General features: G+C 59.0%; 47 protein-coding genes and 11 pseudogenes (1 of these 58 running past the window's edge). 30 read left to right on the forward strand and 28 right to left on the reverse strand.

What is annotated here, in order from left to right; all coding sequences use genetic code 11:
- Window positions 1-75: 75 nt before the first annotated feature.
- Window positions 76-987 carry an NAD-dependent epimerase/dehydratase family protein gene (locus JVX98_RS07395; RefSeq protein ID WP_205236344.1) on the forward strand — a complete coding sequence of 304 codons (912 nt, stop codon included), beginning with the start codon at window positions 76-78 and terminating at the stop codon, window positions 985-987.
- Window positions 988-1,318: 331 nt separating this feature from the next.
- Here JVX98_RS07395 and JVX98_RS07400 read toward each other — a convergent pair whose 3' ends face one another.
- Window positions 1,319-1,729: a 4-oxalocrotonate tautomerase family protein gene (locus tag JVX98_RS07400; RefSeq protein WP_205236345.1), complete on the reverse strand. Its 411-nt coding sequence runs from the start codon at window positions 1,727-1,729 to the stop codon at window positions 1,319-1,321.
- A 110-nt stretch (window positions 1,730-1,839) separates the two neighbouring features.
- Here JVX98_RS07400 and JVX98_RS07405 point away from each other — a divergent pair, with 110 nt between their 5' ends.
- Window positions 1,840-2,703: a LysR substrate-binding domain-containing protein gene (locus JVX98_RS07405; RefSeq protein ID WP_205236346.1), complete on the forward strand. Its 864-nt coding sequence runs from the start codon at window positions 1,840-1,842 to the stop codon at window positions 2,701-2,703.
- 123 nt (window positions 2,704-2,826) lie between these two features.
- Here the strand turns inward: JVX98_RS07405 and JVX98_RS07410 are convergent, their stop codons facing one another.
- The gene (locus tag JVX98_RS07410; RefSeq protein ID WP_205236347.1) at window positions 2,827-3,576 is read right to left on the reverse strand and encodes an SDR family oxidoreductase; all 750 of its coding nucleotides are present in this window, start codon (window positions 3,574-3,576) and stop codon (window positions 2,827-2,829) included.
- 349 nt (window positions 3,577-3,925) lie between these two features.
- On the opposite strand from JVX98_RS07410, the gene JVX98_RS07415 reads away from it, so the two are divergent.
- Window positions 3,926-4,984, forward strand: a complete 1,059-nt coding sequence (locus tag JVX98_RS07415; RefSeq protein ID WP_205236348.1) for a GNAT family N-acetyltransferase — start codon at window positions 3,926-3,928, stop codon at window positions 4,982-4,984.
- A gap of 75 nt (window positions 4,985-5,059) precedes the next feature.
- On the opposite strand, the gene JVX98_RS07420 is transcribed toward JVX98_RS07415, so the two are convergent.
- The 3 genes from JVX98_RS07420 to JVX98_RS07430 all read right to left on the reverse strand — a co-directional run bounded on the left by JVX98_RS07420 (window position 5,060) and on the right by JVX98_RS07430 (window position 7,348).
- Window positions 5,060-5,839, reverse strand: coding sequence for an ABC transporter substrate-binding protein (locus tag JVX98_RS07420; RefSeq protein ID WP_205236349.1), 780 nt, complete (start codon window positions 5,837-5,839; stop codon window positions 5,060-5,062).
- A gap of 127 nt (window positions 5,840-5,966) precedes the next feature.
- The gene (locus tag JVX98_RS07425; protein WP_205236350.1) at window positions 5,967-6,362 is read right to left on the reverse strand and encodes a VOC family protein; all 396 of its coding nucleotides are present in this window, start codon (window positions 6,360-6,362) and stop codon (window positions 5,967-5,969) included.
- Between the two features lie 77 nt (window positions 6,363-6,439).
- Window positions 6,440-7,348, reverse strand: a complete 909-nt coding sequence (locus JVX98_RS07430; protein ID WP_205236351.1) for a DMT family transporter — start codon at window positions 7,346-7,348, stop codon at window positions 6,440-6,442.
- A 456-nt stretch (window positions 7,349-7,804) separates the two neighbouring features.
- Between JVX98_RS07430 and JVX98_RS07435 the strand changes: the two genes are divergently transcribed.
- Window positions 7,805-8,908 (forward strand): DUF475 domain-containing protein, encoded by a 1,104-nt coding sequence (locus tag JVX98_RS07435; protein ID WP_205236352.1) that lies wholly within the window; start codon window positions 7,805-7,807, stop codon window positions 8,906-8,908.
- A 117-nt stretch (window positions 8,909-9,025) separates the two neighbouring features.
- The gene (locus JVX98_RS07440) at window positions 9,026-9,301 is read left to right on the forward strand and encodes a hypothetical protein (RefSeq protein WP_205236353.1); all 276 of its coding nucleotides are present in this window, start codon (window positions 9,026-9,028) and stop codon (window positions 9,299-9,301) included.
- A gap of 94 nt (window positions 9,302-9,395) precedes the next feature.
- Here JVX98_RS07440 and JVX98_RS07445 read toward each other — a convergent pair whose 3' ends face one another.
- On the reverse strand, window positions 9,396-9,563 hold the full coding sequence (locus JVX98_RS07445) for a hypothetical protein (RefSeq protein WP_089045897.1): 168 nt from the start codon (window positions 9,561-9,563) through the stop codon (window positions 9,396-9,398).
- A 198-nt stretch (window positions 9,564-9,761) separates the two neighbouring features.
- On the opposite strand from JVX98_RS07445, the gene JVX98_RS07450 reads away from it, so the two are divergent.
- Window positions 9,762-10,175, forward strand: coding sequence for a hypothetical protein (locus tag JVX98_RS07450; protein WP_205236354.1), 414 nt, complete (start codon window positions 9,762-9,764; stop codon window positions 10,173-10,175).
- Window positions 10,176-10,434: 259 nt separating this feature from the next.
- On the opposite strand, the gene JVX98_RS07455 is transcribed toward JVX98_RS07450, so the two are convergent.
- From JVX98_RS07455 to JVX98_RS07470, 4 genes are all read right to left on the reverse strand, one after another.
- Window positions 10,435-10,602, reverse strand: coding sequence for a hypothetical protein (locus JVX98_RS07455; protein ID WP_089045897.1), 168 nt, complete (start codon window positions 10,600-10,602; stop codon window positions 10,435-10,437).
- Window positions 10,603-10,808: 206 nt separating this feature from the next.
- On the reverse strand, window positions 10,809-12,326 hold the full coding sequence (locus JVX98_RS07460) for a tripartite tricarboxylate transporter permease (RefSeq protein WP_205236355.1): 1,518 nt from the start codon (window positions 12,324-12,326) through the stop codon (window positions 10,809-10,811).
- A 14-nt stretch (window positions 12,327-12,340) separates the two neighbouring features.
- On the reverse strand, window positions 12,341-12,832 hold the full coding sequence (locus JVX98_RS07465; RefSeq protein WP_205236356.1) for a tripartite tricarboxylate transporter TctB family protein: 492 nt from the start codon (window positions 12,830-12,832) through the stop codon (window positions 12,341-12,343).
- A complete protein-coding gene (locus JVX98_RS07470) occupies window positions 12,829-13,773 on the reverse strand; it encodes a tripartite tricarboxylate transporter substrate binding protein (RefSeq protein ID WP_205236357.1) in 945 nt (314 codons plus the stop codon). Before JVX98_RS07470 ends, JVX98_RS07465 begins: the two co-directional genes overlap by 4 nt.
- A gap of 456 nt (window positions 13,774-14,229) precedes the next feature.
- On the opposite strand from JVX98_RS07470, the gene JVX98_RS07475 reads away from it, so the two are divergent.
- Window positions 14,230-14,679: a DUF1801 domain-containing protein gene (locus JVX98_RS07475; RefSeq protein WP_205236358.1), complete on the forward strand. Its 450-nt coding sequence runs from the start codon at window positions 14,230-14,232 to the stop codon at window positions 14,677-14,679.
- Between the two features lie 59 nt (window positions 14,680-14,738).
- Here the strand turns inward: JVX98_RS07475 and JVX98_RS07480 are convergent, their stop codons facing one another.
- Window positions 14,739-15,806 carry an ABC transporter substrate-binding protein gene (locus JVX98_RS07480; RefSeq protein WP_205236359.1) on the reverse strand — a complete coding sequence of 356 codons (1,068 nt, stop codon included), beginning with the start codon at window positions 15,804-15,806 and terminating at the stop codon, window positions 14,739-14,741.
- Between the two features lie 77 nt (window positions 15,807-15,883).
- Here JVX98_RS07480 and JVX98_RS07485 point away from each other — a divergent pair, with 77 nt between their 5' ends.
- Both JVX98_RS07485 and JVX98_RS07490 read left to right on the forward strand, forming a co-directional pair.
- Window positions 15,884-16,561: a response regulator transcription factor gene (locus tag JVX98_RS07485; RefSeq protein WP_043616209.1), complete on the forward strand. Its 678-nt coding sequence runs from the start codon at window positions 15,884-15,886 to the stop codon at window positions 16,559-16,561.
- Entirely contained in the window at window positions 16,558-17,937 is a 1,380-nt protein-coding gene (locus tag JVX98_RS07490; RefSeq protein WP_205236360.1) for a sensor histidine kinase, read from the forward strand. Before JVX98_RS07485 ends, JVX98_RS07490 begins: the two co-directional genes overlap by 4 nt.
- Window positions 17,938-18,390: 453 nt before the next feature.
- Here the strand turns inward: JVX98_RS07490 and JVX98_RS07495 are convergent, their stop codons facing one another.
- From JVX98_RS07495 to JVX98_RS07515, 5 genes are all read right to left on the reverse strand, one after another.
- The gene (locus tag JVX98_RS07495; protein WP_205236361.1) at window positions 18,391-19,416 is read right to left on the reverse strand and encodes an ABC transporter permease; all 1,026 of its coding nucleotides are present in this window, start codon (window positions 19,414-19,416) and stop codon (window positions 18,391-18,393) included.
- A gap of 34 nt (window positions 19,417-19,450) precedes the next feature.
- Window positions 19,451-20,992: a sugar ABC transporter ATP-binding protein gene (locus tag JVX98_RS07500; RefSeq protein ID WP_192451417.1), complete on the reverse strand. Its 1,542-nt coding sequence runs from the start codon at window positions 20,990-20,992 to the stop codon at window positions 19,451-19,453.
- A gap of 166 nt (window positions 20,993-21,158) precedes the next feature.
- The gene (locus JVX98_RS07505; RefSeq protein ID WP_205236362.1) at window positions 21,159-22,088 is read right to left on the reverse strand and encodes a sugar ABC transporter substrate-binding protein; all 930 of its coding nucleotides are present in this window, start codon (window positions 22,086-22,088) and stop codon (window positions 21,159-21,161) included.
- A gap of 229 nt (window positions 22,089-22,317) precedes the next feature.
- Window positions 22,318-23,130, reverse strand: a complete 813-nt coding sequence (locus JVX98_RS07510) for a TIM barrel protein (protein WP_205236363.1) — start codon at window positions 23,128-23,130, stop codon at window positions 22,318-22,320.
- Between the two features lie 174 nt (window positions 23,131-23,304).
- Complete coding sequence (locus JVX98_RS07515) at window positions 23,305-24,336, reverse strand: LacI family DNA-binding transcriptional regulator (RefSeq protein WP_205236364.1); 1,032 nt, start codon at window positions 24,334-24,336, stop codon at window positions 23,305-23,307.
- Between the two features lie 168 nt (window positions 24,337-24,504).
- Between JVX98_RS07515 and JVX98_RS07520 the strand changes: the two genes are divergently transcribed.
- The 5 genes from JVX98_RS07520 to JVX98_RS07540 all read left to right on the forward strand — a co-directional run bounded on the left by JVX98_RS07520 (window position 24,505) and on the right by JVX98_RS07540 (window position 28,946).
- Window positions 24,505-25,596 (forward strand): fatty acid desaturase family protein, encoded by a 1,092-nt coding sequence (locus tag JVX98_RS07520; protein ID WP_205236365.1) that lies wholly within the window; start codon window positions 24,505-24,507, stop codon window positions 25,594-25,596.
- 30 nt (window positions 25,597-25,626) lie between these two features.
- Entirely contained in the window at window positions 25,627-25,944 is a 318-nt protein-coding gene (locus JVX98_RS07525; protein WP_205236366.1) for a MocE family 2Fe-2S type ferredoxin, read from the forward strand.
- Between the two features lie 48 nt (window positions 25,945-25,992).
- The gene (locus tag JVX98_RS07530) at window positions 25,993-27,219 is read left to right on the forward strand and encodes an NAD(P)/FAD-dependent oxidoreductase (protein ID WP_205236367.1); all 1,227 of its coding nucleotides are present in this window, start codon (window positions 25,993-25,995) and stop codon (window positions 27,217-27,219) included.
- Window positions 27,220-27,267: 48 nt separating this feature from the next.
- Window positions 27,268-28,065, forward strand: coding sequence for a 3-methyl-2-oxobutanoate hydroxymethyltransferase (locus JVX98_RS07535; protein ID WP_205236368.1), 798 nt, complete (start codon window positions 27,268-27,270; stop codon window positions 28,063-28,065).
- 80 nt (window positions 28,066-28,145) lie between these two features.
- Entirely contained in the window at window positions 28,146-28,946 is an 801-nt protein-coding gene (locus JVX98_RS07540; RefSeq protein ID WP_205236369.1) for a sterol desaturase family protein, read from the forward strand.
- A gap of 497 nt (window positions 28,947-29,443) precedes the next feature.
- Here JVX98_RS07540 and JVX98_RS07545 read toward each other — a convergent pair.
- A pseudogene (locus JVX98_RS07545) lies at window positions 29,444-29,661 on the reverse strand (transposase); the annotation flags it as partial.
- A gap of 56 nt (window positions 29,662-29,717) precedes the next feature.
- Between JVX98_RS07545 and cysC the strand changes: the two are divergent.
- The 13 genes and pseudogenes from cysC to JVX98_RS07610 all read left to right on the forward strand — a co-directional run.
- A complete protein-coding gene (gene cysC / locus JVX98_RS07550) occupies window positions 29,718-30,338 on the forward strand; it encodes an adenylyl-sulfate kinase (protein WP_205236370.1) in 621 nt (206 codons plus the stop codon).
- 304 nt (window positions 30,339-30,642) lie between these two features.
- Window positions 30,643-31,587: a UDP-glucuronic acid decarboxylase family protein gene (locus JVX98_RS07555; protein WP_205236371.1), complete on the forward strand. Its 945-nt coding sequence runs from the start codon at window positions 30,643-30,645 to the stop codon at window positions 31,585-31,587.
- Between the two features lie 45 nt (window positions 31,588-31,632).
- Window positions 31,633-32,607 (forward strand): UDP-glucose 4-epimerase GalE, encoded by a 975-nt coding sequence (gene galE, locus JVX98_RS07560; RefSeq protein WP_205236372.1) that lies wholly within the window; start codon window positions 31,633-31,635, stop codon window positions 32,605-32,607.
- 420 nt (window positions 32,608-33,027) lie between these two features.
- Window positions 33,028-34,344, forward strand: a complete 1,317-nt coding sequence (locus tag JVX98_RS07565; RefSeq protein WP_305876494.1) for a UDP-glucose/GDP-mannose dehydrogenase family protein — start codon at window positions 33,028-33,030, stop codon at window positions 34,342-34,344.
- A 101-nt stretch (window positions 34,345-34,445) separates the two neighbouring features.
- The gene (locus JVX98_RS07570) at window positions 34,446-36,539 is read left to right on the forward strand and encodes a glycosyltransferase (protein WP_205236373.1); all 2,094 of its coding nucleotides are present in this window, start codon (window positions 34,446-34,448) and stop codon (window positions 36,537-36,539) included.
- A gap of 26 nt (window positions 36,540-36,565) precedes the next feature.
- Window positions 36,566-38,695 (forward strand): glycosyltransferase, encoded by a 2,130-nt coding sequence (locus JVX98_RS07575; protein ID WP_205236374.1) that lies wholly within the window; start codon window positions 36,566-36,568, stop codon window positions 38,693-38,695.
- A gap of 22 nt (window positions 38,696-38,717) precedes the next feature.
- Window positions 38,718-39,845 carry a UDP-galactopyranose mutase gene (glf, locus tag JVX98_RS07580; protein ID WP_205236375.1) on the forward strand — a complete coding sequence of 376 codons (1,128 nt, stop codon included), beginning with the start codon at window positions 38,718-38,720 and terminating at the stop codon, window positions 39,843-39,845.
- Between the two features lie 85 nt (window positions 39,846-39,930).
- Window positions 39,931-40,093: pseudogene (locus JVX98_RS07585) on the forward strand (IS5/IS1182 family transposase); the annotation flags it as partial.
- 90 nt (window positions 40,094-40,183) lie between these two features.
- Complete coding sequence (locus JVX98_RS07590; RefSeq protein ID WP_371826513.1) at window positions 40,184-40,456, forward strand: transposase; 273 nt, start codon at window positions 40,184-40,186, stop codon at window positions 40,454-40,456.
- Window positions 40,423-40,891 (forward strand): annotated as a pseudogene (locus JVX98_RS07595) (transposase); the annotation flags it as partial. The gene JVX98_RS07590 and the pseudogene JVX98_RS07595, both read left to right, overlap by 34 nt.
- Window positions 40,892-41,004: 113 nt before the next feature.
- Window positions 41,005-42,429: pseudogene (istA, locus tag JVX98_RS07600) on the forward strand (IS21 family transposase).
- On the forward strand, window positions 42,419-43,231 hold the full coding sequence (gene istB, locus JVX98_RS07605) for an IS21-like element helper ATPase IstB (RefSeq protein ID WP_205236376.1): 813 nt from the start codon (window positions 42,419-42,421) through the stop codon (window positions 43,229-43,231). The pseudogene istA and the gene istB overlap by 11 nt, the downstream one beginning before the upstream one ends.
- Window positions 43,232-43,521: 290 nt before the next feature.
- Window positions 43,522-44,071: pseudogene (locus JVX98_RS07610) on the forward strand (transposase); the annotation flags it as partial.
- A gap of 333 nt (window positions 44,072-44,404) precedes the next feature.
- On the opposite strand, the gene JVX98_RS07620 reads toward JVX98_RS07610, so the two are convergent.
- The 4 genes from JVX98_RS07620 to JVX98_RS07635 all read right to left on the reverse strand — a co-directional run bounded on the left by JVX98_RS07620 (window position 44,405) and on the right by JVX98_RS07635 (window position 49,881).
- Window positions 44,405-46,180 carry a sulfotransferase family 2 domain-containing protein gene (locus tag JVX98_RS07620; RefSeq protein WP_205236377.1) on the reverse strand — a complete coding sequence of 592 codons (1,776 nt, stop codon included), beginning with the start codon at window positions 46,178-46,180 and terminating at the stop codon, window positions 44,405-44,407.
- Window positions 46,181-46,291: 111 nt separating this feature from the next.
- Window positions 46,292-47,767 (reverse strand): glycosyltransferase, encoded by a 1,476-nt coding sequence (locus JVX98_RS07625; RefSeq protein WP_205236378.1) that lies wholly within the window; start codon window positions 47,765-47,767, stop codon window positions 46,292-46,294.
- 11 nt (window positions 47,768-47,778) lie between these two features.
- Window positions 47,779-48,591 carry a DUF4422 domain-containing protein gene (locus JVX98_RS07630; protein WP_205236379.1) on the reverse strand — a complete coding sequence of 271 codons (813 nt, stop codon included), beginning with the start codon at window positions 48,589-48,591 and terminating at the stop codon, window positions 47,779-47,781.
- A gap of 189 nt (window positions 48,592-48,780) precedes the next feature.
- Complete coding sequence (locus JVX98_RS07635; RefSeq protein WP_205236380.1) at window positions 48,781-49,881, reverse strand: hypothetical protein; 1,101 nt, start codon at window positions 49,879-49,881, stop codon at window positions 48,781-48,783.
- Between the two features lie 641 nt (window positions 49,882-50,522).
- Here JVX98_RS07635 and JVX98_RS07645 point away from each other — a divergent pair.
- Window positions 50,523-50,892, forward strand: a pseudogene (locus JVX98_RS07645) (transposase); the annotation flags it as partial.
- A gap of 841 nt (window positions 50,893-51,733) precedes the next feature.
- Here JVX98_RS07645 and JVX98_RS07650 read toward each other — a convergent pair.
- Window positions 51,734-51,976, reverse strand: a pseudogene (locus JVX98_RS07650) (IS110 family transposase); the annotation flags it as partial.
- 53 nt (window positions 51,977-52,029) lie between these two features.
- Between JVX98_RS07650 and JVX98_RS07655 the strand changes: the two are divergent.
- Window positions 52,030-52,871 (forward strand): annotated as a pseudogene (locus tag JVX98_RS07655) (IS3 family transposase); the annotation flags it as partial.
- Between the two features lie 70 nt (window positions 52,872-52,941).
- On the opposite strand, the gene JVX98_RS07660 reads toward JVX98_RS07655, so the two are convergent.
- The 4 genes and pseudogenes from JVX98_RS07660 to JVX98_RS07675 form a co-directional block, all read right to left on the reverse strand.
- Window positions 52,942-53,505, reverse strand: coding sequence for a UPF0149 family protein (locus JVX98_RS07660; RefSeq protein ID WP_205236381.1), 564 nt, complete (start codon window positions 53,503-53,505; stop codon window positions 52,942-52,944).
- Window positions 53,502-55,075: pseudogene (locus JVX98_RS07665) on the reverse strand (IS66 family transposase). Before JVX98_RS07665 ends, JVX98_RS07660 begins: the two are co-directional and overlap by 4 nt.
- A 36-nt stretch (window positions 55,076-55,111) precedes the next feature.
- Window positions 55,112-55,465, reverse strand: a pseudogene (tnpB, locus tag JVX98_RS07670) (IS66 family insertion sequence element accessory protein TnpB); the annotation flags it as partial.
- Entirely contained in the window at window positions 55,462-55,932 is a 471-nt protein-coding gene (locus JVX98_RS07675) for a transposase (RefSeq protein ID WP_205236382.1), read from the reverse strand. The gene JVX98_RS07675 and the pseudogene tnpB, both read right to left, overlap by 4 nt.
- Window positions 55,933-56,018: 86 nt before the next feature.
- Here JVX98_RS07675 and JVX98_RS07680 point away from each other — a divergent pair.
- Window positions 56,019-56,360 (forward strand): annotated as a pseudogene (locus JVX98_RS07680) (transposase); the annotation flags it as partial.
- A gap of 151 nt (window positions 56,361-56,511) precedes the next feature.
- Here JVX98_RS07680 and JVX98_RS07685 read toward each other — a convergent pair.
- Window positions 56,512-57,231, reverse strand: a complete 720-nt coding sequence (locus JVX98_RS07685) for an ABC transporter permease (RefSeq protein WP_205236383.1) — start codon at window positions 57,229-57,231, stop codon at window positions 56,512-56,514.
- Window positions 57,232-57,331: 100 nt separating this feature from the next.
- Window positions 57,332-57,671: the final stretch of a hypothetical protein gene (locus JVX98_RS07690; protein ID WP_205236384.1), read on the reverse strand. It continues 716 nt past the right edge of the window; only the last 340 of its 1,056 coding nucleotides appear in the window; the start codon falls outside the window, past its right edge; its stop codon occupies window positions 57,332-57,334.

A 57,671-nucleotide genomic window follows, 5' to 3' on the forward strand; every position in this document is an offset into this window, starting at 1 on the left:
GGCGGCTCAGGAATCCACTTACACTTAAGATCCAGGCGCCTCCGATCGCGATGAGGTGTCGCGAGGGAAAACGGCTTGAAAAGGATACTGGTTACCGGTGGAGCCGGCTTCATTGGCGCGCACCTCGCCCGTCGGCTCATTAAGGCTGGCTATGACGTGACCATCCTTGATGATCTGAGTTCGGGAAAGCGAGAAAACATCCCGCAGGCTGCGACCTTCATCGAGGGGTCGGTGCTCGACCGCGACGCCGTGCGCCGCGCGCTCGCCAATGTGGATGCCTGCATCCATTTGGCGGCGATCTCCTCGGTCGAGCGGTGCAAGCGGCAACTGACATCATCGCACGCAATCAACATAACGGGGTTCCTCACCATCATCGAGGAACTTGCCCACTCCGGGGCTCATTTTCCGCTTGTCTACGCCTCATCGGCCGCGGTTTACGGGGCAAGCCAGGAACTGCCGCTTTCGGAAGCCGGACGTTGCATTCCGTTGTCGCCTTATGGTGCGGACAAGCTTTCCTGCGAACTTCACGCGCGGTCTGCCTATGAGGTTTACGGCATAGCGAGCCTGGGTCTGCGTTTCTTCAACGTGTACGGGCCGGGGCAGGATCCATCGTCTCCCTATTCCGGCGTGATCGCGAAGTTCGCCGAACGGCTGGAGCGCGGTGAAAACATCACCATCCATGGGGATGGCCGTCAGACCCGTGATTTCGTCCATGTGGACGACGTTGTGGAGGCTTTGCTGCACGCGCTTGGCCGCCGGGACACGGGCGCGCGCATCGTCAATGTTTGCAGCGGTGTCGAGACATCGATCAGCGACCTTGCGCGGATCATGATCGAGGAAACCGGCAGCCGCTCGGATCTCACCTATATCGACGGCCTACTGGGTGAAGTCAGGCGATCACGCGGGTGTGTTGAAACGTTCTACGCAACACTCGGCTATCGCTGCGCAACCGACCTTCGAACCGGGCTCGCGCGACTGCTGCAGTGAACGCGATGGCGAGGCGGCCTGCGGGTAGCGACGTTTGCCGGCCGCCAAGAGGGTCGATGACGCCACAGGCAACCGATTGCCGTTGGGCCAGGGCGCATTCTCGTCCGCGAAGGCGTTCCGCTAATCTACCATTCTTGGGACGCCGACAACGGCCCAGGCGGGACTTGTCAACGGATCTGCACCGCGGGCCGGCCTCCCGCCAGTGCAACCAGCGGCTCCATGACATGCCGCGCGCTGAGCCGGCGAGGGGAGGAAGGAAGCGGCTCGGCCATGTCTTCGGGCGCTCCGCTAACACGCTGAGTGCAAGCTCGGGAAGCGGCTCCCGCTGGCTTCATTTGCCGGATTTGAGCTTGCCGCTGATGTAGCGGAATTCCTGCGTCTTGCCGCCATAACCATAGGCGGCAGCCGAAACCTCGTGGACGAGAACGTAGCTCTCGTGGTGCACCCGCCCGAGCAACTGTTCAAAGCGCCCGAAGATGGCCTCGAGATAGGCAGCCATTTCCTGCTTGGTGTTGGTGCCGTCGACGACCTTGATGTCCAGCCAGAAGCTGTTGATATCCTGTTCGGCAAGTGACTTTCCGCCGGCGAACCAGTGTTCCGGGTCCGCATAGGTGACGACGATTGCCGTGATCGTCGGATCCTTGCGCAGGTGGGCAGCCGTCAGTTCGCTGACCGAGGCGGCAATCCGCGACGAGAGTGCCGGGTCCGGCTTGCCGCTGACGGTGACGTTGATGATGGGCATTGGCTGGTTCCTTTCGGGTTTCCCATTTCTTGTGTGAGCCCAATCTGCCATGTCTCTGTATTCGAAAAAATCGAATTGTTTGGCATTATAAATTCGACTAAATTGAAGTAATGCAAACCTTCGATCCTGACCTGCTGCGCACCTTTCTTGCTTTCGCCGAGAGCGGGTCTCTCGCGAACGCGGCTGCGGCCGTGGGGCGGACACCTTCGGCGGTGACCGCCCAGATGCAGCGCCTTGAAACGATGATCGGCGAGCCGCTGCTCGCACCCTCAGGCAGAGGGAGGATTCTGACGCCGGCCGGAGAGGAATTGGTCGTTCATGCACGCCGCATTCTCGAGGTACACCGGGATGCATGGCTAAGCCTGAAGGGGGCCAGCACCGACGGCCGCCTGGCCCTCGGCTGCACCCAGGATTTCGCCGACAGCAACCTGCCGGATCTGCTACGTCGCTTCGGGCGCACCCATTCGCGTGTGCGGCTGGACTTGAGGGTCGGCCGATCCCGTGAACTGACGTCGGCCTACGATCAGGGGCTGATCGACGTGCTGATCGTCATGCGGGAAGGGCCGACACCCGACGAGATCGCCATTTTGCGCGAACCGATGCTGTGGCTATCGGCATCGGATGTTCCATCCATGGCTGACAGTGAGTTGCCGATTGCCGTGCTGGATCCGCCCTGCGGCTTTCGCGCGGCTGCGACGGCGGCCCTCGACGAGGCGGGGCGCCACTATCGCATCGCGGCGACAAGCCCCAGCCTTTCTGGTCTGCGCGCGGCGGTGCGAAGCGGCATCGCCGTCACCGCGCGCACGCCGCGCTTCCTCGGAGAGGGCATAGCGCTCGCACCCCCGGCACTTTCGCTACCGGCATTGCCGAATGCGGAATTCAGCCTGCGGCTGAAAGCAAAGGCCGACAAGCCGGCGTCGAGCCTGGCGACATTGCTTGCCGAAGGCTTGGCGGTCGGTATCGAGCGGTGGTGAAGACGATCGCCCGGAAAGACTGCGGCGCGGCCGCGTCGATCTACGGGCGCTCCAGATCCGAGCACACAGCGACAAAGCGAGATGCGAAGCCGCCGCTGCACCGGAAATTGTCGACGATGACGCTCACATCTGCGCGGTCATACCGCCGTCCACGGTCAAGGTGATGCCATTGACGAAGCTGGCGGCGGGCGAGGCGAGGAACACAGCCGCCGGCGCAATCTCCTCCGGTCGGCCCCAGCGTTTCAGGGGAATGCGGACATCGACGAAGGCCTGCAGCGCCGGGTCGGCGGCAAGTGCCGCATTGGTCTCGGTTGCAAACCAACCGGGCGCGATCGCATTGACCGTGAGTGTCGCTGATCCAAGCTCCACCGCCAGCGAACGGGTGAGGGCATCGAGACCACCCTTGGCCGCGGTATAGGCGGGGTCGCCAGGCCGCGCCACGGAGGCGGCGATCGAGGTGACGAAGATCAGCCGGGCGGACGAGGATCGGCGAAAATAGGGAAGTGCCGCGCGCGCCATGGCATAGGCGGCCGTCAGGTCCGTGTTGACGAGGGCGGCAAAGGCCGCAGGGTCCATGGCGTCGGTCCCACGCCGATCGCGCTCGCCCACGGCATGAATGAGGACGTCGAGCTGGCCGGTCTTGGCCGCGGCCGCAGCGACGATCTCTTCCGCATCCGTTGAAACGTCGCCGGCGACGAGGTCGAGTGCGATGCCTTCGGCGGCGGCTTCGTGGCGCGCCATATCGAGGGCCGCTTCATTGCGGCCGTTGATAGCAACGACCGCGCCGGCCCGCGCAAGCGCCTTTGCCATCTCAAAGCCGAGACCGCGGCCGCCGCCCGTTACCAATGCCGTCATTCCGCTGAGCTCGAACATGTCGGTCTCCGATGCTTTCCGCCGATTCCGGGGTGAGGCTACACCAAATCCGGACAGGAGAGCTTTAGCGCCTGCCGTTGCCGCCGCCAATGGCGCAAGCCCGCCGGACCGCAGACCAATCTTGAGCGGTTACCGTAAAGCGCTTGCGCTGCACGGCCCGGCTGTCTAGTTCGGCAATTGCAATCGCGTCCGATCCGAGGGCGCAGGTAGAGAGAGGTAACAAGATGACAGTGTCCAACGCCGTGCGCCGGTCGGCTGAAGCCGGTCTGAAACGGGACGACCTGATCGTCTCCACTCTTTCTTCTGGCGTCAGGGATGGCATATCCCGCCGCAACAGGATTGCATTTTCATGTTTCTACTCGAACAAGCCGCCTATCCGGCTGCTCAATCCGTCCTAAAGGACCTTTCCTCCACCCACGTGGCCATCGCTGCCGTACTCGACGGCACCCTAGAGGGTGAAGTCTGGGTCGATCGCGCGGTAGAGCCGCGCGTTGCGTTGCTCGCCAATGGCGATGCCTACTATCTCGCGGGCCTGCCCGATGAGGCGGGCGAAAGCTTTGCCGAGCTGAAGGAACTGATCCCCGACTGGGCCTATTTCTTCGTCGAAAACCGCTGGTCCGATCGTCTGGGCGACATCTGGTCCAATGGCTTCGCCCGCCCGCATCCGCGCGTCAGGATGGGTTTGCCGGCAGTAAGTCATGGCCTCGCGGCGACGGCGTTGCCTGACGGCTTCCGCCTCGTGCCGATCGACCAGCGCCTGCTCGATCTGGAACCCGGCGATATCGAGACCGTGACCGATCTTATGGAAGGCTGGGCCTCCCCCGAAGTCTTCCTGGAAAACGCCATCGGCTTCTGCGTGCTTCACGACGGGTCCATCGTCAGCCATTGCGCAACCGACAGCGTCAGCGGCACCCGTTGCGAAGTGGGTGTCGGGACCGAGCCTGGCTATCGGCGCCTGGGGCTCGGCAAGGCGGCGGCGGCTGCGACGATTGCCGAGTGCGTCAAGCGAGGTCGGCCCGATATCGAATGGCACACGCACGCCTCGAACAAGGGGTCGATCGCGATTGCCAACGGCATCGGCCTCATCGAACGCGATCGGCATGTTGCCTATAGCGGAAACTTGCCGGCGGAGAACGTCGGCGATCTCGATCTCGATACTTGCCGGGAATGGGGGCTGCATCTGGAGCGGGCGAGCGATCACATCAACTGGTATCGCTTCCACGCGACCGGAGCCTGGACGCTTGCCGGCGACCGCACCCGGGCGCTTGCCAATCTCCGCCAGCTTGTCGATGGCGGTTGGGAAGGCGAGGCCGAGTGGCTCGAGGGCTACTGGGCCGTGCAATCGCTCGTCGACGATCCCGAATTCAAGGCGATCGTGGCGAAGCAGCGCGCGGTGAGCGAAGCCTAGCCATAAACAGGCCGGCCGCGCCCTTGGGGTGCGGCCGGTCTTTCGAAGCGGCCGTGCCGACCGGCCATCCATGCGTCACTTCATCGTATAGACGTCGATGGTGAAGTACTTGTCGTTGATCTTCTTGTAGGTCCCGTCGGCACGGATTTCGTCGAGGGCCTTGTTCAGCCGCTCGCGCAGGTCGTTGTCCTCCTGGCGCACGGCAATGCCGACGCCTTCGCCGACGAATTTCTTGTCGGTGATGGGCTCGCCGATCAGTTCGCAGCATGCCTTTCCGTCGGCATTCTTCGTCACCCAGTCGAGCAGCGGCAGCATGTCGCCCACCTGCAGGTCGAGGCGGCCGTTGACCATGTCGAGATTGGCCTCGTCCTGGGTCGGATAAAGCTTGATCTCCGCGTCGGGATAGGTGGCGGTGATGTAGTCGGCCTGGGTCGTGCCCGACTGCGCGCCGATCACCTTGCCCTTGAGCGCTTCATTGGTGAACTCGGTAAAGCCTGCACCCTTAGGGGCCGCATGCGTCATGGCTGCGAGGTAGTAGGGATTGGTGAAGGCGACCTGCTTCTTGCGTTCCTCGGTGATGAACATCGAAGCGATGATCAGGTCGTATTTCTTGGCGACCAAACCGGGAATGATGCCGTCCCAGTCCTGCGCGACGACTTCGCATTCGACCTTCATGCGCTCGCAAAGTGCTAATCCGATGTCGACGTCGAAGCCGCCGATCTTGCCGGCGGGGTCGATGAAGTTGAAGGGAGGGTAGGCTCCTTCCGTGCCGATCTTGATCTTTTCGGCGGCCTGGGCCGAAACGGCCGTTGCCGCCATCATGGCGAGCACTGCTGCTGCAATCCGCTTCTTCATTCGCGTTCCCCTTGTTGCGCATCATTCTTGATGCTTCCGGGGAAGACTAAGTCGCGCTTGTCTATAAGCGAAATAGATAGGCGCGATAATCGGTATTGTTTTGGTTGATCTGTCTGGCGGCCAGGTCCTACTTGTAGCGACCGTGGCGCTGCAGCACTTCGACCTTGTAACCGTCGGGATCGACCACGAAGAAGAACCGGGCAAGCAGCGCGCCGTCTCGGTTGAAGTCGACGATCTTTCCCGGGTTGAGGCCGGCTTCCGTGAGCCGCTGATGTTCGGCGTCGAGGTCGTCGACCGACAACGCCAGATGACCATAGCCATCACCGAGCGCATAGGGCTCGCTCCGGTCCTTGTTGACCGTCAGCTCAAGCTCGAATTCGCTTTCCCCGTTCCTGAGGTAGATCAGCACGAAGGTTTCGAACTCCAGCCGTTCAGCGATTTCGAGCCCGAAGGCCACACGATAGAAATCGATCGATCGTTTCTCGTCGAGAACACGGATCATCGAATGGATCGCTTTGGCCACGGGCATATCTCCTTCACGCTTTGATCTCGGCGGCGTAGCAGAGTGTCGCCGATGAGGGAACCCCGCCGGGCGGGAGATCAGGCTTTTGTCTTTCGCTTCTTCAACTGCTGTTCGCGGAAGAAGATGAAGAGGCCCGAGGCGACGATCAATGCCGCTCCGACGAGCACGGTCGGGCGCGGCGTGTCGCCGAAGAAGAACCAGCCGAAGACGACGGCCCAGAAGAGCAGCGTGTACTGCAGCGGGACGACGGTGGCGGCATCGGCGAGCTTGAGCGACCGATTGACGAGGATATGCGCGAGCATCGCCACGATGCCGAGCGCGCCGAGTTGCAACAGCGCTTCGCCGTCGACCGGCGCCCAGCCGGAGGGATTGGCGGCAACGCCGACGAGCGAGAAGATGAGCGCGCCGACGATCTGCCAGAAGACCAGCGTCGTGTCAGGCGTGGAGCGGAGCGTGCGACCGAGCATGAGGGCAAAGGCGAAGGCGGTGCTGCCGGCAAGCGCAATCAAGGCCGGAAGGCCGAGGCTTTCCTTGGAGGGCTCGAGCGCGATCAAAACGCCGGCAAAGCCGATGAGGATCGCCGTCCAGCGCCGCCAGCCAACCTTTTCGCCAAGCAGGAACGGCGAGGCCGCCGCCACATAGATCGGCGCGGCCAGCCAGTAGGTCATGGTATCGGCGAGCGGCATGTAGGCGACCGCGAAATAAAAGGCGGAGGCGTCGATGGCAAAGAGCAGCGAGCGAAGGGCCTGGAGGCCGGGACGCTCGACCTGGAACATAGAGCGCAGGCCGCGCCTGAGAATGAAGGGCGACAGGAACAGAAGCGCCGCAACGCTTCGGATCACCATCAACTGGCTGACGGAGTAGGTCGCGACCAGCCATTTCCCCATGACGTCGTTCAGCGAAAACATCAGCATGCCGAGCAGCATGATGAGAACACCGGTGCGGGCGGCGTTCGGGGCGGTTATGGGGGCGGAGATCACGGTCATGTCAGGGCCTTCGATAAGTTGCGCACGCCATGCCACATTCAGCGCGGCCGATCCATTGCCGTGTGCATATGGAACCATAAGTTTTGCGAATGAATGGGCGGCGGCGTCCGGGGCGGCAGCCGAACCAAGACAGAGCTTGGCAACAACCGTTTGGCGATCCACCATCAAAGCGAGTGGCCGCCCCCTTGACGTTCCGCCTGACACTGCTAATTAGTCAAACGTTCCCGCCGTCCAGACATCGGATCGCGGGTCGAACACTGGTGCCGGGCCCCTCTGGCGAGAGTTTTTACGGCGCTCTCGTGATGTCGGTACCGCCAGCAAATTAGCCGGCGGATTAGCTCCCATGAAAACTGATCTCATGCCTCACGCATGTGCCCCTTCGGCCGTGCGCATTTCTGTTTTGAAACCTCATCTTTTCACCGAATCCGGCGTCGTCCGCGCGAAGGAGGCACGTCGATGAACCAGCCTCAATCGCATTCGAGCGCGCTCGGCTATTTCACCTGGGCCTTCATCGTCACGGCGGTCGGCCTTGTGCTCGGCGCCTGGCTCGGCTGGCAGTCGACCGGCACCATCGGTGGCATGGCCTCCGTCTTCTTCATCTGTACCGTGCTTGCGGTGCTCGAAATCTCCCTGTCCTTCGATAACGCCATCGTCAATGCCAACAAGCTCAAGGACATGACGCCCGAGTGGCAGCATCGCTTTCTGACCTGGGGCATTCTCATCGCCGTCTTCGGCATGCGTATCGTCTTCCCGCTCCTGATCGTCGTTATCGCAGCGAAGATCGGTCCGATCGAAGCGATCGTTCTGGCGGCAAGCAAGCCCGAAGAATACGCGCGCATCATGAACGACGCGCATCTGCCGATCGCGGCCTTCGGCGGCACCTTCCTGATGATGGTCGGTCTCAGCTACTTCTTCGACCATGAGAAGGACGTGCACTGGATCAAGTGGGTCGAAACCAAGATGGCGCGTTTTGCGACCATCAAGGGCATTGAGATCGCATTCGTCCTCGCTCTCATCCTTGGCTTCTCGACGCTGCTTGAGCCGGCGGACGTGCACACCTTCGTCTATTCGGCGATCTATGGCCTTCTGACCTTCCTCGTGGTTGAGGTGGTCGGTGGCCTGCTCGATGCGCAGCAGGAAACCATGAGCGCTGCAGCAAAGGGCGGCTTCGGTGCCTTCCTTTATCTGGAAGTTCTCGATGCCAGCTTCTCGTTCGACGGCGTTATCGGCGCCTTCGCACTGACGCAGAACCTCTTCATCATCGCGATCGGCCTCGGCATCGGTGCCATGTATGTGCGCTCGATGACGATCATGCTCGTCGAAAAGGGTACGCTCAGCGAATATCGCTACCTGGAACACGGCGCGTTCTACGCGATCCTGATCCTCTCGGTGGTCATGTACTTCCAGACGCTCGTCCACATTCCGGAAGTCATCACCGGCCTCGGCGGTGCTGCGCTCATCGGCATCTCGCTCTGGTCGTCGATCCGCTACAACAAGCGGGAACGCCAGGAAGAACTTGCCGGCGGGCGCGAGGAAGAGCGGGCTCGCGCAGAAGCCTAAGCGGCGAGCTCCTTGCAAATCAGAAGCGGCCCGGCGGAAACGGCGGGCCGTTTTTCTTTCGGCTCGGTTCGACCGTGCCGCGTTGTCAACTCACGCAGCACACCGGATAAGGAACGTATGCTGGCTGACGATCTGAAGAATGTGCTCGAGGAACTGTACAGGGCAGGTGCGCATCGCGTGCCGGCCGAAGACATCGATTGGCCGCAGGACCTGCATGCGGCGGTCTTCCGTGCGCTCAACATGCAATACATGGTCCGCCGGCAGGACGACGCCGGTCATGTCGAGTTCTCACTGACGCGGGCCGGCTACACAGCAATCGATGCCGAGGTTCCCTGGTCCCAGATCCTTCGGACCCGATTGCGAGATTTCCTGCCGTTCGGAAAATCTCGCTGACACCCTCAAATGCAAAGCGGCCCGGCGATCTTTCGATCCCGAGCCGTTTTTCATCCTTGGGAGGATAAGGCGCCCTTTAGAGCGCTGGTATTTGTTAGCCGCGGCGCGTATCCGGGAAGTTCGCGGGGTCGATGCCGAGCGTGCGCAGGTCGCTTGCCTTCGGGCGGCGGTGACCTTCGACAGCGGCGGCGGCAGCGCTAGCAGCGCCGAGAACTGCGAATGCACGACCGATGAAACCCTTGTGATAAGTTGTGGTAGCCATCTTCTTGCTCGCTTTCGTTTTCTCTCTTATGAGCAAAAGATGGGGGTTGGTCGGTCTTTTTGCAATGCACAATCGGACACGCCAGCTATGCGCCAAGAGCTTGGCCTGGCGGACGCCGCGGCAAACTCCATCATCTCAGTTAGAAACTGGCGCGGTGCCCTCGTCTAAACGGGCAGTGGCAAAATCACAGGAATGCCGATGGTGATAAAGGCAAAATGGACGGACGCGGATTTCAATAACATGGGGTGGCATGATTGCCGTCTTTACGCGATCAAGTTGCTGGACCAAAGGTTCAACCTGTCCTTCGACATCGACTATATGTTCCGCTGGCACCAAACAGGATTCGATATTTCGCCATGCGTCCTGACGTTTTTCAATGTCTTCGATCTGAAAATAAATCTCGACTACGACGGAAATCTTCTTTGCTTCATCAGCGACATTAACCGCCTCGAAGCTCGATCGCCGAACGGGACGCGCATTTGGCTCTACGGGATAGAGTGCAATGTCGGGAGCATCTCGTTCTCGGCCACCGGTTTCGAACAAACGGTTAAGGCGCCGCCAACCTGCTCGGAAACTCAAGATCTCAATCGCGGCCATCTGGTCATGGAATAGTTGGTGCCGGAGGCGGACTGACAGAAGAGGCGCAGCGGGCGTCGTCAAACTCTCACGTTCACAAAGTACGACGGTCCGCGTCTTTCCGTTCCGGCCGTCGGTCGCAGACAGCGCGCGCCATCGATTGGTTAGGGTGCGAGGCCCGCAATTTAGCGATTGGCGCCTTGTGCTTCAAAACAATACGGCCCGGTGGTCTTCCGACCCCGAGCCGTTTTTCGTCCTTGGGAGGATAAGGCGCCCCTCAGGGCGCTGGAATTTGTTAGCCGCGGCGCGTGTCCGGGAAGTTCGCTGGGTCGATGCCGAGCGTGCGCAGGTCGCTTGCCTTCGGGCGGCGGTGACCTTCGACAGCGGCGGCGGCAGCGCTAGCAGCGCCGAGAACTGCGAATGCACGACCGATGAAACCCTTGTGATAAGTTGTGGTAGCCATCTTCTTGCTCGCTTTCGTTTTCTCTTTGATGAGCAAAAGATGGGGTCTGGCCGGTCTTATTGCAATGCACAATCGGACAGGCCAGCCATGCAAGGGAAGCAGGCCCGGTCGGTTTTCAAACCGGCCGGACCTGCGGATAGGCCTTGGGAGAAGGCGCTATGTCGATCGGGTCCGAAAGGGTTTCCGGACCCGATTGTTATTGGGGCTCAGTCTTCGTTGGCGGCGAGCTGCGAAAGGACTTCGCCGCGGCCACGGGCCCGAAGTATGAGCGGTACGATCAGCGCTGCAGCTGCGATGATCAGGAGGCCTGCGGCAATCGGCGAGGTGAACAGGACCGAGTAGTCCCCCTGGCTGATCGCGAGCGCGCGGCGCAGCTGCTGTTCCGCGAGCGGGCCCAGGATCAGACCGACAACGACAGGCGCGATCGGATAGCCGAAGATGCGCATGGCGTAGCCGAGCATGCCGAACGCGAGCAGCATGCCGAGTTCGTAGACCGACGGGTTGGCGCCGATGGTGCCGAGCGTGGCAAACAGGAGGATGCCAGCATAGAGCCAAGGCTTCGGAACGGTCAGCAGCTTCACCCAAAGACCGATCAACGGCAGGTTCAGGACCAGCAGCATGAAGTTGGCGATCAGCAGGCTGGCGATCAGGCCCCAGACGAGCTGCGGATTGGTCGCAAACAGCAGCGGTCCGGGCTGGAGCCCATATTGCTGGAAGCCGGCAAGCATGATCGCCGCGGTTGCCGTGGTCGGCAGGCCGAGCGTCAGCAGCGGAACGAGCGTACCGGCGGCCGAGGCGTTGTTGGCCGCTTCCGGACCGGCGACGCCTTCGATCGCGCCATTGCCGAATTCTTCCGGATGCTTCGTCAGGCGCTTTTCGGTGGCGTAGGACAGGAAGGTACCGATTTCGGCGCCGCCAGCCGGCATAGCGCCGATCGGGAAGCCGATGAGCGTACCGCGCAGCCAAGCCTTCCAGGAACGTGCCCAGTCGGCCGCATTCATCCACACCGAGCCACGGACGGCCTCGACCTTGTCGGGCCCCTTGTCGCCCTGTGCCGCGATGTAGAGCGTCTCGCCAATCGCGAACATGGCAACGGCGAGCGTCGTGACCTCGATGCCGTCAAGCAGTTCGGGAACGCCAAAGGAAAGACGTGCCTGGCCTGTCAGCTGGTCGATGCCGATGACGGAAAGCGCGAGGCCGACAAACAGCGACGTCAGACCACGAAGGGTGCTGTCGCCGAAGGCCGAGGAAACGGTGACAAAGGCGAGAACCATCAGTGCGAAATATTCGCGCGGACCGAAAACCAGGGCCAGCTTGACGATGTAAGGCGCGATGAAGGCAAGAGCGAGCGTGGCGATCAGGCCGGCGACGAAGGAGCCGATCGCGGCCGTTGCCAGCGCTGGCCCGCCGCGTCCTGCTCTCGCCATCTTGTTGCCTTCGAGCGCAGTCACGATCGAGGCGCTTTCGCCAGGCGTGTTCAATAGGATCGACGTGGTCGAGCCGCCATACATGCCGCCGTAGTAAATGCCGGCAAACATGATCAGCGAGCCGCCGGGATCGAGACGGTAGGTGACCGGCAGCAGGAGCGCAACCGTCAGGGCCGGGCCGATGCCGGGCAGGACGCCAACCGCCGTGCCGAGCGTCACGCCGATCAGCGCGTAGAGCAGGTTCATCGGCTGCGCAGCAACCAGCAATCCCTGCATCAGGAATTCAAAAGTAGCCATGGTCGTCGGCCCTCTTAGAAGAACAGGCGTTCAAGCGGCCCCGCGGGCAGCGACAGAAGCAGGAGCTTGGCGAAGATTACCCACACCACAAAGCAGATCGCAATGCCGACGGGGAGCGAGAACCAGAGCTTGCGCTTGCCGAAACCACGTGCGGTCAACGCGAACAGAATGCCGGTGGCGATCGAGAAACCTGCAATGTTTAACAGCAGCATCTGGGCGGCAAGACCACCGACGATCCAGACAACCGGAGCGACTTCCTGGCGCTCGCGCTCCGGAAAATCGCCGCGAAACGCTTCGATCGCGGTCCAGATCGCAAGGCCAAAAAGACAGAAGGCGATCGCATAGGGGACCGTGGTCGGTCCGACCTGGGAGTAGCCGGCAGCGCCGGTCAGGCGCGACACATCCCAGAAAATGAGTCCAGCGATAGCGGCGAGAACCACCGCGATGAAGAGCGCCGCCCGATCCGGGCGACGCGTTGCAGTTGAAGGGTGATGCCCCTTGGTCATTTCACCAGTCCAATGTCCTTGAGAACGCCTTCGGTCGCCGCAACGTCCTTGTCGAGCTGGGTGTTGAAGGCGTCACCGGCGAGATAGCTGTCCTGCCAGCCCTTGGTCTTCAGGACTTCCTGCCAACCGGCGGACTTCGCAAGCTTCTCGATATCGGCGGTTACGGCGGCCTTCTGCTCGTCTGAGAGGCCCGGAGCAGCAGCGATCATGCGCCAGTTTTCGACTGTCACATCGAGACCGGATTCCTTCAGCGTCGGAGCATCGACGCCGGCAAGACGCTCGGCACTCGAGACGGCGAGCAGGCGAAGCGTGCCGGCCTTAACCTGCGATTCGAACTCGCCGTAGCCCGAGATACCTGCGGTAACCTGGCTGCCGAGGATAGCAGCGAGTGCTTCACCGCCGCCGGAATAGGCGATGTAGTTGATCTTGGTCGGGTCGACGCCGGCCGCTTTGGCGATCAGGCCAACAGCGATGTGGTCGGTACCGCCGGCCGAGCCGCCAGCCCAGGACACAGCACCCGGATCCTTCTTCAGGGCTTCGACGAGGTCGCCCATGGTCTTGATATCGGACGAGGCCGGAACGACGACAGCTTCGTATTCGCCGGTGAGGCGCGCGATCGGCGTAACGTCCTTAAGGGTGACCGGGGACTTGTTGGTGAGGATTGCACCGACCATGACGTAGCCGCCGACGATCAGGGCGTTGGCGTTGCCCTTCTGCTGGCTGGCGAACTGGGCAAGGCCGATCGTGCCGCCGGCGCCCGGTACGTTCTGGACCTGAACGTTGCCGGAAATGCCTTCCTGCTGCAGCACCGTCTGAAGCGAACGGGCCGTCTGGTCCCAGCCGCCGCCCGGGTTTGCCGGAGCAATGATCGTGTAGTCAGCGGCAACCGCCGGGAGCGACATGGCGCCGGCGAGAATCGTTGCGAGGAAAATGTGTTTCAAGGTCAGTCCTCCGTGAGGCGCGTTTTCACCGCGCACGTTGTTGCTGTGTGCGAACGGGAAGACGGCGACGGGCTCTTTCGACCCTTATCGCTTGACCGGATTGGTGGTTTCCTCCCAGTACGCAACCGGCGGCCCGCCTCCACGGGTGCCAGTGACCTTAAGGCACCATAGAAAGCTGACATTTAGCTGACATCAAGCCCCGAATGCGAAAATCCTATCGCACCGTTTACGGAATCTTAGGTTCTCGCATGCGCTGACAGGCGATGTTGCCGGTCCCCGGCGTTCAAACTGAACAAGTTCCCGATCGGCTTTCGCGGCGGAACCTCGAATCGCGACTGGGATATTGCCGCCAGCCGGCCCGAGCCTAGGTATGAGGAAGCAACGCCGACAAGGCGAAGACAGGGTTGCGCCGAGCCCGCCTCAAGGCGAGCTCCGGCAGATGGGAGAGTAAATTCGATGGCGAAAGCGACGACAAAGGCGAAAAACGACGACGTGGCGGAAGAGGCCGTTTCCGCCTCCAGTCAGATCGATGCGAGGATCGCCGAACTTGGCGACTGGCGCGGAGCGACGCTCGCGCAGATCCGCAAGCTGATCAAGGAAGCCGATCCTGACATGGTCGAGGAATGGAAATGGCGGGGTGTTCCGGTCTGGGAACATGCCGGCATTATCTGTACCGGCGAGACCTATAAAGCGGTGGTGAAGATGACCTTTGCCAAGGGGGCAGCGCTCGATGACCCGGCCGGTCTCTTCAACGCCAGCCTTGAAGGCAATGTCCGGCGCGCCATCGACATACATGAAGGCGAGGCGATCGACGAAGAGGCTTTGAAGGCATTGATTTTGGCCGCCGTTGAGCTGAATCTCTCAGCGCAGGCCTCACGGTCCGGGCGCCCGCGGAAGACAGTTTAAGGCCGAAGGCTGAAGCGTTTCCGGCTTGGCCAGAGGTGTCGCGCTTCCGTCCACTGCGGTCAATGAAGCCTCAGAACCTCGTTCCATTTGGCAATCAGCCGTGAGCGCTTCACCTGATCGAGGTAGACCATCAGGCCCGGGCTCACAGGGACGGGGCGCAACTGGCCGCCAAGCATCTCCTGCATGGTGTTGGCGGTGTTCTCGCCAGCCACTTCGGGGCTGACGGCCGGGATTTGCAGTTCCCGCGCCATGATCGTCTGGCCTTCCTTGGACATGAAGAATTCAAGGTAGCGCCGGCCGAGGTCGGGGGAGGCGGCGGCCTGCGGCACGAGGCCGATACGCGACATCACTACGGTATAATCCTTCGGCAGAACGATGCCGACATCCGGATGCCGAGCAGCCCAATCGGCCGCATAAGAACCGAGGATGTTGTAGCCGAGCACGAAGCGGCCGTCGGCGACGCGCTCGAGGATTGCTTCACTGGTCGAGTAGAGCTTGACGCCCGCCGCACCCATGGCCTGGATGACATCCCAGATATCGCCGAACTGTTCCTGGTCGCGCGACATGAAGAGGAAGCCGACGCCCGACCGCTCGATGTCATAGGTTCCGATCCTGCCGAAGACGGCGGCCCCCTGGCGCTTCAGGTAATCGATGAATTCCGCGCGCGTCGACGGCGGCTTTTCCTTGGTGAAGCTTGGCTTGTGGTAGACGAAGACGGCGGGCTCGAAGGTCAGCGCATAAGCGGTGTTGCGCCAGTTGGCCCAGGCCGGCCAGCGGTCGCTCATCGGCAGGTCGCTGCGCTGGGCGTAACCGTCGTTGCTGAGCTTGACTTGCAGGTCCATGGCGGAAGAAAAGGCGAAGTCCGCCGTCCTCATTCCGGCGTCGGTCTCCTTGATGATGCGGTCGTAGATTTCTCCGGTCAGCATGTCCTCATAGCGCACGGCAACATCCGGATTGGCCCGCTGGAAACCGATGATCATCGGCTTTGCAAGCGGCTCGTCGAGCGATGAATAGACGACCAGCGTGCGCACGTCCGCTTTGCCGGAAAGAGCTGGGAATATGATGGGGGCCGCAAGGAGCAGCTGGGGATAAAGGGCGAAAAAAAGAAAAGAAATCAAGAACCGCATGAATCCACAATGCCTCAGTGTCGCACCGTTCACAAGCAAGGCATCGGCGGATAAGGTGGTCGGGGGAGTGATGATAATTGCGTATCTTGCTTGTTGAGGACAACCAGGACCTGGCCGAGGGCCTGTCGGCGATCTTGCGCGGCAGCGGCTATGCCGTCGATGTCGTCAGTGACGGTGCGTCGGCGCATGCGGTGGCCGCCACCGAAACGTTCGACCTTGTCATTCTCGATCTCAATCTGCCGGAGATGGATGGCCTCGATGTGCTAAGGGCGATGCGCGCGCGCCAGAACCGCGCTGCGGTCTTGATCCTGACGGCGAGGGGCGCACCTGAAGAGCGGATCAAGGGGCTCGACCTCGGCGCCGACGACTACATGATCAAGCCGTTCGACGTCGGCGAACTCGAGGCGCGCGTGCGCGTGCTCTTGCGCCGGCAGGCGGGCCTCAGGGCCTCGACCGTCAGCTATGGCAATGTGTCGCTCGATCTCAACACGCGCAGCTTCTCGTCCGGCGGCGCGCCGATCGAGATCCCGGCACGCGAACTCGGCCTTCTCGAGCTTCTGTTCATGCGGGCCGGCAAGGTGGTCGCCAAGGACGCGATCATGCAGTCGCTGACCGGCTTCGACGATGATCTGAGCCCGAACGCGATCGAGCAATATGTCAGCCGGCTGCGCAAGCGGCTCGCGCCGCATGGGCTGACCGTGCGCACCGCCCGCGGCATCGGCTACTATCTCGACAAGGCGGCCGGGCCGGAATGAGGACGACGGTCTATTCCCTCCGCCGGCGCCTGCTTGGCTGGCTGTTGATCTCGACGGTGGTCATCGGGGTCATTGCACTGATGGATACCTACCGCGAGGCGGTGACGACCGCCAACGTCGTCTCCGACCGGGTGCTTGCCGGTTCGGCGCTGGCAATCGCCGAGCGCGTGGTCGTCGCGGAAGACGGGTCGCTCGAAGTCGACATCCCCTATGTTGCGCTGGAAATGCTGACGTCGGCCGCGCAGGACCGGGTCTTCTATCGGGTCGACGGACCGCCCGGCCAGTTCATCACCGGCTACCAGACGTTGCCCTCGCTGGTGGAGGAGCCGGGCGCATCGACCACCTTTGCGGATTCGATCTTCCGCGGTGAACCGATCCGCATCGCGGCCCTTCGCCGCTCCGCGTCAACCGGCATCAATTCCGTGCCCTTCGTGGTCACGGTCGCCGAAACGACGATCGCGCGCCGACATCTGGCGCAGACGATCCTGGTGCGCTCGGCGCTCCGCCTCGGCATGATGATTGCAGGTGCGGCGGTGATCGTCTGGATCGCGGTTACGTTCTCCTTGCGGCCGCTCTACAGGCTGGGTGACGCGATCTCGGAGCGCAGTCCGGACGATCTGCATCCGATCGGCGAGCGGGTTCCGAACGAGGTCCAGGGCCTCGTCGATACGGTCAATTCCTTCATGGGGCGTTTGCAGTCGGCGCTCGATGCGCTTCGCAATTTTACCGGCAATGCCAGCCACCAGCTGCGCACGCCGCTCGCCATTATCCGTACGCAGCTCGCTCTTGCGCAACGCGCCGGTTCGATCGAGGAGACGCGAAGTGCTGTGAAAAAGGCCGACGAGGCGGTCGCCAATGCCGAGCGCATTCTGGGGCAGCTGCTGCTGATGGCGAAGATTGATGCTGCCGGCAAGGACGAGGCCCGCTCACTGGAGCGCGTCGATCTCATCGAACTCGTGCGGGAGATAACGGCCGAACACGTGCCGGCGGCCGGGGACGCGTATATCGATCTCGGCTTTGACGGCGAGGGCGAGGCTTTCATCCGCGCCGAGCCGTTGCTTATTGGCGAGCTCCTCAAGAACCTGATCGGCAATGCGTTGCTTTATGCCGGCCGCGGTGCGGAAGTGACGAGCCGCGTCTTTGCGCGGGACGGGTCGGTGTCGCTGGAGGTGGAGGATAATGGACCGGGCATTCGGCCGGAACTGCACGAGACGGTGCTCAGGCGTTTCGAGCGCGGCGGCACTGATGCTCCGGGCTCAGGGCTCGGGCTGCCGATCGTCGAAGAGATTGCCGAGCTTTACGGCGCGACGACCAACCTCAGCGAAGGTGCTGACGGCCGCGGCCTCAAGGTGACCATCCGCTTTCCAGAGGGCTAAGCACGAATAGGCTCTACCCGGCGCCGCCAAATGCGGGCCGGTTGAGCGAAAGCCATCTGCGAGCGGTCAGGCGACACGCTCACGTGGCTGGGGCAATTCAGTCTTTTTGGGTCTTGCTTAGCGGCCGCGGTGGCCGAAGAAGGAAGCTGTCTCGCGGGTCTGTACCCGCAGCATCGCGTTCCAAAGCTGAAGAACGAAACGCGGCTGAAACGGGCTCGCAAGCTTGCACTGCGACAACATGGGAAGTCTCCAATAGTTTTGAACGCCTGCGATATAGTGCATCGCCAAGGATTTTGCCAGAGCGCGTGCGCCGGGGCAGCCCTGCGCGCCAAGCATATGTGGAAAACGGCTTGAGCCTGGCGATATAGCCTTCTGAACAAAATAAAATGCCGGGATGACTTTCGTCATCCCGGCCAGTTGGCTTCACTGGGAGGAGGGTATTCCTTTTGGGACTCAGGCCTTCTTGCGGTTCTTCTGTCGATAGACGTCGATGACGACAGCCGCGACGATGATCAGGCCCTTGACGATTTCCTGGTAGTAGGCGTCGACCCGAAGGAAGGTGAAGCCTGAGGTCATGACGCCAAGGATGATGGTGCCAATGACCGTGCCGGTGACCCGGCCGACGCCACCCGTCAGCGAGGTTCCGCCGATAACGGTCGCGGCGATCGCGTCCAGTTCGTACATAACGCCCATGCCGGCCTGTGCGGTCTGGGCACGGGCCGCGGTGACGACACCAGCCAGCCCCGCCAGCATGCCGGCAATGGCATAAACCTTGATCAAATGCGCCTCGACATTGATGCCGGAGACACGGGCTGCCTGCACATTGGCGCCGATCGCATAGGTGAACTTGCCGTAGCGGGTGTAGCGCAGCGCGATGTGGAAGATGAGCGCGACGACCAGGAAGACGATGACGGGCCAGATGCCGGTTCCGATGAAGTTGAACTGATCGGTGAGGCCTGAGACCGGCTGGCCCTTGGTGTACCACTTGGAAATGCCGCGTGCCGAAACCATCATGCCGAGCGTGGCGATGAAAGGCGGGATCTTGGTGCGGGCAATCAGCTGGCCGTTGATGAAGCCGGCGAGCAGGCCGATGCCAATGCCAAGGCCGATCGGGACGATCGCCGGCATGTCGGTGAGCGATGGATAGAGCGCGCGCGGCCAGGTGGAGGCCTGAGCGACGCTTGCCGAAATCATCGCCGTCATGCCGACGACGGAGCCTGAGGATAGATCGATGCCGCCGGTGATGATGACCTGGGTCACGCCGACGGCGATGATGCCAATCACGGACACCTGCAGGATCATGATCGTCAGGCGCTGTGGGTTCATGAGGAAGCTCTGGCCAACAAAGATCCAGCCGAGGATCTCATAGACCAGCGCGATGCCGATCAAGACCAGGAAGATGTTAAATTCCGGAGGCAGGCGGCGCTTTGTGCCGGTAAGTGGTGTGCCCGCGCCCTGTGCGGCGATGTTGGTGTCCATTTTCATTCCTCCCTTTCGTCGGGTGGCTCTTCGCTCAGCTCGCGGCGAGCTCCATGACCTTGATCTGGGTTGCTTCCGCCCTGTCGAGGAAGCCGGTGACGCGGCCCTCGTGCATGACCATGATGCGGTCGCTCATACCGAGCACCTCGGGCATCTCCGAAGAGATCATGATGACGGCGACCCCGTTGCGCGCTAGTTCGGTGACGAGACGGTGAATTTCCGCCTTGGCGCCAACATCAATGCCGCGTGTCGGCTCGTCGAGGATCAGGATGCGCGGATTTGTGAGCAGCCAGCGGCCGATCAACACCTTCTGCTGGTTGCCGCCCGAGAGGTTCTCGATGCGCTCCTGCAGGTTCGGCGTCTTGACACGCAGCTTTCGGCTCATCTCTTCGCAGGCCGCGGTGACCTGTTTTTCGGTGACGAAGCCGCCCTTGACGAAGCGGTCCTGAAGCACGGCGATCTGCATGTTTTCGAGAATATCGAGGATCAGGAGACAGCCGGTGTCCTTGCGATCTTCGGTGAGAAACGCCATGCGGTTCCTGATCGCCTTGTTCGGGCTGTCGATCGAAAGGGGCTTGCCGTCGATCGAAATCGTGCCGGAGCTTGCCGGCGTTACGCCGAACAGGGTTTCGGCGACGTTCGAGCGTCCGGAGCCGACGAGGCCGGCAATGCCGAGGATTTCGCCGGCGCGCACGTCGAAGGAGACGTCGCGGAAGACGCCGTCAAGCGCCAGGTTCTTGACCGACAGGACAACGTCGCCGATCGGCACTTCCTCCTTCGGAAACATCTGGGTGATCTCGCGACCAACCATCATGCGGATGATGTCGTCGCGGGTAACGTCGCTTGAGGCGTGGGTGCCGATAAACTTGCCGTCGCGGAAAACCGAGAACTCGTCGGCGATCTCGAACAGCTCGTTCATCTTGTGGGTGATGTAGACGATACCGATGCCCTGTTCGCGCAGGTCGCGAATGATTTCGAAGAGGTGCGCGACTTCGCGCTCGGTCAGGGCAGACGTCGGCTCGTCCATGATCAGGACGTCGGATTCGTAGGAGACCGCCTTGGCGATCTCGACCATCTGGCGGTTGGCGACCGAGAGGTGGCGGACCTCGATCTCCGGATCGATCTTGATCTTCAGGCGATCGAACAGGCGGGCGGTGATGCGCTTCATCTCGCCGTGATCGACGAAGCCAAAGCGGTTCTTCGGTTCCCGGCGGATCCAGATGTTTTCCGCTACCGTCATGAACGGCATCAGGTTTAGCTCCTGATGGATCATGGCGATGCCGTTTTCGAGCGCATCGAGCGGCGACTTCAGCCGGATTTCGGCACCTTTAAGCTTCACGTCGCCCTTGTCGGGCGTGTAGATGCCCGCGAGGATCTTCATCAGCGTCGATTTGCCGGCGCCGTTTTCGCCCATCAGCGCATGTACCGTGCCGCGCTTCAGCTTGAACTCGACATCGTCGAGCGCGACGACACCAGGGAATTCCTTGCGGATCCCTTCCGCAGAAAGAAGATATTCGGCTTTGGGTACCGCGCCGCTGGCGCGCACGGCTGCCATCGTTGTCGGACTGAGCGTCATGTTCCTTGCCTCCCCGTCGTTTCCGGCTGTCGCGGAAAGTCCTCATCGCTGGCGGGTGACCAGCTCATTTTACCGCGTACGGCATCCAATGGACGCAGAGATTTGCGGTCGGACCTGCAATTTATAAACGAGAGCGCGGGGTTTCCCGCGCTCTCGATTGCGGCGATCAGTTCTTCGCCTGGTACTTGTCGAGGTTGTCCTTGGTGACGAGCTCGAAGGGAATGTAGACCTTCTTGTCCACCGGCTCGCCCTTTGCGAGCTTCAGTGCGGCGTCGACCGAGCCCTTGCCCTGGCCGGCGGCGTTCTGGAACACCGTGACGTCGAGATCGCCGGCGGCCATGGCTGCCAGAGCGTCCTGCGTTGCGTCGATGCCGCCGATGACGACGCTATCCATCGAACGACCGGCGGCCTTCAGCGCCTGGATCGCGCCGATCGCCATTTCGTCGTTGTTGGAGATGACGGCGTCAAACTCAAGGCCGGCCGAAAGCCAGTTCGTCAACAGGTCCGAGCCCTGCGTACGCGACCAGTTGGCGGTCTGCTCCTCGACGATCTCGATGCCCTTGCACTGGTCGGTGGTAAGCACGTCGTGGATGTCCTTGGTGCGCATGCGGGCCGCCTGGTTGGACAGTTCGCCCATCATCACGACGGCCTTGCCCTTGCCGCCGAGCATCTTGCAGATTTCCTGCGTCTGCAGCGTGCCGGATTCCTGCTCGTTCGATGCCACGAAAGCCTGCTTTTCCGGCAGCGTGTCGACGTTAACCGGTTCGCGGTTGACGTAGACGAGCGGGATGCCCGCATCCGCAGCGATCTTCGACATGGCAGCCGTCGCATCGGTATCAACCGGGTTGACGATGATCGCGGTCACGCCAGCGGCGATGAAGTTCTGGATCTGGCTCTGCTGCTTCGACACGTCGTTCTGCGCGTCTTCGATCTGGAGTTCGACGCCATCGAGCGTCTTGGCGTAGTCGGACATGCCGTTACGCAGGACGGTCAGGAAGTTGTCGTCGAAAAGGGCCATGGATACGCCGATGGTCTCGGCATGGGCTGCGGTCGACATCATCACGGCCAGCGCTGTGCTGAGCACGAGTTTCTTCATTGTCTTTCTCCTCCACAATGGTGCCCGGCGCCACCTTCTCCTGCCGGGGACGCAATGCCGGATTGCGCTCATTCATTTCGAAAGCGGCACTCCCGCTGCGCTTTCGAATAAAACGGAATAAACGAACCAGTAAATTGCGATTACGGAATATGTATTCCATTTTATGCGGACGCCGTCAAGACCTGATGCGGCGCCCATTGTTGATTTGCCTGCCTCGCGCCGGAGATGCTCAGATCTGGCTTTGGATGTAGTCCACGCTCTGCCTGACCGCCGCGGCGGGATCCGCCAATCCATGGACTTCGGCGGCGAAAGGCTCAAAGGAGAGCGGTCCCACATAACCTGCCGCCCGCAGGCGCCCTATCTGTCCGACATTGTCGAGCAGATCGCTTTGATCGACTAGGACACGGTGCGAATCACGCAGATCCGAAACGGCCACCCGTTCATCGGTGACGCCCGAAATGTGGATGAGGCCTGTCATCTCGGGATAGACGGCAGGCTCCCCGGCGAGGTGGTGGTGAAACGTGTCGTGTACGAGGCGGAAGGTCTTCTCACCGTCGACGGCCTTGATTGCCTCAACAGCCTCCGTCTTCGAGCGTAGCGAGCAGATCTCGAAGCCGAGCGGTTCGACGAGACCGATGATCCCGGCCTTTTCGAGCATCGGCTTCAGCGCCGACAGTGTCTTGCGAAGATTTTCCTGGCGCTCGCCATCGGCCTGGCCGGTGCCATCGTTGACGGGAACAAGGACAAGGGCCTTGGCGCCGCAGTCGCGCGCATAGGTGATGAGTTCTTCGGCTTCGACCTGACGCGCCTCGTTCCATTCGTTGAAACGTTGAAGGGCATTGATCGAGATGATCGTGATGCCGTGACGGCCGGCGAGTACGGCGACATCCTTCGCCGGCGTCCCGTCGAGGATTGCGTTGCCGGTCAGATCGTTGCGGATTTCGACAGAGTTCATGCCGAGCGATCTGGCGAGTTCGAAAAATGCGCCAAGCGGCAGGCTCGGCGTCGTCATGTGATTGAGGGCGAAGGGCAGGGCGGTCACGGGAATTTCTCCTCCAGTGGGATGGCTATAGGTTATAAATGGAACGTTCATTCCATTTATAACCTTGCGGACAATTCACCAACTGTGGGAGCGCAGTCAAAGCGCGCAACGCGCAAAGGTCTTGCATCCCTGCAGGATTGCCTTTCGTCAATGATGGAATTCCATCAGGATCCGCTAGATATTCTCCGGCGTAAAAAGATCGAAGGGAAGGAAAGTTTGCCCCGGCGCCCCGGTCGGGCCTTTGTCGATCGCCTGGATCATCAGGTTGATCGTTTCCCGGGCGAGGGCTGCCGTCGGGGTCGATATCGCCAGTGTCACGGCATCGTCGCCAAGGGCCGCACGGGAATCCGGTGTCAGCTCGTTGACGACCGCGATCAGTTTCCCCTCAAGCCTTTCCTCGCGGATCGCCGAGATCGCCCCTTCCATACCGCCGCCGCAGACATAAAAGCCGATCAGGTCCGGGTGGCGCTGCAGCAGATTGAGTGTCGCTTCATGGGTGATCTCGGCGGTGTCGAGGTTGACCATCGTATCCAGCACTTCGAAATCGGGTGCGTGTTCGCGAAAATAGGAGCGAAAGCCGATCTCCCGCAGCTCGTGGCCGAGAAAGCGATGGCTGCCGACGAAAGCTGCGACCTTGCCGGGACGTTTGGCGGCCTTGGCGATCATCCACGCGGCTGTGCGGCCGACCTTGTGATTGTTGAGGCCGACATAACCCTCGCGGACACCGGCGGCAAAATCCGAAAGCAGGGAGAAGACCGGAATGCCGCGTTCCTTGAGTTCCTCAATCGCGGTGGTCACGGCCGGGTAATCGGGAGCGACAAGCGCGATGGCCTGGTTGCGGGCTGCGGCCGCCCTAAGCTTTTCCGTGATAGCCGATGGCGTGGAGTTCGCGACGAAATCGACCTGGGCGAAGACGCGGGCATGCGACAGCGACAGCGCCGCGTTTTCGATTTCCTTCGCCACCGTTTGATAGAAAGCCTGCTCCGGCTTTTGCAGCACGAAGCCAAGCCTGTATTGCGGCAGGTCCTCAAAGACGCGCTGCCGGATCAGGCCCACGGCGTGATAGCCGATTGACTTGGCAGCCTCATAGACGCGGCGCGCGGTCTCTTCCCGCACGGGGTGGCGCCCGTTGAGTACGCGGTCGACGGTGGCGACGCTGACGCCGGCAGTGCGCGCAAGGTCGGCAATGGTCGGACGGTTGCTCATTGCGTCTCCTGATAGGTTTGCATCACGCGTGAAATGCGAATGATGACATCATTTGAGAGAATATATCATTGCTGCATTGAGGCCTGGCAAAAGTCAACCTATCGTCATTGCACGACATGAGACGTCGCCGGCCGGATCGGATCGGACCGGACCGCGGGAGGAGCGCAAATGACGATGATGCCGACGAAGCGAGACTACAGCCTGCTTGGCCGGGATGCCCAGGCGGCCGTCGCCAACGGTCTCTCCGCTGCGGAGTGGTACCACACCGACATTCCGCGCAAGCAGATGAAGGAGCTGATGAAGCGCGAGGATGGACCGGCCATTCGCGATACCGCGATCTGGCTCGGCTGTCTCGTTCTGTTCGGTGCACTCGGCATCATCTTCTGGGGCACGTGGTGGGCGGTCCCGTTCTTCCTTGCCTATGGCGTTCTCTACGGTTCGGCCTCCGATAGCCGCTGGCATGAATGCGGCCATGGCACGGCCTTCAAGACGATGTGGATGAACGATGCCGTCTACCAGATCGCCTGCTTCATGATCATGCGCAATCCGGTCACCTGGCGTTGGAGCCACACCCGCCACCACACGGATACGGTGATCGTCGGCCGGGATCCCGAAATTGCCGTCATGCGGCCGCCGGATCTCCTTCGCCTCGTCCTCAATTTCTTCGGCGTGCTCGATGTTTGGCACGCGATGATCGATATGGTGCGCAACACGTTCGGCATCATCAGTCCCGAGGAAGCGACGTTCATCCCTGAAATGGAGCAGCCGAAGGCGATCCTGGTCGCGCGCATCTGGTTTGCCATCTACGCCGCAACGATCGCTGCCTGCTTCTACCTCGGCTCGATCCTGCCGCTGATGCTGATTGGTTTACCGAGGCTCTATGGCGCCTGGCACCACGTGCTGACCGGGCTGCTGCAGCACGGCGGTCTTGCCGACAACGTGACCGACCATCGGCTGAACAGCCGCACGGTCTATATGAATCCGGTGAGCCGCTTCGTCTATTGGAACATGAACTACCATGTGGAACATCACATGTTCCCGATGGTGCCGTATCACGCGCTGCCGAAGCTGCACGCCATGATCAAGCATGATCTGCCGGAACCGAACCCGTCGATGCTGCACGGCTACCGAGAAATGATCCCGGCCTTTCTGCGGCAGTTGCGGAACGAAGATTACTTCCTGAAGCGCGAGCTGCCGGCGACGGCAAAGCCCTACCGGGAAGAATTTCACAGCGACGCGATCGTGCACGCTGCCGAATAACCAACGAATGCCAGGAACTGGGAGGAAATCATGAGCGGAAACTGGGTTGAAGTCTGCGCAGCGGACGAAATCGACGAGGAAGATGTGATCCGTTTCGATCACGACGGGCGCACCTTCGCGGTCTACCGCAGCCCCGACGACGAATTTTTCGCCACCGACGGGCTCTGCACACACGAGCATATTCATCTCGCCGATGGCCTCGTGATGGACGACATCATCGAATGTCCGAAGCACAACGGCCGCTTTAACTACAAGACCGGCCAGGCCAAGGGCGCGCCCGTTTGCGTCAACCTAAAGACCTATCCGGTGAAGGTCGAGGCGGGAAGCGTGTTCATTGCGCTGAGCTGAAGCCGCTCTCGAGAAATTGGGCTCGCCGCGGCGGGCAGGGAGGTTGAGATGGGTTCCATCGTCATCGTGGGCGCCGGCGAATGTGGCGCAAGGGCCGCCTTTGCCCTCAGGGAAAAGGGGTACGACGGGAAGGTCACACTGATCGGCACGGAACCGCATCTTCCTTATGAGCGGCCGCCTCTTTCGAAGGATGGTCTCAAGGCAGGGGGCGCAGCGAAATATGTCGCCGATGCCGAGCGCTACGCGGCAGCAGGCATCGAAGTGCGTACGGATACCTCGGTTGTGGCCATCGATCGCGCCGAAAAGCGCGTGACGCTCGCAGACGGAAGCAGCATCGCCTATGACCGGCTCTTGTTGACGACCGGTGCGCGTGCTCGAACGATCCCTGGGATGGATGAAGCGTCGCGCCGCATCCGCACGCTTAGAACCCATCGCGACGCTGAAGAGATCCGCCGTGAACTTTCGCTCGGCCGCAAGCTTGCGATCATCGGCGGTGGATTCATCGGTCTGGAGCTCGCGGCAACGGCGCGCGACTTGGGTGCTGCCGTTGTCCTGATCGAAGGGCTGTCGCGCATCCTTTCGCGTGGCGTGCCGCAGCAGATTGCGGCTGTCGTTGCCGCGCGGCATCGCGCTGAAGGCGTCGACATACGGTGCGAGGCACAGATTGAACGTATCGACGCGGACGAAAACCGTGCGCGGATCGTTCTTGCCGGCGGCGAGACAGTCGAGGCCGACCTTGTCGTCGTTGGCATCGGTGCGGTCCCGAACACGGAGCTTGCAGCCGAAGCCGGTCTTTCGATCGAGAACGGCATTGCGGTCGACGCAACGCTGCAAACCAGCGATCCGGATATCTATGCCGCCGGCGATTGCTGCTCTTTCCCGCTCTGTCACTATGGGGATCGCCGGATACGCCTCGAGGCGTGGCGCAATGCGCAGGATCAGGGAACGCTCGTTGCCGGCAATCTGCTCGGCGCAGGAGAGGCGATCACCAGCGTGCCGTGGTTCTGGTCCGACCAGTATGATCTGACGTTGCAGATCGCGGGGCTTGCCGAGGGTGCTGCAACGACCGTCAGGCGCGAACTTACCGACGATGCCTTCATTCTTTTTCATCTCGACGATACCGGTCGGCTGCTTGCGGCCTCCGGCATCGGCCCGGGCAATGCGGTGGCACGCGACATTCGGCTTGCCGAAATGCTGATTGCAGCCGGAAAGCGGCCGGATCCGCAGGCGCTCATCTCGCCCGAAACCAAGCTCAAAGCACTCCTCGCCGCCTAGCGTGAGCGGCAAATCTCGTCCTGTTTCCATGATTTCCGGAGCCTTCTCATGAAAAGCCACCGTCCGACCGTTGCCGATCTCCAGTCGATGAAGGGCAAGCGCCAGCTCACCATGCTGCGCGTCGAAACACTGGATGAGGCCGAAGCGGCCGAAACCGCCGGCATCGATCTCGTTTCCGTTCCCCCGACGCTCTTAGGACCGGAGTTTCGCGAGGTTGCGCCGACCTGCTTTGCCTTTCCGGGCCTCGAATATGGCGGCTACGTCACGGCGGAAGAGTACATGCGTGCAGCCTTCAAGGCGCTAAAGGCCGGCGGTGACGCGGTCTATTGTGCTGCAGGGCTTTCCACCGTCCGGCGGATGCGAGAGGAGGGCATTCCCGTCTGCGGCCATGTGGGTCTCATCCCCTCGAAGGCCACCTGGACCGGCGGCTTTCGCGCCGTCGGCAAGACCGCGGCGAGTGCGCTCGAGATCTGGCGGCAGGCCAAGGCGCTTGAGGAAGCCGGCGCCTTCGCGGCGGAAATCGAGGTCGTTCCGGGAGATGTCGCAGGGGCCATCAGTGCCAGAACGTCGATGCTGATGCTTTCGATGGGAGCGGGGGCCGGCTGCGACGCCCAATATCTATTTGCCGCCGACGTACTCGGCAGCAATCGCGGCCACGTGCCGCGTCACGCCAAGACCTATCGCAACTTTGCCGCCGAATACGACCGGCTTCAGCGCGAACGGATTGCCGCGTTCTCGGAGTTTGCCGAGGATGTGCACTCGGGCAGGTACCCACAAGAGGGACACCTTGTCGGAATTGACGGCACTGAACTGCGCGCATTTCTGGCCGACATCGAGCGCGCCTAGAGCCGTATGACTTGCGCGGGAGAGGGTGCTTGGTATAGTCCACGCGCCAATTCAACTTTCTTTCCGCGACGGATTACGATTTGAGCGCCCTTCTTCAGGACAGTCTCACCTTTGTCGGCTTGCTGGCAGCGATTTATGCAGCGACGGTGGCGCTGTACTTCATCCTGGGCTACGGCATCACCTGGCTCAACGACCGTAACCCGGAACGTCGCATCCAGAAGGGGCGGCGCGGCGAGAAGCGCAAGGCCATCGAGATCCGCCAGAGCATGGCCTCGATCCTCGTCACCTGCACTTCGGTCGCAATCGGCCTTTTCGTACAGTACAAGGGATGGACGCTGTTTTCGCCCTGGGAGTTCAGCTGGTGGACGGCCGTTCCGCTCTTCGTGCTCTGCATGGTGCTATTCGACGCCTGGTTCTATTTCGCCCACCGGCTGCTGCACACCAAGTTCTTCTATAAGTACCACCTCCTGCATCACCGCAGCGTCGCGCCGACGGCCTGGAGCAACGATTCGATTGGCCTGGTGGATACCGCCATGAGCCAGGGCTACTACGCCGTCATCACCTTCCTGGTGCCGTTCCCGCCGATCATCCTTTTGGCGCACCGCCTTTTCGACCAGATCAACGGCACCTTCGGCCACGCCGGCTTCGAATATTTCGCGTCACGCACGGCGCGGTATCCTTCGCCGATGCTTTGCACGACCTATCACGACCAGCACCACGCCGAATTCAAGTACAACTACGCGAACTATTTCTCGTTCTGGGACCGCGTGATGGGGACGGTCGCGCCGAATTATGATCAGAGGGTGGAGGCGTTTGAAGGGGAGGCGCCGGCGCTGAAATTGCGAAAAGCATCAAATGTGACGGGAGTGGCCGAGACTTAATGGGGCCGGTTGAGGCCGCGGGCGTGGGCGCCCCGCTCCTATTAGTGTAGACCGAAATCAGCGGCTTTGCGGCGCATCTGCCGGTTCTCGGTGTTGGAGGCGACGCCGGAGTGCACCGACTTTGTTTGTCTCCGAAGGGGCCTCGCTGCCCAAAAACTGGACAAGATATCGTTCGAACAGATAGGGGAGCGCTGTCACGTTTGCCAACAGCGACGATGGTAGGGCTGGTCCTGATGCTCTCCCGGATAACCCTGGTGAGGTGTTTGCCGGTGGGGAAACCACTTCGGCGATCCGGCGCGCCAAAGGAGGGTAGGGGGCGCGGCGAGGCCGAAGCCCTGGCACGCCTCGACGCCCGGAGCTAACCCATACATTGCATCCGCGGGCAGATCGAGAATGTCTTCGCCCGCCGAAAGCGAAGCTGTGTACTTCGCCACAAGCAATGGCGAGGGCTTGCCAAGGCGACCGTCTAAATCCGCATCGCGCGTCGCTTACAGCAGCCACCCGCCCGCCTTGGCCCATCGGTTGTAGCGATTGTAGACCGTCGTGTACGGGCCGTAACGCTCTGGAAGGTCGCGCCACGGCGAGTCGTTCGCAAAACGTAGAAAATCGCGTTCAGAACTCGCCGATCATCCGTTCGTGCCACACCGCGTGGTTTGTTGGGAAGCAGCGGCGCGATCAGCGCCCACTCCCGATCTGTAAGGTCGAACCGTGCGATTCATACTCCTGCCCAGGAGCTTGAATAACGAACCGACCTCAAAGGGAATTCCATTTATGAGTACAGAACCTGGAGCCTACATACATCCGACCGAGGTAAACAAACGGTCCCGTGCGGCGCTAATGGACCAGAAGCCAGCAACGCTTTGGTTCACTGGCCTCTCGGGGGCTAGAAAATCGACAACTGCCAACCATCTCGAACAACTGTTGCACCATGACTGTCACCATACAGTATTACTTGACGGCGACAATATTCGGCATGGACTGAACAGCGACCTCGGATTCACAGAGGAGGACCGTATCGAGAATATCCGCCGCATCGCAGAGGTGGCCAAGCTTATGACTGAGGTCGGCCTGATTGTCCTCGTCGCGTCAATTTCGCCATTCCGCTCCGCGCGCCAGTTCGCGCGCAACTTGATGGAACCCGGTGAATTTATCGAGATCTTTGTTGATGCTCCCTTGGAGGAGTGCGTTAAGCGCGATCCTAAAGGTTTGTACAAGCAAGTACTTTCTGGTGAGATTGCACACTTCACCGGCTTCGGATCGGATTATGAACCGCCTGAGCGTCCGGAATTACATCTACGGACGACAGAAGCGGGGCGAGCTGAACTAGCGGAGGAAATTGTCGCGTTCCTCAAAGGGCGAATCTATGGAGATAAAACGCCCGAGGAACTCTAGGAGCTGAATATGCTGGACTGAAGAGAAATATGTGCGATCCTTATCGTTTACCAACCTTCGCCGGTTGAGTTCCAGCGGGTCCTGCACTGTTTCCGGTTGGGCTCGGAGCCGAGCGGTTCCTGAGTGCAAAGTGAACGAAGTAGATAAACGTAAGATTTCCGCTTTTACTATAGAACTATGTTCTCCACCCGCCGCAGACAATATTGGTTTCATCGCCGGGGATTGCGTTCGTTCTCCGCGTTGACAGGGCGGTGCGCGTCTGCGTAATACAGCGCCCATCGTTGCGGTCGAAGAGATTTTCAATATGACAGAATTGCGGTCTGCGCTGGTCACTGGTGGCGCTGGTTTTCTAGGTACACATGTGTGTGGCCGACTTCTTGCTGAGGGTTTTGAGGTCGTCTGCCTCGACAATCTGTTGACGGGACGACGGAAGAATTTCCGCCCCTATATCGAGAACCCAAGGTTCACCTTCATCGAGGGTGACGTTCGTGACGCTCTGCCGGACCGTGCGTTTGACGAAATTTGGAATCTGGCTTGCCCGGCTTCGCCGCCCCACTATCAGGCGGACCCGATCGGCACCATGATGATCAACATCCTGGGGATGAAGAACGTTCTGGACCTGGCGGTCAAACACGGCGGGCGTGTATTCCAGGCTTCCACCAGCGAGATCTATGGCGACCCTGAGGTGCATCCGCAAAGCGAATCCTATCGCGGCGCTGTAAGCACGACGGGTCCGCGCGCCTGCTACGATGAGGGCAAGCGCGCGGCTGAGACGCTGTGCTTCGACTACCACCGCAACCACGGGGTCGAGATCAAGGTCGTCCGCATTTTTAACACCTATGGTCCGCACATGGACCCGAAGGACGGACGGGTTGTCTCCAATTTCATCGTCAGCGCGCTTAAAGGCGAGTCGCTGCAGCTTTACGGCGGCGGCACCCAGACTCGCTCGTTCTGCTATGTCGATGATCTGATCAACGGCTTCTTCAGCCTAATGCGGTCGGATGCCTCGATCACGGGTCCGGTGAATATCGGTAACCCCGGTGAGTTTACCATCAAGGAACTGGCCGAACTCGTCCTCGAAATGACGGACAGCAAATCGCCCCTCATCGACAAGCCTTTGCCCAAGGACGACCCGCTCCAGCGACGGCCGAATATCTCGTTGGCGAAGGAAGTTCTCAATTGGGAGCCGAAGGTGCCGTTGCGTGAAGGCCTCAAGAAGGCCATCGCTTATTTTGCAACCGAAGCGTGATCCGTACGATCGGCCGATGATGGCCGGAAGCCAAGGGACGATCTTATGACCAATATACTCGTTGTAGGTGGCGCAGGCTATATTGGCAGCCACGCCTGCAAAGCCCTGCATCGTGCGGGCTATACGCCAGTTGTTTATGACAATCTGGTCTACGGCCATCGCGATGCCGTGAAATGGGGCCCGTTCGAGGAAGGCGACATTCTGGACGGCGACCGCGTCGATCAGGTGTTGAAGCAGTACAAGCCGGCTTGCGTCATGCATTTTGCGGCATTTGCCTATGTCGGCGAATCCGTCACGGACCCGGCTAAGTATTACGCCAACAACGTTTCGGGTTCCCTGTCTCTTCTCGACGCGATGCGTCGCAACGACGTCGGGAGCATCATCTTTTCCTCGACATGCGCGACCTACGGCGAAGTCAGCGAACTGCCGATTTCGGAACAAACGCCGCAGAAACCTGTCAACCCCTACGGGTTTACCAAGCTGGCGGTCGAGCACGCGCTTCATGACTACGGGCGCGCGTATGGATTGAAGTGGGCTGCGATGCGCTATTTCAACGCCGCCGGCTGCGATCCGGAGGGCGAGATTGGTGAGCGGCACGACCCAGAGACGCACGCAATTCCGCTCGCTGTTCTTGCTGCCATGGGTAAGGGCGAATTCAGCGTGTTCGGGACGGACTACGATACGGCCGACGGTACAGCGGTTCGCGATTATATACACGTATCGGATCTGGCTGAAGCGCATGTACTCGCCATCGACTATTTGGCAAAGGGCGGCGCGAGCGCTGCTTTCAATTTGGGGACGGGGCGGGGCACTTCCGTCAAGGAACTACTGACTGCTGTTGGCGATGCCGTGGGCTCGCCTGTGCCTGCCAAATTCGCGCCGCGAAGAGCGGGCGATCCGCCGATGCTTTACGCATCGGCGAGGCGCGCGCGGGATGTGCTCGGTTGGCAGCCTCGTTTCACCGAGATTGGTGCCATAGTCAAGACAGCGGCTGACTGGTTCGTGCGCCATCGGTCGTAAGAACTGTGCGTGCCGACAGTATCGCATAGCTGTACTGAAAGGCGACAACTTCGGCGTGCCTGGCGCGGTAAAGCGTTTGTTTGCGGCGCGCATACCACTGATGCGAAATCGTGGAGGTCTTTTACTGCCCGCAGGTGTATCTAGCCGCGGATATATTTGAGGATGATCTTGCCGAGTCAGCTTTCAGCGGTTGACATTTGCGCTGTTGGTTAATAGGGCGTTGTCCGTATTACCCACGCTGCAATCGGAGCGTTGAATCGATGCGAGGACTTTGAGATTGAGTGCAACGATTAGTTGCTGTTGACGGCTAGCGTACGGCGAGAAAGATGCGTTTCGATGTCGATTTTCGCCCCTGTCAAAGTTGATATTAGGCGTTTTTATCGGTGGCGCTTCGGGCGCGAAAGCAATCAGGGAATTATTATGAGTGTGAAAATTACGATGGTCGGCACCGGCTATGTCGGCCTTGTGAGCGGCGCCTGTTTTGCCGACCTCGGACACGACGTAATTTGCGTAGATAAGGATGAGCGCAAGATTCGCATGTTGCTCGAAGGCAAGATGCCGATCTATGAACCTGGCCTGGACGAGTTGGTTCATCGCAACGTCGATGCAGGTCGTCTCCGCTTCAGCACCGACGTCGCGGCAAGCGTCAAAGACCGCGAAGCCGTATTCATCGCCGTTGGCACACCAACGGAAAACGGCTCCGACCGGGCCGACCTCAAATATGTCTACGCTGCTGCCGGAGAGATTGCGCAGGCCGCAAATGGTTTCACCGTTGTGGTGACGAAGTCGACTGTGCCGGTCGGAACCAATGCGCAAGTCTTTGACATCAGCCAGAAGAACGTCGCTTCCGGTGCGCGAATCGCCGTCGCCTCAAATCCTGAGTTCCTGCGGGAAGGCGCCGCCATCAACGACTTCCTGGAACCGGACAGAATTGTCGTGGGCGTCGAGGACGACGAAGCAAAGGCCGTTATGCGGCGGATCTACGCACCGTTGCTTCTGCACGGCAACGTACCGCTGCTGATAACGGGCATTCAGACAGCCGAGCTTATCAAATACGCGGCGAACGCTTTTCTGGCGGTAAAGATCAGCTTTATCGACGAAATGGCTAACCTGTGTGAGGCTGTGGGCGGAAACGTCGAAGAGGTCGCGCGTGGCATCGGTCTGGACAAGCGAATCGGGCCGTCGTTCCTGAACACCGGCCCGGGTTGGGGCGGCTCCTGTTTCCCGAAGGATACTCGTGCGCTGCTGGCAACCGCCAATGATGCTGGCGTTCCCTCCCGTATCGTGACTTCGGCCGTCGACGCGAACAGCGCTCGCAAGATTGCCATGGTCGATCGAATTGCCAAGGCGTGTGGGGGCGAGCTGCGTGGCAAACGCATCGCCGTGCTTGGTCTTACCTTTAAGGGGCAGACTGACGACATGCGTGAGAGCACCAGTCTTGTGGTGCTGCCGGAGCTTCTGCGGCGCGGTGCGCGACTGACGGCCTATGATCCGTCCAATCCGCATGAAGCACAGCACTACCTGCCGGAAGTCCAGATGGTGAAGACCGCCGAGGATGCGGCCGAAGGCGCTGACGCGCTCGTTGTGCTGACAGACTGGATGGTCTTCAAGACTTACGATCTGAAGGAACTGTCGAGCGTGATGGCCTCGCCGAACATGATTGACCTGCGCAACCTTTTCGATGAGGCGGAGGCGACCGCGGGCGGCTTCGTGAAATATTCGTCGCTCGGCCGCTGATCAGTCTGCGCAGAAGACGAGAAGGAAAACGGTCGGATTTTGGTTGGAGCCGCAAGTCCCCGCCTACTTTGGCGGTGGCCGAGCTTGTAGGGAAGCTGTAGTTGCATCATTGCATTGTAACGCCGGATTTCATTGGCCCCATCAAGAACGGTGGGATCGGCACCCACTGCTACTGGCTGGCACGTGCGCTCGTGGCCAGTGGAAGGGCCGTCACGGTCCTTTTCACTGGCCCGGTCCAGGTTGAGGACGCGCCGCATTGGCAGAAGCACTACGCCGATCTGGGAATAGAGTTCGTTCCTTTCCTTGAGGTGTGGCAGCGCAAATATCCGGTGCGGACGTTTCCGTTGCAGGAACGCAGCCTCAATATCTATCACTATCTTTGCAGAAGATCGTTCGACGCGATACATTTCCAAGACTGGCAAGGAAATGGCCTCCACACTGTGCGGGCGCGTCATGTCCTTGGGGAGTTTCTGGCCACCAGCTTGACCGTGACGCTACACTCTAACACCCGGTGGATCGCGGAAGGCAATGGCCGATGGTACGGCGAGCCTCTCGCAGATGCGATGACTGCCTGGGCCGAGGCCTATGTCGCGCAACATGTCGACTTCGTTTTCAGCCCTTCGCAGCATATGCTCGACTGGGTACGTCAGGCCGGATGGAAACTGGCTGGCTCGGCGGACGTCATTCCATACACCTTAGGGGCAGTCTCGACGGCTGCGCCTATAGAGGCCGAGCCCGGTGTGCTGGCTTTCTTCGGGCGCTTGGAGACGCGAAAAGGGCTCGAAGTCTTCCTGAGGGCGCTTGGTCTGTTGTCGGAAAGCGACCGGCAAAAGGTCCGGAAGGTGTATTTCGTCGGCAAGAGTGGCCGGACTGCACTCGGCGAAGGCGCCAATCTGGTCGAGACCGAAATGCGAAAACTGGGTTTGCCTTTTGAACTCAAAGCGAGCCTAGACAGTGCGGGCGCCGTGAACTTTCTGAAGAAGGTTAGGGCAAGCGTATTCGCGCCCTCGCTTTCGGACAACTACCCGTTTTCGATTCTGGAGGCCGGTATCGCCGGGCTTCCGGTCTTTGCCTCCCGAGTTGGCGGTATTCCAGAAATATTGAATGCCTCCAATCTCTACGCCCCGATGCCTCGTGATCTCCGCGACACGCTCCGCGCTGTTTTGAATGGCGAAAGCAGGGGGCTGAGCCTTCTCTACGAGCCGGAAGCAGCCGCCGAAGGCTGGCGCCAGGCTATGGTTCGCTCCGAGGAACGCGCAGCAGAGCGCGCGCAACGTCCGAGCCAGCTATCAATTGCCTTGCCGCGGATTTCCATCTGCGTGCCTTATTTCAACTATGGTGCGTATCTCCCAAAGCTGCTTGAGAGCTTGCGCAGGTCGACCTACCGCAATTTTGAGATCATCGTCGTCGATGATGGGAGCACGGATGAACGTTCCCGCCAGATTTTCGACGAACTCAAGTCCGCTCCGTCGGAGGGGCTCGAATTGATCTTTAACAGGCACGGCAACTCCGGTGTTGGCGCGACTCGGAACTTCGCCGCATCGATGGCGACCGGCGATCTGTTAGTCTTCATGGATGCTGACAATCTCGCCAAGCCTGAGATGCTCGCGACTTTCGTTGCGGCAATGGCGCGTTCGCAAGCGGATATCGTCACCTGCCACTTTGATGCCTTCAGACAGGACGACGAACCGAGCGGGGAGCAGCATATTCATCACGTTTATGCACCAGCTGGTCCGGCAGTCGAAGTTGGATGGAGCGAGAACGTTTTCGGTGATGCAAATTTTTGCATTCGCCGAGAGATCTTTGATGCGCTTGGCGGGTTTGGCACCGAGCGGGACTCTTCGTGGGAGGATTGGGAGTTTCTGGCGCGCGCGGCGCTTGCCGAGTACTCCATCGAAGTCGTACCGCGCTCGCTGTTTTGGTATCGTTATACGGACGAGGGATTCAGCCGGAACACCAGTCCGTATAAGAATCAAAGACGCGTGCTAAGAGCCTATGAACAGGCGGTCGGCGGTGCGGCTGCGGCCTCTATCAATGTCATGCGTCAGGTCGCGCTTAGGTCGGATGGGGCCGTTGCTACACCTGCGGGGCGGATTGCGGGCCAGATCGCAGATAGAATCTACACCAAGCTGGGTTCGCCGAAAGGCAAGCTCGCGGTTCGCGCTGAGGCGTTCTTCAAGAAAATCCTTAGATAAGGTTTGGAAGCTATTTGGAGCACATTATGATACGCGAAAATAGTTTCACGCCGAGGCAAGTTTGCATCGTGACGCCAGATGTGATCGGTCCCATCAACAATGGTGGTATCGGCACACATGTTTATCATCTTGCTTTGGAGCTGGCGACGGTGCACAAAGTGACGATTGTCTTCACGGGACCAATCGAGCACTTCAGCGCCACTCATTGGAGCGAGTTTTACAAGAAAAAATCGATAGAATTTGTTCATCTGAACGAGATGGTCGACGCCGATGTCGTGGCGCATACTGATTGGTTCACGCGGCGCTCTTATGTCGTCTACCGCTTTCTGCGGGAACGCGACTTCGACTTCGTTCACTTCCAGGAATGGCAGGCCAATGGATTGCTTTGCATCATGGCGAAGCGGTCGACGGAATATTTCCAGAAAACGACACTGACGGTCACGATGCACTCCAGTACGGAGTGGATCCATGAGGGGATGAACAAATGGGTGGAATGGCCACTGCCCGACGCCAAGCTTGAGTGGTGCGAGCGCTATTGCTGCGAGTTTGCGGACATCCTGATCAGCCCGTCCGATCATATGATCGCATACTGCCGGGAGCGCAGATGGCAACTGGCAGACGACCTGCGGACGCTACGCTACTGCTTTGACCAGAAGCGATCGGAAGCACCCTATGAGCCGTTGCCGGGCGTCTTTGCCTTCTTCGGGCGCCTTGAGACGCGCAAGGGACTGGAGATCTTCCTGGGGGCGCTGGAGGCACTGGACTACGCCGAAAGGCAAAAGATCCGTAAGCTTATCTTCCTCGGCAAGAATGGCCAATTGACTGCCCGCGGGACAGATGGTGTTGCCGGCATCCGCGAAACATGCGGGAAACTGCACATCTCCTTCGAAATTCGCACGGAACTCGACGCACACGCAGCCATAGATCACATTCGCGAGAGCCGGGCGACAGCCGTCATCCCCTCTCTGGTCGACAATTATCCGTTCACGATCCTCGAAACGCACATGTTCGGGGTGCCGACCATTGCGGCGAGCAGCGGGGGCATTCCGGAGATGCTCGGCGATGACCGCTTGTTTGAGCCCACGGCGAAGGCCCTTTCGAGTAAGCTCAAAGAAGTCCTCGGCGGGGTCCTGCCGCAGTCGCAAGGCAAGTATGACCCGAAGGTTGCCGCCCAGACCTGGCAGGCCCTGCACCAGGAGCCGGTCAAGCTTGGCAAGCGCAAGGCGGCCGAGGTGGCCGTCCGGGAAGAAATGCCGCTCGTCAGCATTTGCGTGCCCTACTTCAACTATGGGCAATTCCTCGAGCAGACGGTTTTGACCCTGAAGCGCTCCACCTACAAGCGCTTCGAGGCGATCATTATCAACGACGGAAGCACCGACCAAGCTTCGGTCGACAAGTTTGAGGCGCTGCGCCAGAATCCGCCGGATGACCGCTTCATGTTCATCTCGAAGGAAAACGGCGGTATCGGTGCAGCCAGAAACTTTGCGGCAAGCCACGCCAAAGGCGAGTTCCTGATATTCTGCGACGCCGACAATTGCTCCACGCCGGAAATGATCGAGGAGTTTTTGATCGGGATCTACATGACCGGTGGCGACGTGGTCTCTTCGCACTTCAAGGCGTTCGACCAGGACGTTTTCTGGCCCGGGGACGATACGCGGATCCTCTACCGGTACATGCCGATCGGCCCGGCACTTGAGGTCGGTATGCTCGCCAATGTCTTCGGCGACGCCAATAGCATCATGCGGAAGTCGGCGTTTGACACTGTTGGCGGTTTCCAAACCGAGCGGCACACCTCCTGGGAAGATTGGGATTTGCTCGCCCGCCTTTGCCTGGCGGGTCATCAGCTCGATGTCTGCCCAAAGGATCTCTTCTGGTATCGCCACACTGACGCCGGCTTCAGCCGCAACACAAGCGAATATCAGAACAACCTTCGGGTCTTGCGCGCTTATGCGGACTACGGCCCGGTCTACATGCGCCCTATGCTGAAGAACGTTTTGATCCCCTACCACTTTGGCTTCGATCGCGAGCACCAGAAGGCGAACCGCTTCATGGCTCAGCTCAACAAGTATTTGATGAAGCCGATTGCCCAACCGGTCGGACGCAAGCTTTTTTCGGCCGTGCGCGGCCTCGTCGCTTCCGGGTCGAAGCGCAAGTAACAGATGAGAAGGTAAAAACGTCGTGAAGAAACACTATGATTGGTTGATCGTCGGCGCTGGCTACACTGGCGCAATCATTGCCGAACGCTTGGCGACCCAGGCTGGGAAAACGGCTTTGGTGATCGACCGCCGCGACCATATCGCCGGCAACGCCTATGATCGACGGAACGATGCCGGTGTGCTCTACCACCAGTACGGTCCTCACATATTTCACACCAACTCGCACGCCGTTGCCGACTATCTTTCCGCCTTCACCGAATGGCTTCCGTACGAGCACCGGGTTTTGGGCATGGTCGACGGCAGAATCATTCCTATCCCGTTCAACCTGACTTCTCTGGAAATCCTGTTCCCGAAGGCGGAAGCTGAGCGATTGGCAAAGATCCTGATCGAGGCCTACGGTATCGATCAGAAGGTGCCGATCCTGAAGATGCGGGAAAACCCGGTGCAGGGCGTTCGCGATCTCGCCGATTTCATCTACAAGAACGTCTTCTATGGCTATACGACAAAGCAATGGGGGCTCGAACCCGAGCAATTGTCCCCGTCCGTTACGGCCCGTGTTCCCGTGCACATTTCCTATGACGACCGCTACTTTCAGGACAGCTTCCAGAACATGCCCAAGGAGGGCTATACGAAGATGTTCGAACGTATTCTGGCGCAGCAGGGAGTCAGCGTTTCGTTGAACACGGATCTCGCGGATCTCGGTAGCGAAGTCAGCTATGATCGGTTGCTTTATACGGGAGCGATCGACGAGTATTTCGACTACGTCCTCGGCGAACTCCCGTATCGCTCGCTCGACTTTAACTTTCAGACCTATCGCCAGCAACGGCATCAGGCCGTTGGTCAGGTCAATTACCCCGTCAGCCATGACTTCACGCGCATTACGGAGATGGGGCATTTGACGCAGGAATGGTCCGACGTTACCACAGTGGCGATCGAATACCCTGTCGCTCACGTGCCCGGCAAGACGATACCGTACTACCCGATCCCGCGGGACGAGAATCAGGAGTTGCATAATCGTTACGTGGCCCTCGCGGAAAAGGACGCAGCCAACGTGTTATTTGCCGGTCGACTTGGGGATTATAGGTACTACAACATGGATCAAGCCGTCGGTCGAGCGCTGGCTTTGTTCAACAAGTCCATCGTCGCTTGAGTGTGGTAGCAGTGAGGGTTGGCGCGATAGCGTCCAGCAGACCGCGTTAGGGGGCGCTCAGATGATCGGCGAGAACCTCGAGTTGATCGTGAGCGTCCGGCGAAGGCATTTTCGCTTGGCCGAGAGGCCGATATTATAGGCCGCGTTTCATCTCGTCTGCCATAATGCGTTCGACCACAGCCGGATCGCATTGTTCATCGACGAGAAACTGGCGGATTCCACCATCCCATGTCCGTATGTCGGCGTGAAGATTTTGGAGCTCGTCCACGCCGTTCTCGGTCGGGCCCTTTGTGCCGTATTCGCTGCCGTCGCGGACATAAAGCAATTCGCCTTCGCTGATATTATCTTATCCCTCCGGCGGGAGAGCGCGGTTACTGGCGGAGGCTTTCGCGCCCGGCGCGGTGGTTTCCGAAGTTGCACGCCGCTTCGAGGATTCGACTGGCCTCATTTACACCTGGCGGCGGCAAGCCTTGGTACAGGAGGCCGACCCCGCCTTCGTGCCGGCTGAACTGCCCCCCTTTCGACCGGACAGTCGGCATAAGCAGAAAGGCTCAAGCACAGGCTTGAGGACAGGCTTGTGTCTAACGAGTATCGACACGTTGAATTGCTGACGGGTGATGTTCGCCGCAGGCGGTGGACAACCGAGCAAAAGCTGACGACCATTGAGCAGAGTTTCGAACCAGGCGAGACGGTATCTTCGACCGCTCGCCGCCATGGCGTCGCGCCCAATCTGCTTTGCCGGTGGCGCAGGCTCCTGAGCGAGGGAGGTGCTGCCGCCGTGGATTCTGACGAGCCGGTGGTCGGCACTTCGGAAGTGAAGAAACTGGAAGACCGCGTCCGCGAGTTGGAGCGCATGCTCGGCCGTAAGACGATGGAGGTCGAAATCCTCCGCGAAGCCCCTTCCAAAGCGGACTCAAAAAAAAACGGATATCGCGGCCGATCTTGTTGCCGAAGGACGGTTCGCGATGAAGGCCGTCGCAGACACGCTGGGCGTCTCCCGTTCCAACCTTATCGAGCGGCTGAAAGGCAAATCAAAGCCGCGTGGGCTGTTGGTTTCCACGCGGAACTGAGCCGGTCAGGCGCATAATTTCCATTGAGAATTGAGCCATGTGAACCTTCCCCCAACGCGGAGAGCGACGGGGGCAACGGAGTGATCCACATGGGACTTTTAAACATCATCCGTCGGATGGCGCTACGCGAGATGCAGTCGATCCGCGAGATCAGCCGGCGCACCGGGCTGTCGCGTAACACGATCGCAAAGTATTTGAACGCTGGCACGATCGAGCCGACGTTTACGTACCGGAACGGCCGAGCAAGCTTGATCCATTTGCCGACAAACTGGCGGCCTGGCTGAAGACAGAGGCCGGAAATCGCGCAAGCAGCGCCGAACACTGAAGCAGGTCCATGCCGACCTGGTGGCTCTCGGCTTTACCGGCTCCTATGGCCGGGTAGCCGCTTTCGCCCGCGAGTGGCGAGCTGATCGGCAACGTGAGCAACAGACGACGGGCCGTGGCATATTCGTACCGCTGTCATTCCGCCCAGGCGAAGCATTCCAATTCGATTGGAGTGAGGACTATGCCGTGATCGGCGGCGAACGCACAAAGCTTCAGGTGGCACACATCAAGCTATCGCACAGTCGGGCTTTCCTGGTCAGAGCCTACCTGCTGCAAACGCACGAGATGCTCTTTGACGCCCATTGGCACGGCTTCCGTGTGTTCGGCGGCGTCCCTGCTCGCGGCATCTACGATAACATGAAGACAGCAGTCGATCGCGTCGGCCGCGGCAAGGAGCGACAGGTCAATATCCGGTTCCTCGCGATGACGAACCACTACGTCTTTGCGCCTGAGTTCTGCAATCCCGCTGCGGGTTGGGAGAAGGGCCAAGTCGAGAAGAAGGTCCAGGATGCCCGACCGCGGCTGTGGCAGCAGATGCCGGACTTTCCCGATCTGCCGGCATTGAATGCCCGGCTGGAGCAGCATTGCCAGGACCTGTGCAGAGCAAGCGCGTCTCGCCAACATGCCTGATCACCTTCGAGCGTAATCGCTACAGCGTGCCTGCGTCTTTTGCGAACCGGCCCGTCAGCCTGCGGATTTATCCCGAGCGACTGGTCGTTGCAGCCGAGGGCAATATCCTCTGCGAACATCCGCGGATCATAGAACGCAGCCACGACAAGCCACAACGAACGATTTACGACTGGCGGCATTACCTTGCCGTCATCCAGCGCAAGCCCGGTGCTCTGCGCAATGGCGCACCCTTCATGGAATTACCACTGGCCTTTCGACAACTGCAGGACCAGATGCTTCGCCGCCCCGGCGGTGATCGCGAGATGGCCGATATCCTTGCTCTCGTTCTTCATCACGACGAACAGGTCGTCCTCCGCGCTGTGGAACTGGCCCTGGATGCCGGTGTGGCAACCAAGACGCATGTGTTGAACCTGCTGCATCGGCTGATCGACAGCAAAACCAGTGATGGTCCCGATATCGACACACCACAGGCGCTGACCTTGCTGCGCGAACCCAGGGCCAACGTCGAACGCTATGACGGGCTGCGTGTCCGGATCATGGGAGGTCGCCATGCGTCATGATCCCGCAAATGCCGCCGTCGTTATCATGCTCCGGAGCCTGAAGATGTATGGCATGGCCCAAGCGGTCGCGGACCTGATCGAGCAAGGTGCTCCAGCTTTTGATGCGGCCGTGCCGATCCTGCACCAGTTGTTGAAAGCCGAAATGGCCGAACGTGAGGTTCGCTCGATCGCCTATCACATGAAGGCTGCGCGCTTCCCTGCCTACAAGGACATCTCCGGATACGACTTCGCCGCCAGCGAGATCAACGAAGCCACCGTGCGCCAACTGCACCGATGCGAGTTCATGGACGGAGCGCATAACATTGTCCTCGTCGGCGGGCCGGGCACAGGCAAAACACACGTCGCGACCGCTCTCGGCGTCCAGGCTATCGAGCATCACCGCCGAAAGGTCCGCTTCTTCTCGACCATCGAATTGGTCAATGCGCTCGAGCAGGAGAAGGCGAAGGGCAAGACAGGCCAGATCGCCGAGACGCTGGCTCGTCTCGATCTGTTGATCCTGGATGAACTCGGATATCTTCCGTTCACCGAGTCAGGCGGAGTGCTGCTCTTCCACCTGCTGAGCAAGCTCTACGAGCGCACCAGCGTCATCAGCACCACCAACCTCAGCTTTAGCGAATGGGCCACGGTCTTCGGCGACGCCAAGATGACCACCGCTCTGCTCGATCGCCTGACCCACCGTTGCCATATCCTCGAAACCGGAAATGACAGCTTCCGCTTCAAGGCCAGCTCGGCCGCCGCGGCGCTAAAGAGAGGAGAAAAAGCCAGCCCATTGACCAAAGCCTGTTCAGAAAACCATACTTAGAGGTGGCTCACTTCTCGGTGGAAAAACCGGCTCAGTTCCGCGTGAAAACCAACAAGGGAAAGGTCCGCGACCTGGCGGCAATAGCGACTTCGCACCGTTCGAGACATTCGTCCGCGCGCTGGGCAAGCCGCCGTTGCGCTGGCTGCGGCAAGCAGGAAGCCAGCCGGGACCAAATCAGAAGCGCAGAGTTTAGTGCTCATCATACTGATTCCTTTGTGGAAACCAGCAACGCAGCATCGTTACGACTGCATCCAAAATGAATCAGAGCCAAAATTGGACGCCGGAACACAGGTTGCTGGTCACATAGCCGGCGGAAGTTCTACGAATTGCACGCGGCGAAGAGCTCGAAGGTCGCCACAGAGACGGTCGAGCGCATGGCGAGGCTCTGGGAAATCGAGGAAACCGTCCGCGGCCAAAGTCCCGAAGCTCGTGTCGTAGCGCGTCAGGAAAGTTCGGCGGTGATCGTCCGTGACCTCTTCACACCATGGCAGGCGACCCTGCCGCGGGTGTCGGGAAAATCCAAACTCGCCGAACCTCTCCGGTATGCCATATCGCGTCGCGACGTATTCGAGCGCTTCCTGACCGACGGCCGCATCGAGCTCGACTCCAACATCGTCGAGCGAGCTATCAGACCCCAGGCCATCACCAGGAAAAATAGCCTCTTCGCTGGTAGCGACGGCGGCGGCAGGACCTGGGCGACGATCGCGACGCTCCTGCAGACAGCAAAAGATGAATGCCGTCGATCCGCAAGCCTGGCTTACCCAGACACTTGAGCGCCTCGCAAATGGATGGCCCATCAGCGATATTGACGCACTCATGCCGTGGAACTACGCCGCCTGAACGGCCCCAGCTTGTCGCTTACCATGAAGGCGGTTAGAGCGGCGATCGTCTCACCCTGGTTCAATGGGCAGACCGAAGGGCAGATAACCAAGCTCAAGCTGGTAAAACGCCAAATGTACGGACGCGGAAAACTCGATCTTCTTCAAGCCCGGCTGATCGGTGCAATATGAAAGCAACACGCCAAATCTGCGTCAGAGCCAAAGTTCTGCGCTGATTGACAGACTAGCGCAATATCGTCTTCACCCAAGTAAAAATTATCTAACAATTCGAGGTGTTGTTCGTATTCTTCGCTGACCAACGGATAGAGTACTTAGGCTATATTGTCTTCAACTGTCATCGAAAGGCTCCTTTCGCATGCCAGAAATAGTTGACGAAAACCTCGCTGAGCCCCCAAAGCTCATATGTGCTTATGATCGTTTCGTAGGAGAACGGGTCTTTACCGTGAACTGTGAGGCCGCTATTAAAGGAAACTAATGACGCAACAAGGTGATCGACGCCGGTTTCACGCGAATTTGCTGGCCACGCCACTGGCCTCATGCACCATCGACACTCAGCCGTTACCCCCAGCATTGCTTGGGCCGTATGCACCCCAAGAATATCAGCAAAACGTCGTTGGTAGTGCATGTAAGCCATACGCTTGCCGTTCCAATAGTGCACTCGATTTCTCCAGTCGTAGGCGATCGGAAGTGCACTCGCGGTACCGCCTACACCGTTGTGAGGGCCATAGGTGTGGACAACGAATGGAATGTATACATATTCAGAATTGTCTGGGCGCGCCCATGACAGCGGGTGTTCGTGAATGTGGAAGCAAAAAAACTTCTCCTCGTCCAAGTCTGTCAAAGATTCTACGGCATGCAAGTCCCACTCGGCCGTTTGCCTCGTCCTTGCAGTGATGCCAATCTCTCGGCTGAAACCGCTTGGATCTCTATCCAATCTGTCCAGATCGGACGCATATGCTGCCGCGAACGCACTGCTATCCCGTACGAAAACAAAGCACGTCGAAGAGGCATAGAACCCCTTGCCGTGGAAATCTGTCGCCAGTTTTCGTGGATCTTCATTTAGAACAAGGTCGGCATCGATGTGCAGAAAGGGATGCCCCGACGCGTGTTCTGCGCAGACCAACCATCGCATGAGATTCTTGAAAAAGAAATCGCCGTCGTAGCTGCCGATGATCAACGGCTCATAATGTACCCAAAGATTCCGATAGCGTTCTACAAGCCCTTGGAACACTGAACTCTTATCGTGGACGTGGCAATCAAGCTCCCGCAGTTCTTCTATTACGCCGGAAAAGTGTTCAAACCCATCGATGACGAGAACATCAATACGACAGAACACCCCTTTGTTTCTCTGCGCCGCAGCCCGCTGCTTGAGCGCCAATTGGTGTTTGACGTACTCTGGAGATCGCGCCCAAACTACGGAGTAGACGTTCATGCTGGTAGCAACGCTGTCCTGCGACACGCTCTCATCCAGTGAATATCCAAATCTGTCAAAGTCTTTCGAAAAAGCTGCGGCGATGTAGCTCGCGGTCGGCAGGTTACAAACGTTGCTAGCGTGGACGCGTTCCCAGGTGATGTTATCGAGTGGGATAATGCGCGTCTCGGCGCCGACATGCGCCATCATAGTGTCGAACCCGACTTGCAGTTGCTCCTGTCGAATTACGTAATCAACGTCTTGAAGGTGCACCCAACTGACGGTTTGCCCATCAGGCGGCCAATACGCCCGCACAAACGCATCGAAGTTGTTGGTCGAGGCAAAACGGTACATTTCCAAATTCCGCCGGACCCACTCTTCTGTCGTTTCTTCGCCGTACCGTTTGTAACTGTCGATGGCGAAATAATAGTTGGACAGCAACCAACTGACGGGATGGCGTGTGCCACCGACTATGTAGAGTTCGTCCACCTCTTCTTGCGAGAGGCACCCGGCTTGCACTAATTCCCTAACAGTCGAATGCTTCGTGTGACAGACCAGCTCACCTGACGCGGAATAGACATCGTGCTCTGGCAGCCACTCGCCTCCATAATGCTGAATAAGAACATTCGCTATCGCTGTGCAGCCCGTTTTGGGTACGCAGAGAAAAAGCAACTTCAGATCGCGGCAAATGACAGGCACAGGCTCCCCCAAAAATCTAGGAGAATCCCGTAGCAAGGAGAGTAGTGGGGCGCAAGCACTTGTCGAACAGTTTTGTAGAGACCGGGCCTGGACTGCGATCCGGCCCTGATTTCAATGCTCCACCTTGAGAATCGTAAGATCCTTGATAGCAACTGCCGTAAAATGCCTGGCCGGGACGGAAGGATCGCCCTCAACCCAGGCTTTAAGAACGTAACGTCCACGCGGAATGTTTAGTTTCAGCTGCTCATACCGCATGTTTACTGGGACAACTCTACGCACGAACGCCACTAACTGGCCTTGCAGAGTTTCAACCGCGACGTTGACCGACACGTCGCAATTGCGCTCCTCTTGTTCGGTGAAGACAGTCCCGTAAAGCGCGGAGATCTCGGCCTGGACATCAAATTCGATACTCGCGACACAGGGTTCCCGATGATCGGCATAGACTGGAGACCCAAGCACCAGATCTGTCCCTCTTACGGTTCCTGCATCCCAGCTCTCGCCTGGATATCGGTCTATAGAGAACTTGACACGGCCGGGGCGAGCTAGTGAAAGCGATGATCGGAGCGCATAGTCATCCGCACCTTCACTTTCGTGAAGGAGCTGTTGTTCCTGAAGAAAGCTACGGAAGGATACGTGATCCATGATTTCGCGACCGAAGAGATAGACGCTCATGAAGTTCGCCGGAATCCAGGAGTGGCGCGGCCCAAGGTTCCTAAGATCAATGTTGCGGCAAACCTGCTGCAATCGCGGAAGAAACTGACGCGCGAAATCTCGATCCTGAATCAGCGACTTCCTAGCCTTTATTGGGATGTAAACGGTCTCCAATACTTTGCGGAGCGACCACTCTTCGTCAAGTTCACTGCGCAGGCCAGCTTTAATGAGATGACTTTCAGCCACACGCAATGCGTGTTCTACTTCAAGGCCGAGAGTGCGGCCACCTGACAGTGAGCCTTCACGAACCCGATAATAGTAGTACGGGCTGGAAAGTGTCGTAATACGCTTAGAGGCAAGGAGCGTCTGCCATCGATAAGGAATATCTTCGCAATTTTCCTTAATGAACGAGATTCCGTTCTCCTCGATCAGCGATCTCCTGTACAGCTTATCCCAGATCGGAGTAGGGGTTGCGAAGACGTCACGGTTTTCTCGCCACGAAAAGGCTTCGGTCGAATTTGCCAAAGAGGGCGGGAGGTGAACCAACCGGACCTCGGTGTCATTCTTCATCGCCTCAAAATAGGTGCCGATAACGATATCGGCGTCGAAACGTTTGGCGCGCCGGAAAAGGCCATCAAGCATGCCCTTGTCGAACCAGTCGTCGCTGTCCACATGTTTGATGTATTCGCCCTTGGCGTACTTCATGCCTTCATTGCGGGCAGAGCCAAGTCCGCCGTTCGTTTTGTGGTAGAGCGAGAAGCGACTGTCTGCTTGAGAAATCTCAGACGCAATCTGAGGCCCGTTGTCGGTTGAACCGTCGTTGATCATAATAACTTCGAAGCTGTCAAGAACTTGATCTTGCAGACTTTTTAGGCATTGCTCAAGAAATCCGCCCACATTGTAAATTGGTACGATAACTGAAACGCTGGGGGTCATATCGTTGAACCTTAAGAAACCATATAGTGCTCAGGGAGTTTCCCGAAAAGGCGCTGCTTTTCCAGAATATTACGCCCCTTTCTTCTTGAGATTTCGACGAAAATGTTGAAAATTCGCTCACCAAGAAAGCCGAAAATCCGCTGATTTCCATATTCTTTCAAATATAGAGGGGAGGATAGATCGACGCGCTGCTCTACGTAAAATAGAATACTAAAAAGCCACTCCATGTATTCACGAAATACTTCTGCTCGCATTATGTACATATGGCAGAAGTAGCCTTCTTTGCGCTGTATGGTCTCCTCCGCGACTTTTGAGTGTTCAGGATATAGCTTGGCTATCCCTTCAAGCGCCAGCTCGAGATCTCGGATATGGTGCAACGCATCGTAATGATTGTAAAGCGATGTAGCTTCCCGCCACTCCGGAGGGCGTAAGACGGTCTCTATGACGGGAGTTACGATATCACTGCCATGAACTGAGTTATAAATACTATCCTTGTCCCAACCAAAACGCGCGATATTCTCCTCAGAAAAATCGTGGAAACTCTTTTCAGACCAATGCACAGATTCTGGATATTGATCCGGGCCAAAGTTGAAAAATCTTCGATAGTGAAAAAAACCAACATACTTTGGTAATCGCGTATTCTTCCAAACCCAATACATGGGCGTGATCTCCGCGTAAAACGGATTTCGCGCCGAAATATTGTCCTTGGTATCGTCGCCCGAAATAGGAAGTCTATAATGAATTGCGCTTCCACCCTGAATCGCTTCAAAGTGGGGAAGCTCCGGAAAGACTTTTGCGTTATGGCTTACAATGTAAATCTTCAAGGGGTTTCTCATGAAACTCATAATATGTTTTCGTGCCTTGCCTTGATAAAGCGGCCCTCTGATATCATAAATAGCGGTTGAAGCAAGGCGATATAAGAGTGTTTAAAGAACGCCGTCTGCAAAAGACGTGGGCCTGCATTCCAGTCTACTACGACGCTGGGCCAGTCGGTATTTTCTGAGGCAACACGTTCAGTCAGCAAACATCGAAGGGCTATGCCACCGTTCGCGTGAGAAGAGGAGCCCCATGCCGTACTGCTCACACTCGGTAATGATGTCGCGCATGTCCCAGTGGTTGACTTTCGTCCGATCGGGATTGTGCGATACATCGTGCAGCAGGCGAATGAATGCCGGGTATTTGGTATCTGGAAGCTCGCCGTTGAGGAAACGGTATACTTTATCCTTAGTCAGTAGATTGCGATAGACGTCATCATGCGCGGTCAGTTCCCGTAGGAGGCGATGGCATCCAATGACATAGTGCAGTTGTTCCTGGTAATGCATGAAGGCTAACGGATATTCGGAAAAGTAGTGAGTATCGTTGCTGAAGGAATATCGCACGCCGTCTCGGAACCTATGAAATTCAGACTCTAAATAGCGGCCCAGAGGTGGGTTGCCCCAGGCGTGAGCGATGAACGGCGGACTTGCCAGTTCTGGGCGTTTGCCAGCCGGTATGCGATACAGGCCAGCGCTGTGTACCGCAAAGGCCGCGATTTTTTCTTCGTCAAGATCAAGGGTTGAATTGATCGAGGACAGGCCCCAATGACGGATATCGTGCTTTCGGGAGACGGCTTTGATATGCTCAAGACCAGCGACCGCGTCGGTGTTGAGGAGATCGACTATCGAAGTGTACGAATTCATGAAATCATCACTAATCTGAACGAAGCACGTGCTGTCCGGATAGTAAAAATCGCACCGAGAGCGCTCGAGGGCGTCCGTCGCACCGGAATTGATAACGATATCGCCGTCAACGCTAAGTTTCTTGCCAGTTAAGAATTCATTCAAAACGAACCATCGCATGGTATTCTTGAAGAAAAACCCCCCGCGTGTATCGTGTGAGAATATCCTTCTTATTCCGACGTATTTTTTTTCCAAATCGGAGAAGAATGGTTCGCAATCTATAATTTCGTACCCGAATCGTCCTGCGCTTGTTTGCTTGAAAAGCTCATAGCCGTGGAGACAGAGGAGTTTTATTTTAAAGCCGCGCCTGTGATGCACTCGTGCGATATTATCGATCGCAAGTCTTGCTGATATATATTTTAGATCGTCGGCCCAAACTACAACGCCAATGTCCAAGGTAAGTCTCCCGTGGTATGCCTTACGGGACCCCTTCTATATCGATCTTCGGCACGGGCGCAACTTAGGAATTCCAGCAGCGGGCAGGAGGTCGCGGATAGATATCATCGCGGGGGGGCGCGTGTGATGTAAGCGGCAAGCAGACCCCGTCTGGAGCAGGGGGTGGCATCGGGCTTGTTCGTGTGCGTTCAGGGAATGAGCGTTGGTATGAATAGCTGTGTCCGAACATAGAACGTTCCATATGATCGAAGCCGTTGCGGATCGGTTGTAGGGGGCGCCGCGGCTGTTTCGACCCTGGTCAGATGAGTTCAAGGCTCAGGCGGTAGCTGCTGGGGCGAGCGTTTCGGCGGTGGCGAGACGCATCGGCATTGATCCCTCGCAGTTGTTCACGTGGCGGCGCAATGGCCGTCTGAAAGCTGAGGCGGTCGTCGATACGGCTGGAAGCGACCGTTCCAATGTGGACATCATCTTCGGGGACGCCGTGATCCGCGTGGATGTCGGTATCGACGAGTCTCACGTCGTTAAGCTGATCCGCGCGGTGCGCTCTGCACTGCACGAGAGCGATCGGGTCGGGCGTATCTCCCGCTGCGGTGACGTGATGACGAGAACTCTGCTCTACGAGGCCGCTCATTCGCTGCGTAGTAATGGCATATCTAGGCTTGGTACCGTCAGAAAGCTCGACGGGCGAACGCGTCAAACGTGGCGGGATCACCAAAGCGGGCAACGTCCGGGCGCGCCGCGCGCTCATAGAAGGGGCTTGGACATCTAGAAGGGGCTTGGACATATCGCTACCCGGCGCGTGTGAGCCCGGCGATCCAGGCTCGGCTTGTAGGCCTGCGGAAGGTAGTCCGGGACATAGCGTGGAAGGGACAGGTTCAGCTTTGCACGCGTTATCGCAGGCTGATCAGTGCCGGCAAAGCAAAGACAGTCGCGGTAGCCGCTATCGCGCGAAAAATGGCGGCTTTCCTATGGGCGATTGGACAAGAGGTTGCGCCACTCGGGAAGTCTTAGACCGATAGTCAGCCCAAAATAGGCGCGCCAAAATCATCTGTTTGTTGAACAAGGTTGGAGGCAGGGCCCCGGTGGGGAACCCTCGATACTCCTATGTGGCAGAGACATCCAGGCCCGACACTAGACAGAGGCAGCCCCAGACGAACATAGGGAAATGAGGTATCCAGCCCGCGAATGAGAGTATGCCGCCGTCGTCGAAACGCCCTGTGTCCTGCTTTGTTCAATAACTCCGAGCGTTTGCCGTTCGTCGCCAGACGGAAGGGGGAAGCCATGCTCGGCTGACTTGCAAACGAACATAAGAGGAGGAGTCATATGACGAAGCATCCGATTGAAGTGAAAACGTCTGTCGAGCGCCGGCGGCGCTGGTCCCGCGACGACAACGAACGACCTCGTTGCTGCCTGCCTTGAGCCGGGCGCGGTGCTCTCCGAGATTGCCCGCGCGGCCGAGATCCACGTCAGTCAGCTCTTCCGTGGGCGCAAGGAGGTTTGCCGCGTTGAGGAGCCGTCGATGCAGAGGGTGTCAGTACCGGAACAATACTCCCCACTAGTGCCGTTTGAATCTTCCCCATATGTGGAACCGCCCAGTTAGCACGGTGTTTTTTTCGCGCGCCCTCCCGCTGGCGGTGCGGTCATATGTCCGGCCTGTTAACGCGGTCTATGACCGCTGGCCACGATGAGATCCGCGACGCCGATCGCCTTATCAGTTTGTCGCCCTCGATGGCGCACTGGGAAAGACGGTCTGATCGGCGTCGGGATTTAACACATTGGGTTCATCACGCATTTGGCAACTTGCCACTTGATCCGGCTGCAAAAAGCCGGAACCTCTCCTTCTATGTTCTCACTACATCGCCAGCATCTCGTACGAACCGCCCTTGACGAGAAGCGCCCAGATTGTTCGAGCGATCATATTTGCTAAGGCGACAGCTGCAACTTTGTAAGGCTTTCGTGCCATCAGCGAGACGATCCAAGAGGGGAGCGTCACTCCCCTGCGTGCTTGCTTCAGGATCGATGTCGCACCGACGATCAGGAGCGTTCGCAACTGTTTGTTCCCGCGTTTCGATATACGGCCCAGCTGACCTTGCCCCGTTGAAATAATCCATTTTGAAGTAAGCCCTGGCCGATTGAGAGGACCAGGGAATGAAGCGCAGTCGTTTCACAGACGAACAGATCATCGGGATTCTGAAGGAGCACGAGGCGGGTACGCCGGTCCTGGAGCTTTGCCGCAAGCACGGCGTCAGCGATGCCAGCATCTATAAGTGGAAAGCCACGTTCGGCGGCATGGAGGTGTCGGAAGCCAAGCGGCTGAAGACGCTGGAGGAGGAGAACACGAGGCTGAAGCGGCTTTTGGCAGACGCGATGCTCGACAATGCCGCCTTGAAAGACCTTTTGGGAAAGAGGTGGTGACGCCCGCAGCAAAGCGGAGAGCTGTCGCGCATCTGGTGAACTACCATCGGATGAGCGAACGGCGGGTGTGTAAAGCCATCGGCTTTTGCCGAATGACGATCCGTTACGAAACCAGACGCGACGACGATCATGGCCTTCGCGAGCAAATGAAGGCGTTGGCACATGAACGCCGCCGCTTCGGATATCGATTCCTTCATGTGCTGCTCAGGCGCGAGGGACACCTTGTGAACCTCAAGAAGCTCTTTCGGCTCTATCGGGAGGATAAGCTGACGGTGCGCAAGCGTGGCGGCCGGAATCGAGCGATCGGCACCCGAGCACCGATGCTGATCCCGATGGCAGCCAATGACCGTTGGTCGCTGGATTTCATATCGGATCAACGCACCGATTTACGCAGGTTCCGGATTCTAACGGTCGTCGACGATTGCACCAGGGAATGCCTGGCTCTCGTCGCCGACACGTCGCTCTCCGGCCTACGGGTGGCCCGCGAGCTGGATCGGATCATCGAGGAACGTGGCAAGCCCAGGATGATCGTCAGCGACGACGGCAGCGAATTCACCAGCAAGGCGATTTTGCAAATGGACGGATGTGAGGGCGACGAACAGCCCACTGCTTTCGGCGTTGACGGAACGGCAATAGCGATTTTTCTCAGAACTTCTGCTTTGCCCGCTTCGGCATAAAATAGGTTCGTATATTGGCGAGTGCTTCGGCGACCTCAGCAGCATCCTGGCGGGTCGCTTTCCGTTTTGTCTCGCCGAGCTTGCGGATGGGCGCGATGATGTCGCCAGTGACGGCATGAACTCGAAGAACCGGCTGCCAAAGCCTCGGCGCGTATCCTGTTCCCAACAAAAAGCAGAGGTCCCAATCGAAGGGATCAAAGGTTTGATCATCGAGCCTGGTGAACCTGGGCCGGTAGTCTTTCGGCGTTTCGGCGAGGCTTGCCGATATCCGGTTGTATTCCGCAACGATGGTTTGCACGGCCCGATGCTCGGTTGTTTCCATCGGCAGGTTCAGGGCCTCCGGGCCAGTCAGCTCCGGGATCCACTGACGTGGGTCGATAAACTTCGGGCCGATGATGAGAGCCGTGAGATAGCCATCGAGACCGCTCATCGACCAGATCGGCGACACCGGACGACGTGCCCTGATGAAGGCTTCGAACGCCTCGTCATCGAGCTTCGGTCGTGCCGTTGTCTGTTGGTTGTTCTGTGTCATGCCGCCCGTTGCTCCTGACCTGCAATGCTCTCGCGGTCGGCCTTCCAGGCCCATGAAAAGAGTGTGTCCATCTGCTTCGCGGTCACCTTGCCGGAGATGATGCGTTCCAGCACATCGTCAAGCCAGACCTCGGGGTCCACACTATTGAGCTTTGCTGTGTTGACGAGCGATGCCAGGACCGCAAAGGTCTTGCCACCGCGTTCATTGCCCACGAACAACGAATTCTTCCTCGTCAGAGCCACCGATTTCATCGAACGCTCGACCACATTGGAGTCCACTTCGATCCGGCCATCCTCCAGGAAGGCTGCCAGTCCGCTCCAGTGATTGAGCGTGTAGGAGACAGCCTTGCCCAACGCCGATTTTGACGACACCTCTTGGCTCAGTTCCGTGAGTTGGGCCTTCAGTTCGCTTATGACGGGCGCTGCCTCGCGACGCCGTACCGTGAGCTGGGTATCGGCACTTTCACCGCGCAGTCTCGCTTCGATACGATAGATCTCGGCAATTCTGGCCAGGATCGACAGCGCCTCCGAAGAACCAGTCAGCTTGACGACTTCGACGAACTTGCGTCGGGCATAGGCAAGGCAGAAGGCCAGTCGCATCGGGGCGACATTGCTCTTCCCACGGCGCTTGGCCAGAGTTTTATAGGCTTGGTAGCCATCGACCTGAAGTACGCCGGCAAACGACAACAATTGCCCCTCGATCTCGCGAGCGCTGCGGCTTTCGGAAAAGTATAGGCGACCGCGGGCGGCGCCGGACCATTCCACGGGCGGTCATCGACCGCCTAGGCCACAACTGACAGACCTTGGTTCGTTTGCGCCCTGGATCAAGCCGCGGCAGCGGGGTCTCATCGCATAATACCCTCGGCTGGGAGCGGATAAAGGCTAGCAGCGCATAATAGAGAAGCTCAAGCCACCAGGCGACCCGCGTCACCCAAGCCCCGAGCGTGCCGCGATCGATGATCACGCCGCAGGAGGCAAGCATCTGCGCCTGGCGATGCAGCGGCAAATGCCAGGCGAACTTCGAAACGGCGACATGGGCGGCAAATGCCGCCATCCATTACGCGCGCCGGCGCCGAAGCCTGGACCATGACGCTCTCGCAGGCCCGGCATGCATAGCGCGGCCGAATTGTCCGTTTCACCCGGACAACCGCAGGCACGATGTCGAGCGCCTCGCTGACATCCGTGCCGATACAATGAGGTTCGAACGAGCAGCACGGACAAATCTTGCTCTCCGGCTCGATGAGCTCTTCATACCGTGGGAGATGATTGGGCAAACGACCGATGTTGCGCGACGGCGATCGCCGCTCCTGCTTTGTCACCTCGGCGACGGGTGCAACGTGGTCATCGGCCGCCGCGGGAATGTCGCTGAGATCGCCAAGCTCAAGCATCGCCTGCGCCGGGTCGAGAGCCGTCATCTTCTCCGATTTCGGCCCAAAGAGCTGTTGCTCCAGGAAGGCAATGCGCGCCTTGAGGTCGGCATTCTCTGCATCGAGCGAGAGAATGATCCGGCTCAATTGCGCGGCATCCTGAGGTAAAGGGTCGGGTCGAAGCGGCGTGGCAGACCCTAGCACATGATCCTGAATCGTCAAGCAAATCCAATAGGATAAGCCCGCTTTCTTTGGCCGCTTTACGGTGTTTCTCTTGACCCGCGTCCAGTCAATACCGGCCAGCAAAAGTGAGAACTCCTGGCTACTCATCTGCATCGCGCCATCGCGGATCGGTGGCCAAACGAACTTGCCTGCCTCCAGCCATTTCGTCGCCAGGATCATGCCTGATCCGTCCCAATAAATGCAGCGCAGGCGATCGCACCGCTTGGCGCGGAACACAAACACGTCACCACAATAGGGATCGGCCGCAAGGGCTGATGCCACCAGCGCAACAAGGCCATTTATGCCGCGCCGGAAGTCGACAGGCTGCGTCGCGACCATGATCTTCACGCCATTCGGCGAAAGTCCGATCACCGGCGTGCTCGCAACGCCGCCACGATCGCCTGCGCCAACTCGGGCGCCACCGAGCCGATCACGGTCATGCGCGCGCCGGCAATCTCGATCTCAATACGACCCGTGGCGTAGTGGGGGACATCCGACGGCGAGTTCTCGGAAGACGTTCGATCGCCAACCACCGTCACCGGCACGAACATTGCCTGCTGCGCGCAGGTACTGGCAGAGCGACGAGAGGTCAACCCAGATTCCCGACGCCAGACGTTCAGCAAGCCGCGATTGGCGCCCCAGCGCCTGGCAACGGCCGAGATGTTCACGTCGGGCTCTGCGCTTTCCGCAAGGATCCGCGCCTTCTCCTCGTCAGTCCAATTCCGCCGCTGGCGTCGACCGGTGATCACCTCGATCCGACGATACCTTCCCTCATGCCTGGCCTCATGCATGCCTTCATCCATGACTTCAAGCATGGCATCAGCGCGATCTCCAACCATCCTGTTCCGCTGCTATCGGTGAAGGAGCTTATCTCGCGGCCTCGATCACAAAAGGAAAGGTGGGCTGTTCGGAGCGCTCACGGACGGATCGGAGCAAGGTGGATTGGCACTACACCGCGCCGGGCAAGCCGATCCAGAACGCCTTCATCAAAAGCTTCAATGGGCGGCTGCGCGACGAGTTCCTGAATGAGACGCTCTTCACGTCACTGGCCCACGCTCGATCAGCGCTTTCAAACTGGCGCAGCGACTACAACGATCACCGACCGCACTCCGGCCTCGGCTGGCTGACACCTGTCGAGTTCGTTCAGACCAACAACCCGCGACGTGATTCGGTGCTGCGCAGCCGAAATGGCTCCGCACCGCAACCCGCCGCTACCGCCCCAAAGACAGCAACCAAAAAAACCCGCAGCGAACTCAAAACTGGATAAAACTTGGGGGCAAGGTCATTCCAACACAACGATTCTGGTACACAGATGTCTTCGAGTGGGGGGGCGGCGTCCACCCCATCGCTTACGACTTTCGTTGGATTGGCAAACGTGGGGCGGCACTTCAATCCAAGATGGAAAGCCGCGCAAAGTGTTAGTTCAGCTTGCCTCGAAGGAAGCGCTCCAAGCTAAACCCAATCACCAGCAATGCAAGGATAACTCCAATTAGGTAGCGCTTGTCCAAAAGCCCCTCGTGGTAGGTTTCGTAATAGCCCGATCGCACCCACTCAACACAATGGGCGAGAGGATTGAAGTAGATTATTTCGGATACTATAGGTGGCATTTGGCTTGGCAAAAAAAGCGCCCCAGAACTGATATACAGACCAACAGCTGTCAGCACACAAGCCTGCAGCCAGTTTGTAACGAGTCGCGAAATAATCGCGTTGGGTAGGCAGAAAGCGAGGCTGAACAACATTGTCATGCCAATCCCGCTGAGTGTTTTGATTGGGTTTTTCGGAACAATGTCGGCTCCGAACGCGAAAAGTGCCAAAGCTAATACGGTGATCACGATCAATGAGTTTACTATTTCAAGTAAGGCGCGAGAAATGACTAAGTCAATTGGATTTACCCGAGGGAATACTAATAGTGGGCGGTTGTCGTCGATCGCTAGAATGTTTGAGCGTACGGGGTAGAGAAACAGCATAAAGGGTAAGATGCCAGATGCGTAAAAGACCATCTTATCCGTCCCCAGAAGTGCTGATCGCCCCATCGCACTGTAGAAAGCAGCAAGTGTTAAAAGGTGAAATAGCGGCATACCGATAACACGTAGGTAGCTCCAAGCCGAGCCCATCATTCGAGCTCTGACATCGCGCAAGATGAGTGCTCCCAGAATACCCGCGTAGGAACGCGCATTTGCCTGAAAGGTTGCGAACTTAATGCGAACCGTATGCCGAAAATGAACCCGTGGCCGACTCTCAACGCTTTTCATGGCTATCCGCCTTGTCTATCGATCGCTCAATGTAGTCATACAGTCGGACGTCGTTTCTTAGTAGCTTTCGTACAGTGGCGGAGCGCCGCAACGCCGCTTCAAGCTCGGACGCCGCCGCAAGGGTCAAAATAGAGACGTCACTCAAATTCAATGTTGGCATCACTGGCGAGAGCGCGCGTTTGAAAAGTTCGAAGCGTGACCCGATACCTACCACCGAGAATGCGGAAAGATTGCCCAATGCGATAGGCACATGCCGCGGTTCTGGTTCCTCGTTCGGATCGCACGCTAAGCCTCGGGTTACCGGATCGCGGATTGCAGTTCGTTGT

This window comes from Ensifer sp. PDNC004 (assembly GCF_016919405.1).
Taxonomy (GTDB): Bacteria; Pseudomonadota; Alphaproteobacteria; order Rhizobiales; family Rhizobiaceae; genus Ensifer.

Excerpts from the sequence above, each read along its gene's own strand:
- JVX98_RS07400 (WP_205236345.1), bottom strand. The coding sequence starts at position 1,729 with ATGCCCATCATCAACGTCACCGTCAGCGGCAAGCCGGACCCGGCACTC.
- JVX98_RS07405 (WP_205236346.1), top strand. The coding sequence starts at position 1,840 with ATGCAAACCTTCGATCCTGACCTGCTGCGCACCTTTCTTGCTTTCGCC.
- JVX98_RS07410 (WP_205236347.1), bottom strand. The coding sequence starts at position 3,576 with ATGTTCGAGCTCAGCGGAATGACGGCATTGGTAACGGGCGGCGGCCGC.
- JVX98_RS07415 (WP_205236348.1), top strand. The coding sequence starts at position 3,926 with ATGTTTCTACTCGAACAAGCCGCCTATCCGGCTGCTCAATCCGTCCTA.
- JVX98_RS07420 (WP_205236349.1), bottom strand. The coding sequence starts at position 5,839 with ATGAAGAAGCGGATTGCAGCAGCAGTGCTCGCCATGATGGCGGCAACG.
- JVX98_RS07430 (WP_205236351.1), bottom strand. The coding sequence starts at position 7,348 with ATGACCGTGATCTCCGCCCCCATAACCGCCCCGAACGCCGCCCGCACC.
- JVX98_RS07435 (WP_205236352.1), top strand. The coding sequence starts at position 7,805 with ATGAACCAGCCTCAATCGCATTCGAGCGCGCTCGGCTATTTCACCTGG.
- JVX98_RS07440 (WP_205236353.1), top strand. The coding sequence starts at position 9,026 with ATGCTGGCTGACGATCTGAAGAATGTGCTCGAGGAACTGTACAGGGCA.
- JVX98_RS07445 (WP_089045897.1), bottom strand. The coding sequence starts at position 9,563 with ATGGCTACCACAACTTATCACAAGGGTTTCATCGGTCGTGCATTCGCA.
- JVX98_RS07450 (WP_205236354.1), top strand. The coding sequence starts at position 9,762 with ATGGTGATAAAGGCAAAATGGACGGACGCGGATTTCAATAACATGGGG.
- JVX98_RS07455 (WP_089045897.1), bottom strand. The coding sequence starts at position 10,602 with ATGGCTACCACAACTTATCACAAGGGTTTCATCGGTCGTGCATTCGCA.
- JVX98_RS07460 (WP_205236355.1), bottom strand. The coding sequence starts at position 12,326 with ATGGCTACTTTTGAATTCCTGATGCAGGGATTGCTGGTTGCTGCGCAG.
- JVX98_RS07465 (WP_205236356.1), bottom strand. The coding sequence starts at position 12,832 with ATGACCAAGGGGCATCACCCTTCAACTGCAACGCGTCGCCCGGATCGG.
- JVX98_RS07475 (WP_205236358.1), top strand. The coding sequence starts at position 14,230 with ATGGCGAAAGCGACGACAAAGGCGAAAAACGACGACGTGGCGGAAGAG.
- JVX98_RS07480 (WP_205236359.1), bottom strand. The coding sequence starts at position 15,806 with ATGCGGTTCTTGATTTCTTTTCTTTTTTTCGCCCTTTATCCCCAGCTG.
- JVX98_RS07490 (WP_205236360.1), top strand. The coding sequence starts at position 16,558 with ATGAGGACGACGGTCTATTCCCTCCGCCGGCGCCTGCTTGGCTGGCTG.
- JVX98_RS07495 (WP_205236361.1), bottom strand. The coding sequence starts at position 19,416 with ATGGACACCAACATCGCCGCACAGGGCGCGGGCACACCACTTACCGGC.
- JVX98_RS07500 (WP_192451417.1), bottom strand. The coding sequence starts at position 20,992 with ATGACGCTCAGTCCGACAACGATGGCAGCCGTGCGCGCCAGCGGCGCG.
- JVX98_RS07505 (WP_205236362.1), bottom strand. The coding sequence starts at position 22,088 with ATGAAGAAACTCGTGCTCAGCACAGCGCTGGCCGTGATGATGTCGACC.
- JVX98_RS07515 (WP_205236364.1), bottom strand. The coding sequence starts at position 24,336 with ATGAGCAACCGTCCGACCATTGCCGACCTTGCGCGCACTGCCGGCGTC.
- JVX98_RS07520 (WP_205236365.1), top strand. The coding sequence starts at position 24,505 with ATGACGATGATGCCGACGAAGCGAGACTACAGCCTGCTTGGCCGGGAT.
- JVX98_RS07525 (WP_205236366.1), top strand. The coding sequence starts at position 25,627 with ATGAGCGGAAACTGGGTTGAAGTCTGCGCAGCGGACGAAATCGACGAG.
- JVX98_RS07530 (WP_205236367.1), top strand. The coding sequence starts at position 25,993 with ATGGGTTCCATCGTCATCGTGGGCGCCGGCGAATGTGGCGCAAGGGCC.
- JVX98_RS07535 (WP_205236368.1), top strand. The coding sequence starts at position 27,268 with ATGAAAAGCCACCGTCCGACCGTTGCCGATCTCCAGTCGATGAAGGGC.
- cysC (WP_205236370.1), top strand. The coding sequence starts at position 29,718 with ATGAGTACAGAACCTGGAGCCTACATACATCCGACCGAGGTAAACAAA.
- JVX98_RS07555 (WP_205236371.1), top strand. The coding sequence starts at position 30,643 with ATGACAGAATTGCGGTCTGCGCTGGTCACTGGTGGCGCTGGTTTTCTA.
- galE (WP_205236372.1), top strand. The coding sequence starts at position 31,633 with ATGACCAATATACTCGTTGTAGGTGGCGCAGGCTATATTGGCAGCCAC.
- JVX98_RS07565 (WP_305876494.1), top strand. The coding sequence starts at position 33,028 with ATGAGTGTGAAAATTACGATGGTCGGCACCGGCTATGTCGGCCTTGTG.
- JVX98_RS07575 (WP_205236374.1), top strand. The coding sequence starts at position 36,566 with ATGATACGCGAAAATAGTTTCACGCCGAGGCAAGTTTGCATCGTGACG.
- istB (WP_205236376.1), top strand. The coding sequence starts at position 42,419 with ATGCGTCATGATCCCGCAAATGCCGCCGTCGTTATCATGCTCCGGAGC.
- JVX98_RS07625 (WP_205236378.1), bottom strand. The coding sequence starts at position 47,767 with ATGACCCCCAGCGTTTCAGTTATCGTACCAATTTACAATGTGGGCGGA.
- JVX98_RS07660 (WP_205236381.1), bottom strand. The coding sequence starts at position 53,505 with ATGACACAGAACAACCAACAGACAACGGCACGACCGAAGCTCGATGAC.
- JVX98_RS07675 (WP_205236382.1), bottom strand. The coding sequence starts at position 55,932 with ATGGTTGGAGATCGCGCTGATGCCATGCTTGAAGTCATGGATGAAGGC.